Source organism: Terrabacter sp. NPDC000476, assembly GCF_040300125.1.
Lineage (GTDB): Bacteria > Actinomycetota > Actinomycetes > Actinomycetales > Dermatophilaceae > Terrabacter.
Genome location: NZ_JBEPDF010000002.1, coordinates 445,030 through 502,700, shown reverse-complemented (window position 1 = coordinate 502,700; position 57,671 = coordinate 445,030). Strand labels below are relative to the sequence as shown.

General features: G+C 74.1%; 51 protein-coding genes (2 of these 51 only partly in view). 34 read left to right on the top strand and 17 right to left on the bottom strand.

Going from position 1 to position 57,671, the window contains the following annotated elements:
* The 4 genes from ABT295_RS14790 to ABT295_RS14775 all read left to right on the top strand — a co-directional run.
* Positions 1–284, top strand: the final stretch of a protein-coding gene (locus tag ABT295_RS14790) for a carbohydrate ABC transporter permease (RefSeq protein ID WP_352395168.1). 535 nt of this gene lie to the left of the window's left edge; the window shows 284 of its 819 coding nt (coding positions 536–819); its start codon lies beyond the left edge, outside the window; the stop codon is at positions 282–284.
* Positions 285–1,136 carry a carbohydrate ABC transporter permease gene (locus tag ABT295_RS14785; protein ID WP_352395167.1) on the top strand — a complete coding sequence of 284 codons (852 nt, stop codon included), beginning with the start codon at positions 285–287 and terminating at the stop codon, positions 1,134–1,136. It abuts the gene before it with no gap.
* Between the two features lie 89 nt (positions 1,137–1,225).
* Positions 1,226–2,089, top strand: coding sequence for a hypothetical protein (locus ABT295_RS14780; protein WP_352395166.1), 864 nt, complete (start codon positions 1,226–1,228; stop codon positions 2,087–2,089).
* Positions 2,090–2,097: 8 nt separating this feature from the next.
* Complete coding sequence (locus ABT295_RS14775; protein WP_352395165.1) at positions 2,098–2,484, top strand: hypothetical protein; 387 nt, start codon at positions 2,098–2,100, stop codon at positions 2,482–2,484.
* 69 nt (positions 2,485–2,553) lie between these two features.
* On the opposite strand, the gene ABT295_RS14770 is transcribed toward ABT295_RS14775, so the two are convergent.
* Positions 2,554–3,705 carry a carbohydrate kinase family protein gene (locus ABT295_RS14770; protein WP_352395164.1) on the bottom strand — a complete coding sequence of 384 codons (1,152 nt, stop codon included), beginning with the start codon at positions 3,703–3,705 and terminating at the stop codon, positions 2,554–2,556.
* A gap of 106 nt (positions 3,706–3,811) precedes the next feature.
* Between ABT295_RS14770 and ABT295_RS14765 the strand changes: the two genes are divergently transcribed.
* From ABT295_RS14765 to ABT295_RS14750, 4 genes are all read left to right on the top strand, one after another.
* Positions 3,812–5,179 (top strand): 6-phospho-beta-glucosidase, encoded by a 1,368-nt coding sequence (locus ABT295_RS14765; RefSeq protein WP_352395163.1) that lies wholly within the window; start codon positions 3,812–3,814, stop codon positions 5,177–5,179.
* A gap of 19 nt (positions 5,180–5,198) precedes the next feature.
* On the top strand, positions 5,199–5,957 hold the full coding sequence (locus ABT295_RS14760) for a LamB/YcsF family protein (protein WP_352395162.1): 759 nt from the start codon (positions 5,199–5,201) through the stop codon (positions 5,955–5,957).
* 3 nt (positions 5,958–5,960) lie between these two features.
* Positions 5,961–7,586 carry a 5-oxoprolinase subunit B/C family protein gene (locus tag ABT295_RS14755; protein ID WP_352395161.1) on the top strand — a complete coding sequence of 542 codons (1,626 nt, stop codon included), beginning with the start codon at positions 5,961–5,963 and terminating at the stop codon, positions 7,584–7,586.
* A 73-nt stretch (positions 7,587–7,659) separates the two neighbouring features.
* On the top strand, positions 7,660–8,061 hold the full coding sequence (locus ABT295_RS14750; RefSeq protein ID WP_352395160.1) for a universal stress protein: 402 nt from the start codon (positions 7,660–7,662) through the stop codon (positions 8,059–8,061).
* A 76-nt stretch (positions 8,062–8,137) separates the two neighbouring features.
* On the opposite strand, the gene ABT295_RS14745 is transcribed toward ABT295_RS14750, so the two are convergent.
* Both ABT295_RS14745 and ABT295_RS14740 read right to left on the bottom strand, forming a co-directional pair.
* Positions 8,138–9,265 (bottom strand): sensor histidine kinase, encoded by a 1,128-nt coding sequence (locus ABT295_RS14745; protein WP_352395159.1) that lies wholly within the window; start codon positions 9,263–9,265, stop codon positions 8,138–8,140.
* 2 nt (positions 9,266–9,267) lie between these two features.
* Positions 9,268–9,936, bottom strand: a complete 669-nt coding sequence (locus ABT295_RS14740; protein ID WP_352395158.1) for a response regulator transcription factor — start codon at positions 9,934–9,936, stop codon at positions 9,268–9,270.
* Between the two features lie 390 nt (positions 9,937–10,326).
* Between ABT295_RS14740 and ABT295_RS14735 the strand changes: the two genes are divergently transcribed.
* From ABT295_RS14735 to cobA, 11 genes are all read left to right on the top strand, one after another.
* On the top strand, positions 10,327–15,798 hold the full coding sequence (locus tag ABT295_RS14735) for an IPT/TIG domain-containing protein (RefSeq protein ID WP_352395157.1): 5,472 nt from the start codon (positions 10,327–10,329) through the stop codon (positions 15,796–15,798).
* Between the two features lie 120 nt (positions 15,799–15,918).
* Positions 15,919–17,211, top strand: a complete 1,293-nt coding sequence (locus ABT295_RS14730) for a multicopper oxidase domain-containing protein (protein ID WP_352395156.1) — start codon at positions 15,919–15,921, stop codon at positions 17,209–17,211.
* Between the two features lie 116 nt (positions 17,212–17,327).
* Complete coding sequence (locus ABT295_RS14725; RefSeq protein WP_352395155.1) at positions 17,328–18,596, top strand: multicopper oxidase domain-containing protein; 1,269 nt, start codon at positions 17,328–17,330, stop codon at positions 18,594–18,596.
* Positions 18,597–18,606: 10 nt separating this feature from the next.
* Positions 18,607–21,801 carry a multicopper oxidase domain-containing protein gene (locus ABT295_RS14720; protein ID WP_352395154.1) on the top strand — a complete coding sequence of 1,065 codons (3,195 nt, stop codon included), beginning with the start codon at positions 18,607–18,609 and terminating at the stop codon, positions 21,799–21,801.
* Between the two features lie 66 nt (positions 21,802–21,867).
* Positions 21,868–22,392, top strand: coding sequence for a hypothetical protein (locus ABT295_RS14715; protein WP_352395153.1), 525 nt, complete (start codon positions 21,868–21,870; stop codon positions 22,390–22,392).
* Complete coding sequence (locus ABT295_RS14710; protein ID WP_352395152.1) at positions 22,392–24,362, top strand: copper resistance CopC family protein; 1,971 nt, start codon at positions 22,392–22,394, stop codon at positions 24,360–24,362. Before ABT295_RS14715 ends, ABT295_RS14710 begins: the two co-directional genes overlap by 1 nt.
* A gap of 83 nt (positions 24,363–24,445) precedes the next feature.
* Positions 24,446–26,164, top strand: a complete 1,719-nt coding sequence (locus tag ABT295_RS14705) for a nitrite/sulfite reductase (protein ID WP_352395151.1) — start codon at positions 24,446–24,448, stop codon at positions 26,162–26,164.
* Positions 26,161–26,910, top strand: a complete 750-nt coding sequence (locus tag ABT295_RS14700; protein ID WP_352395150.1) for a phosphoadenylyl-sulfate reductase — start codon at positions 26,161–26,163, stop codon at positions 26,908–26,910. The genes ABT295_RS14705 and ABT295_RS14700 overlap by 4 nt, the downstream gene beginning before the upstream one ends.
* Complete coding sequence (gene cysD / locus ABT295_RS14695) at positions 26,907–27,908, top strand: sulfate adenylyltransferase subunit CysD (protein WP_352395149.1); 1,002 nt, start codon at positions 26,907–26,909, stop codon at positions 27,906–27,908. The genes ABT295_RS14700 and cysD overlap by 4 nt, the downstream gene beginning before the upstream one ends.
* A 73-nt stretch (positions 27,909–27,981) precedes the next feature.
* Entirely contained in the window at positions 27,982–29,301 is a 1,320-nt protein-coding gene (locus tag ABT295_RS14690) for a sulfate adenylyltransferase subunit 1 (protein ID WP_352395148.1), read from the top strand.
* A complete protein-coding gene (gene cobA / locus ABT295_RS14685) occupies positions 29,289–30,512 on the top strand; it encodes a uroporphyrinogen-III C-methyltransferase (RefSeq protein WP_352395147.1) in 1,224 nt (407 codons plus the stop codon). The genes ABT295_RS14690 and cobA overlap by 13 nt, the downstream gene beginning before the upstream one ends.
* A gap of 60 nt (positions 30,513–30,572) precedes the next feature.
* Here cobA and ABT295_RS14680 read toward each other — a convergent pair whose 3' ends face one another.
* From ABT295_RS14680 to ABT295_RS14645, 8 genes are all read right to left on the bottom strand, one after another.
* Positions 30,573–31,127: a hypothetical protein gene (locus ABT295_RS14680; RefSeq protein ID WP_352395146.1), complete on the bottom strand. Its 555-nt coding sequence runs from the start codon at positions 31,125–31,127 to the stop codon at positions 30,573–30,575.
* Between the two features lie 30 nt (positions 31,128–31,157).
* Positions 31,158–32,099: a phosphotransferase enzyme family protein gene (locus ABT295_RS14675; RefSeq protein WP_352395145.1), complete on the bottom strand. Its 942-nt coding sequence runs from the start codon at positions 32,097–32,099 to the stop codon at positions 31,158–31,160.
* Positions 32,100–32,206: 107 nt separating this feature from the next.
* The gene (locus ABT295_RS14670; protein WP_352395144.1) at positions 32,207–32,860 is read right to left on the bottom strand and encodes a vWA domain-containing protein; all 654 of its coding nucleotides are present in this window, start codon (positions 32,858–32,860) and stop codon (positions 32,207–32,209) included.
* Positions 32,857–33,357, bottom strand: a complete 501-nt coding sequence (locus tag ABT295_RS14665) for a hypothetical protein (protein WP_352395143.1) — start codon at positions 33,355–33,357, stop codon at positions 32,857–32,859. The genes ABT295_RS14670 and ABT295_RS14665 overlap by 4 nt, the downstream gene beginning before the upstream one ends.
* A 124-nt stretch (positions 33,358–33,481) precedes the next feature.
* Complete coding sequence (locus tag ABT295_RS14660) at positions 33,482–34,396, bottom strand: anti-sigma factor domain-containing protein (protein WP_352395142.1); 915 nt, start codon at positions 34,394–34,396, stop codon at positions 33,482–33,484.
* Complete coding sequence (gene sigK, locus ABT295_RS14655) at positions 34,393–34,995, bottom strand: ECF RNA polymerase sigma factor SigK (RefSeq protein WP_352395141.1); 603 nt, start codon at positions 34,993–34,995, stop codon at positions 34,393–34,395. Before sigK ends, ABT295_RS14660 begins: the two co-directional genes overlap by 4 nt.
* An 85-nt stretch (positions 34,996–35,080) precedes the next feature.
* Positions 35,081–35,758, bottom strand: coding sequence for a fasciclin domain-containing protein (locus ABT295_RS14650; protein WP_352395140.1), 678 nt, complete (start codon positions 35,756–35,758; stop codon positions 35,081–35,083).
* A 113-nt stretch (positions 35,759–35,871) separates the two neighbouring features.
* On the bottom strand, positions 35,872–37,425 hold the full coding sequence (locus ABT295_RS14645; RefSeq protein WP_352395139.1) for a molybdopterin-dependent oxidoreductase: 1,554 nt from the start codon (positions 37,423–37,425) through the stop codon (positions 35,872–35,874).
* 145 nt (positions 37,426–37,570) lie between these two features.
* Here ABT295_RS14645 and ABT295_RS14640 point away from each other — a divergent pair, with 145 nt between their 5' ends.
* Genes ABT295_RS14640 through ABT295_RS14625 form a run of 4 tightly spaced genes read left to right on the top strand, consistent with a single transcriptional unit; the run spans position 37,571 to position 42,184 of the window.
* Positions 37,571–38,761, top strand: coding sequence for a polyprenyl synthetase family protein (locus ABT295_RS14640; RefSeq protein ID WP_352395138.1), 1,191 nt, complete (start codon positions 37,571–37,573; stop codon positions 38,759–38,761).
* Positions 38,758–40,275, top strand: coding sequence for a phytoene desaturase family protein (crtI, locus tag ABT295_RS14635; RefSeq protein ID WP_352395137.1), 1,518 nt, complete (start codon positions 38,758–38,760; stop codon positions 40,273–40,275). The genes ABT295_RS14640 and crtI overlap by 4 nt, the downstream gene beginning before the upstream one ends.
* The gene (locus ABT295_RS14630) at positions 40,272–41,174 is read left to right on the top strand and encodes a phytoene/squalene synthase family protein (RefSeq protein ID WP_352395136.1); all 903 of its coding nucleotides are present in this window, start codon (positions 40,272–40,274) and stop codon (positions 41,172–41,174) included. The genes crtI and ABT295_RS14630 overlap by 4 nt, the downstream gene beginning before the upstream one ends.
* Positions 41,171–42,184 (top strand): Rieske (2Fe-2S) protein, encoded by a 1,014-nt coding sequence (locus ABT295_RS14625; protein WP_352395135.1) that lies wholly within the window; start codon positions 41,171–41,173, stop codon positions 42,182–42,184. Before ABT295_RS14630 ends, ABT295_RS14625 begins: the two co-directional genes overlap by 4 nt.
* Here the strand turns inward: ABT295_RS14625 and ABT295_RS14620 are convergent.
* The 5 genes from ABT295_RS14620 to ABT295_RS14600 are packed head-to-tail and all read right to left on the bottom strand — an operon-like array spanning position 42,178 to position 45,836.
* The gene (locus ABT295_RS14620; RefSeq protein WP_352395134.1) at positions 42,178–43,782 is read right to left on the bottom strand and encodes an FAD-dependent oxidoreductase; all 1,605 of its coding nucleotides are present in this window, start codon (positions 43,780–43,782) and stop codon (positions 42,178–42,180) included. The two genes, ABT295_RS14625 and ABT295_RS14620, sit on opposite strands and share 7 nt — an antisense overlap.
* On the bottom strand, positions 43,779–44,597 hold the full coding sequence (locus ABT295_RS14615) for a class I SAM-dependent methyltransferase (RefSeq protein ID WP_352395133.1): 819 nt from the start codon (positions 44,595–44,597) through the stop codon (positions 43,779–43,781). The genes ABT295_RS14620 and ABT295_RS14615 overlap by 4 nt, the downstream gene beginning before the upstream one ends.
* Positions 44,594–44,959 carry a lycopene cyclase domain-containing protein gene (locus ABT295_RS14610; protein ID WP_352395132.1) on the bottom strand — a complete coding sequence of 122 codons (366 nt, stop codon included), beginning with the start codon at positions 44,957–44,959 and terminating at the stop codon, positions 44,594–44,596. The genes ABT295_RS14615 and ABT295_RS14610 overlap by 4 nt, the downstream gene beginning before the upstream one ends.
* Positions 44,952–45,344: a lycopene cyclase domain-containing protein gene (locus tag ABT295_RS14605; RefSeq protein ID WP_352395131.1), complete on the bottom strand. Its 393-nt coding sequence runs from the start codon at positions 45,342–45,344 to the stop codon at positions 44,952–44,954. Before ABT295_RS14605 ends, ABT295_RS14610 begins: the two co-directional genes overlap by 8 nt.
* 45 nt (positions 45,345–45,389) lie before the next feature.
* Positions 45,390–45,836, bottom strand: coding sequence for an SRPBCC family protein (locus tag ABT295_RS14600; RefSeq protein WP_352395130.1), 447 nt, complete (start codon positions 45,834–45,836; stop codon positions 45,390–45,392).
* Positions 45,837–45,951: 115 nt separating this feature from the next.
* Here ABT295_RS14600 and ABT295_RS14595 point away from each other — a divergent pair, with 115 nt between their 5' ends.
* The 4 genes from ABT295_RS14595 to ABT295_RS14580 are packed head-to-tail and all read left to right on the top strand — an operon-like array spanning position 45,952 to position 49,482.
* Positions 45,952–47,004 (top strand): ABC transporter ATP-binding protein, encoded by a 1,053-nt coding sequence (locus tag ABT295_RS14595; protein ID WP_352395129.1) that lies wholly within the window; start codon positions 45,952–45,954, stop codon positions 47,002–47,004.
* Positions 47,001–47,747: an ABC transporter permease gene (locus tag ABT295_RS14590; protein WP_345509061.1), complete on the top strand. Its 747-nt coding sequence runs from the start codon at positions 47,001–47,003 to the stop codon at positions 47,745–47,747. Before ABT295_RS14595 ends, ABT295_RS14590 begins: the two co-directional genes overlap by 4 nt.
* Positions 47,744–48,871 (top strand): sensor histidine kinase, encoded by a 1,128-nt coding sequence (locus ABT295_RS14585; protein ID WP_352395128.1) that lies wholly within the window; start codon positions 47,744–47,746, stop codon positions 48,869–48,871. The genes ABT295_RS14590 and ABT295_RS14585 overlap by 4 nt, the downstream gene beginning before the upstream one ends.
* Entirely contained in the window at positions 48,868–49,482 is a 615-nt protein-coding gene (locus ABT295_RS14580; protein ID WP_352395127.1) for a response regulator, read from the top strand. The genes ABT295_RS14585 and ABT295_RS14580 overlap by 4 nt, the downstream gene beginning before the upstream one ends.
* A 113-nt stretch (positions 49,483–49,595) precedes the next feature.
* Here the strand turns inward: ABT295_RS14580 and ABT295_RS14575 are convergent, their stop codons facing one another.
* Complete coding sequence (locus tag ABT295_RS14575) at positions 49,596–50,183, bottom strand: HdeD family acid-resistance protein (protein WP_352395126.1); 588 nt, start codon at positions 50,181–50,183, stop codon at positions 49,596–49,598.
* A gap of 136 nt (positions 50,184–50,319) precedes the next feature.
* Between ABT295_RS14575 and ABT295_RS14570 the strand changes: the two genes are divergently transcribed.
* The 7 genes from ABT295_RS14570 to ABT295_RS14540 all read left to right on the top strand — a co-directional run.
* The gene (locus ABT295_RS14570) at positions 50,320–51,549 is read left to right on the top strand and encodes an ATP-grasp domain-containing protein (protein ID WP_352395125.1); all 1,230 of its coding nucleotides are present in this window, start codon (positions 50,320–50,322) and stop codon (positions 51,547–51,549) included.
* A gap of 10 nt (positions 51,550–51,559) precedes the next feature.
* On the top strand, positions 51,560–52,531 hold the full coding sequence (locus ABT295_RS14565) for a Type 1 glutamine amidotransferase-like domain-containing protein (RefSeq protein WP_352395124.1): 972 nt from the start codon (positions 51,560–51,562) through the stop codon (positions 52,529–52,531).
* Positions 52,528–53,679: an alpha/beta hydrolase gene (locus ABT295_RS14560; RefSeq protein WP_352395123.1), complete on the top strand. Its 1,152-nt coding sequence runs from the start codon at positions 52,528–52,530 to the stop codon at positions 53,677–53,679. Before ABT295_RS14565 ends, ABT295_RS14560 begins: the two co-directional genes overlap by 4 nt.
* A 23-nt stretch (positions 53,680–53,702) precedes the next feature.
* On the top strand, positions 53,703–54,428 hold the full coding sequence (locus ABT295_RS14555) for an esterase family protein (RefSeq protein ID WP_352395122.1): 726 nt from the start codon (positions 53,703–53,705) through the stop codon (positions 54,426–54,428).
* A gap of 84 nt (positions 54,429–54,512) precedes the next feature.
* Entirely contained in the window at positions 54,513–54,944 is a 432-nt protein-coding gene (locus tag ABT295_RS14550) for a hypothetical protein (protein ID WP_352395121.1), read from the top strand.
* 58 nt (positions 54,945–55,002) lie between these two features.
* Complete coding sequence (locus ABT295_RS14545; protein WP_352395120.1) at positions 55,003–56,832, top strand: ABC transporter substrate-binding protein; 1,830 nt, start codon at positions 55,003–55,005, stop codon at positions 56,830–56,832.
* Positions 56,833–57,039: 207 nt separating this feature from the next.
* Positions 57,040–57,671, top strand: partial view of a hypothetical protein gene (locus ABT295_RS14540; RefSeq protein ID WP_352395119.1) — the 5' portion only. It continues 25 nt past the right edge of the window; the window shows 632 of its 657 coding nt (coding positions 1–632); it begins with the start codon at positions 57,040–57,042; its stop codon lies off the right edge, out of view.

The window sequence follows — 57,671 nt, the reverse complement described above, 5'->3', positions numbered from 1 at the left end:
GCCACATCACCCTGCCGCAGCTGCGGGCGACGTCGACGGCGGTGCTGCTGCTCCTGCTCATCAACGCCTTCCAGGCCTTCGACGAGTTCTACAACATCCTCGCGACGTTCGGCACCTACCCACCGTACGCCCGGCCCCCGCTCGTCTACCTCTACTACACGGCGCTCGGCTCGGGGCAGGACTTCGGGCACGGCTCGGCCGGCGCCGTCATCCTCACCCTCATCATCGCGATCGTCGCGGTGGTGCAGGGCCGGCTCCTCCGACTCGGCGACAGGGGCGACTAGATGGCCATCGTCCGCAGCCGCAAGCAGTCCCGCCTCGTCGGGCTGGCCCGCTACAGCGCCCTCGTCGTGGCGGCGCTGCTCTTCCTCATCCCGTTCTACCTCCTGCTGCGCAGCGCCTTCATGCGCGAGCAGGACCTCGGCAGCCCCGACTTCCACTGGCTGCCGCCGGTGTGGGAGACGAGCAACCTCACCGGGCTCTTCGACAACCCGGCCATCCCGATGGCCCGCAGCCTGCTCAACTCGGGGCTCATCGCCGTCACCCAGACGGTCGGGGTGCTCATCATCTCGGGCCTCGCCGGCTACGGGCTGGCGCGCATCCCGTACCGATGGTCGAACGCCGTGTTCTACACGATCACCGCGACGCTGCTCATCCCGGCGGCCGTGACGTTCGTGCCGAGCTTCGTGCTCGTCTCGTCGCTCGGCTGGATCTCGACGCTGCGGGGCCTCATCATCCCCGGGCTCTTCCAGGCGCTCGCGACGTTCCTCTTCCGGCAGTTCTTCCTCGGCTTCCCCAAGGAGATCGAAGAGGCGGCGTTCATCGACGGCCTCGGCTACTGGGGCACCTTCTGGCGGATCGTCGTGCCCAACTCGATGGGCTTCGTCGCCGCCATCGGCACGATCACCTTCATCGGGTCGTGGAACGCCTTCCTCTGGCCGCTCGTCATCGGCCGCGACCAGGAGGCGTGGACGGTGCAGATCGCGCTGTCGACCTTCCTCACGGCGCAGTCGGTGCAGGTGAGCCAGCTCTTCATGGCGGCCCTCGTCGCGATCGTGCCGCTGCTGCTGATGTTCCTCTTCCTCCAGCGCTGGATCGTCGAGGGCGTCGAGCGCACCGGCATCGCCGGCGACTGAACCCGGATCGCGGGACGCGGGGGCGGGCGGCCCGTACGATGACGACAAAGGGGACGAACCACGCATCCCCCCCAGTATCGAGGTCCACCATGCCCGCTCTCCTGCGCCGCCGCCGCGGCGTCGCCCCGTCCACCGGCGTCACGACCACCGGCGTCGCCGCCCTGCTCGCGGCCGGGCTCGTCCTGTCCGCCGCGCCCGCGCTCGCCTTCGCGCCGGCGGACGCCGACAAGAGCGAGGTGCGCGCCGTGACGTCGACGACGGCCGCGCTCTCGCCGGGCCAGTCCGGCTGGCTCTCGGTCGTGTGGACGAGCGAGAACACGGTGCGCGACTGGTCGACGACCGTCACGGCCCCTCCGGGCGTCACCGTGACCTACCCGACGACGCGGGGCGGCTCGGACACCTCGCTCTACGGCTCCAGCACCCTCGTCGGCGAGACGAAGGACTTCACGGCCTTCAAGCTCAAGGTGCCCTACACGCAGACCGGCAGCTTCAAGGTCGTGCTGACGTCGACCTACACGGTGGGCGCCGGCAACAGCGACGAGAACGGCAAGGGCAACAACCGCAAGACCTACTCGACCTCGGCCACCGTCACGGTGCCGGTGCAGGCCGCGACCGGGGCCGACTTCACGCAGCAGTCGACCTCGCTCGGCATCAAGGCCGGCAGCAACGGCTTCCAGAAGATCGCCTTCGCCGGCGGCCCGACCGACCTCGCGCGCTTCACCGTGCGCCTCGGTGACCTGCCCGCCGGGCTCGAGGTCGCCTACCCCGGCGACCGCTCCTCGACCGGCCTCAACGGCGACACGACGCTCGTCGGCGGCAGTTCCGACTACGCCGGGGTGCGCTTCATCGCGACCGACCTCAAGCCGGGCACCTACAAGATCCCCGTCACCGTCAGCTACACCGCGGCCTCGCCGCAGACCCGCACCACGAGCCTGACGCTCACCGCCTCCTGAGGACCACCGTGCGACTTCCCTCCACCACCACGTCCACCTCCGCCGTGCTCGGTGTGATCCTCGCGGCCGGCGCGCTCGGCGGGTGCGGCTCCGCCACCGGTGGCGCCGACGCCGACGCCGGTGCGGCACCGAGCAGCACGAGCACCGTGCGCGCCGACGTGCCGGCCGACGCCCGCACCCGCGAGATCGCCCAGGTCGAGTTCGAGCGGCAGTGCGCCGTCGCCACCGTGAGCTTCCCCAAGGAGGCCGACATCGACGCCGACCTCGAGAAGCGGCTCAAGGCCGCCGGCGTGGAGCACCTCGAGTGGAAGTCGTGGCACGACTCGCTCGTCGTCTCGCCGGCGCTCGTCACGCAGCTCGCCGAGGTCGGCAAGGGCGGCTGCCCCAAGGGCTGACCGGCTGAGCTCCCGGCTGAGCTCCCGGCTGGGCTCCCGGCTGGGCGCCCGAAGGGCTGACCGGCGGTCTCAGCCGGCCGGCTGGACGTCGGCCCGCCGGGCGATCGTCGCGGTCGCGCGCCGGCACGCCTCGACGGGCACGCGCGGCACGATGTCGTCGAGGAAGGCGAAGCGGCGCCGCAGCGAGCGGTGGTACGCGTCGGCGCTCGTGTCGGAGACGAGCGCGGTCCACCAGTCGGCGAGGTCGCCCCAGCCCGGGGCCGCGAGCGACCCGCCGTACTGCTGCAGGGCGAGCCCGGCGCAAAGGCTGGCGAAGGTCATCCGCTGCTCGAGCGGCCACTCCGCGAGCGTGCCGACGAGCAGCGCCGCGCCGAAGACGTCACCGGCGCCCGTCGGGTCGACGGCCGAGACGCGCAGCGACGGCACGCGGGCCTCCTCGCCGGTGCGGGCGTCGATGCCGAGCGCGCCGTCGGCGCCGTCGGTGACGATCGCGACGGGCACCCGGTCGGCGAGGGCGTAGACGGCCTCGACCGGCGAACCGGTGCCGGTGTAGGCCATCGCCTCGACGGCGTTCGGCATGAACACGTCGCAGCGGTCGAGCCGGTCGAGCACGTGCGGCGACCACTTCTCCTCGGGGTCCCAGCCGACGTCGGCGAAGACGAGGGCGCCCCGGGCGCGGGCCTCGTCGACCCACGTGCGGGTGCCGGCCCCGCCCGTGCCGCCGGGGCCGCCGGGTGCCCCGAACGCCTCGTCCTCGCCGAGGTCGACCATCACCGCGCGCGAGCGGGGCGGCGTGCCGATGAGCTCGCTCGCCGGCACCGGCGCCGGGTGGCCGTGCGAGACCATGCTGCGGTCGCGGTCGACCGACATCGACACCGTGACGGGGCTGTGCCAGTCGGGGAAGCGCCGGCTGCGGCGCAGGTCGATGCCCTCCTGCTGCTCGAGGGTGCGCCAGCAGAAGTCGCCGTAGTCGTCGTCGCTGAAGGCGGCCGCGAGCCCGGTGCGCAGCCCGAGGCGGCGGGTCGCGACCGCGAGGTTGGCGATGCCGCCGGGGCACGAGGCGAGCCCGTCGGCCCACACCTCGGTGCCCGGTCGCGGAGCGTTCGGCAGGCCCGCGAAGATCATGTCGAGGAAGACGGTGCCCCACACGAACACGTCGAGGCCCGGCTCGTCGTCGGTGCGGTGCGACGCGAGCGGGTCGAACGACAGGTTGCCGGGCACACCCCCATGCTCTCGCACCCGCCCGCGCGACTCCCGCCATTTGCCACCGAGCCCGTATGCCGGGTGCGCCGCCGTGGTCGCGGTACGGTCCGAGGGTGGTGGCGTCATGAAGCTCGTGGTCCTCGGCGGTGGTGGCTTCCGCGTGCCGCTCGTGCACGGCGCGCTCCTGCGTGACACGGCCGAGCGCCGGGTCACCGAGGTCGTGCTGCACGACACCGACCCGACGCGGCTCGCCGTCGTGCAGCAGGTCCTCGCGGCCCAGGCGGAGGCCGGGGCGGCGTCCCGTCCCGCGCACCTCCCACCGCCGACCGTCACCGCGACCACCGACCTCGACGCCGCGCTGCCCGGTGCCGACTTCGTCTTCTCCGCGATGCGGGTCGGGGGGCTCGAGGGTCGCACCGCCGACGAGCGGATCGCCCTCGACCTCGGCCTGCTCGGCCAGGAGACGACCGGTCCCGGCGGCGTCGGCTACGGCCTGCGCACCGTGCCGGTCGCCCTCGACGTCGCCCGCCGCGTGCAGCGCCTCGCCCCCGACGCGTGGGTCATCAACTTCACCAACCCGGCCGGCCTCGTGACGCAGGCCATGCAGACGGTGCTCGGCGACCGTGTCGTCGGCATCTGCGACTCGCCCCTCGGGCTCGCCACGCGGGCGGCCGGCGCGCTCGGCCACCCGCTCGACGACCTCGAGATCGACTACGCCGGACTCAACCACCTCGGCTGGCTCACCGCGCTGCGCCACGACGGGCGCGACCTGCTGCCGGGCCTGCTCGCCGACGACGCGGCCCTCGGCGGCATCGAGGAGGGCCAGCTCTTCGGCACCGACTGGCTGCGCTCGCTCGGGGCGCTGCCGAACGAGTACCTCTTCTACTACTACTGCACGCGCGAGGCCATCGCGCAGATCAGCGGCGCCCACGAGACCCGCGGCGAGTTCCTCGCCGGGCAGCAGGCCGACTTCTACGCCGCCGTGGCGGCCGACCCCGGCGCCGCGTGGCAGCGGTGGGACGCCGTGCGGCGCGAGCGCAACGCGACCTACATGCAGGAGACCCGCGAGGGCGACGACGGGACGCACGAGCGCGCGGAGGCCGACGTCGAGGGCGGCGGCTACGAGGGGGTCGCCCTCGCGCTCATGGCCGCCATCGCGCGCGACGAGCCGGCCCGGCTCATCCTCAACGTCCGCAACGGTGGCACCGTCGCCTGCCTGCCCCCCGACGCCGTCGTCGAGGTGCCCTGCCGCGTCGACGCGTCCGGGCCGGCTCCGCTGCCGGTCAGCCCGCTGCCCGGCCACGCCCTCGGGCTCGTGCAGCAGGTCAAGGCCGTCGACGAGCTCGTCATCGCGGCGGTCACGCAGGGCTCCGCCGCGCTCGCCGTGCAGGCCTTCGCGCTGCACCCGCTCGTCGACTCGGTGGGCGTCGCGCGCGAGCTGCTGGCGGCATACCGGCGCCGGCTGCCCGAGCACTACGCCGCCCTGCGCTGAGGGGTGGCACGATCGGGGCATGCGCCTCGACCTCAACGCCGACGTCGGCGAGTCCTTCGGCCCGTGGACCGTCGGCGACGACGCGGCGGTGCTCGGCGTCGTCACGAGCGCGAACGTCGCGTGCGGCTTCCACGCCGGTGACCCCGTCGCCCTGCGCACGACGTGCACGTATGCCGCCGAGCGCGGTGTCGTCGTCGGCGCGCAGGTGGGCTACCGCGACCTCGCCGGCTTCGGTCGCCGGTTCATCGACATGCACCCGGACGAGCTGACGGCCGACGTCATCTACCAGCTGGGGGCGCTCTCGGCGATGGCCCTCGTGTCGGGCACGCGCGTCGCCTACGTCAAGCCCCACGGCGCGCTCTACAACGCGATCGTCCACCACGAGGCGCAGGCGCAGGCGGTCGTCGACGCGATCGTCGCCGTCGACCCGTCGCTGCCGGTGCTCGGCCTGCCGGGCAGCGTCGTGCTCGAGCGGGCGACGGCGGCCGGGCTGCGCGCGGTGCCCGAGGCGTTCGCCGACCGGGCCTACACGCCCGAGGGCCGGCTCGTGCCGCGTTCCGAGCCGGGCGCCGTGCTCCACGACGTCGAGGCGGTGGCCGCCCGCGTCGTGCGGCTCGCGCGCGACGGCGTCGTCACGGCCGTCGACGGCTCGACGGTCGCGGTGCGGGCCGAGTCGGTCTGCATCCACGGCGACACCCCGGGGGCGGTCGCGATGGCGCACGCCGTGCGCGCCGCGCTCGAGGACTCGGGCGTCGAGCTGCGCTCCTTCGCGGGCTGACCCGTGCGAGCCCGCGTGCTGCCGGTGGGCGCCGCCGCGCTGCTCGTCGAGGTGGCCGAGACGCACGCGGCCGTGCGGCTGCGGGCGGCCCTGGCCGAGCACCTGGTGCCGGGCGCGGGCCCGTGGGGGCTCGTCGACCACCTCGTCGTCGGGGCCCGCACCGTGCTCGTCGTGCTGCGCGGGCCCGGTCGCGCGGACGAGGTCGGCCGGGCGTGCCTCTCGGTCGCGGAGGCGCTGCCCGATCCTGCGGACGAGGGCGATGGGGGCGACGCGCCGCCGCCGGGTGCGCGGGTCGTCGAGGTGCCGGTGCGCTACGACGGCCCCGACCTCGACGACGTCGCCCGGCTGACCGGGCTGACCCGCGAGGAGGTCGTGCGGGCCCACACCGGTGCGACGTGGCGGGTCGGCTTCGGCGGCTTCGCGCCCGGCTTCGCCTACCTCGTCGGCGGCGACGAGCGGCTCCGGGTGCCGCGGCGCGCCGACCCGCGCCCCCGCGTGCCGGCCGGGTCGGTCGCCCTCGCAGGCGAGTTCGCGGGCATCTACCCGCACGACTCTCCGGGTGGGTGGCAGCTGCTCGGCTCGACCTCGCTCGCGGTCTGGGACGAGCGCCGAGACCCGCCCGCCCTCCTCGCGCCGGGCGACGTCGTCCGCTTCGTCGAGGAGACGCACCCGAGGGCGCCCGTCGAGGCGGCAGGTGCCCGGGCGACGGGCAGCCGCGTCTCCTCGACGGGGCGGACGGCGGACCGGGCGATGCCGCGGGGTGTGGAGGTGCTCGCGACCGGGCCGCTGACGCTGGTGCAGGACCTCGGGCGCCCGGGTCTCGCCGACGCGGGCGTCGGGCGGTCGGGCGCGGCCGACCCGGCGGCATACCTGCTCGGCCTGCGACTGCTGGGGCACCGCTCGGGGCCGGGCGACGCGCACCCGGCGTCGCTCGAGGTGACGCTCGGGGGCCTGTCGGTGCGCGCGCGGGGCCACCTGCTCGTCGCCCTGACGGGGGCGCCGTGCCCGGCCACCGTCGACGGCCGGCCGGTGCCGCACGCCGCCCCCGTGGTGCTCGCCGACGGGCAGGTGCTGACCCTCGGCGCACCCCGCGCGGGCCTGCGCACCTGGCTCGCGGTGCGTGGCGGCATCGCCGTCGACCCGGTGCTCGGGTCGCGCTCGACCGACACCCTCGCGCGTCTCGGGCCACCCGTGCCGGCGGTGGGCGACGTGCTGCCGGTCGGGCCCCCGCCGCGTGCCCTGCCCCACGTCGACGTCGCCCCGCACCGCGCGCTCACCGACGACGACGTCGTGCTCGACCTCCTGCCCGGCCCCCGGGCGGGGTGGTGCGACCTCGACGACCTCGTGGCCGAGGCCCGCGCCGTCTCGTCGCGCAGCAACCGCGTCGGGATCCGCTTGGAGGGCAAGCAGATCCGCTGGACGAGTAGGTATGCCGACCGCGAGCTGCCGAGCGAGGGCCTCGTCCCCGGGGCGGTCCAGGTGCCGCCCGGCGGGGAGCCCGTGCTGTTCCTCGCCGACCACCCGGTGACCGGCGGCTACCCGGTCGTCGCCGTGGTCACGCCGGCGTCGCTCCCCGTCGCGGCCCAGCTGCGCCCCGGCCAGCGGGTGCGGCTGCGTCTCGTCCGCTGACGCGGGGCGGGCCCGGCGGCCGCGGGAGCGGTAGATTCGGGACGACCCGCGGGGCCAGCGCGACAGGAGAGACATGTTCGCCAGGATCGTCGTCGGATACATCCCGACCGCAGAAGGAGTCGCGGCGCTCGACACCGCGGTAGAGCTCGCCCGGCAGGACGGCGCGCACCTCACGGTCGTCAACACCGGCCGGGACGGCAACTACGCCGACCCGACGTTCGCGACGGCGGAGGACATCGACACGATCGACCTCCAGCTGGCCAACGCCGACGTCGCCCACGACGTGCGCCAGCCGACGAGCGGGCGCCCGGCCGCCGACGAGATCCTCGCGGCGGCCACCGAGGTCGACGCCGACCTCGTCGTCATCGGGGTGCGCCGCCGCTCGCCCGTCGGCAAGCTCGTCACCGGCAGCACGGCCCAGCAGATCCTGCTCGACGCCCCCTGCGCCGTGCTCGCCGTCAAAGCCCGCCCCTGACCCGCAACACACCGAGCAAGTCGCAACTCACCGGGATCGGATCGCGGTGTGTTGGGCTTTTCTCGGTGTGTTGCCGTCAGGGGGTGGTGACGCGGACCTCGCCGGCGTCGTGGTGGTGGTGCGGCGGGAACGTCGCGACCGTGCCGGAGCCCAGCTGCTCGTGCACGCTCGGCTGCCGGGGCACGACCATCGCGACCTCCGCGCCGCCCCACCGCGAGGTGCCGAGCTGCACCCGACCGCCGCGACGGCCGGCGGCGTCGCGCACGAGCGAGATGCCGAGCCCGGTCTGCGACAGCTCGTCGCGCACGAGTCCCGCGCCGAGACCGTCGGACCCCGAGTGCGTGCCGGCCCCGCCCGGGGCGCCGGCCGCGAGCACCTCGGGCGCGAAGCCCGGGCCGGAGTCGGCCACGCCGATGGCGATCGTCTCGTCGCCGGTCAGGCGCACGAACAGCTCGACCGTGTCGCCCTCGCGGGTGTAGCGCACGGCGTTCTCCACGAGCGTGTCGAGGCAGGCCCGCAGCCGCTCGGGCGAGCCCCACAGCGAGCCGCCCCAGGCGTCGACCCGCCAGTCGCGGTCGACGACCGTCGACCAGCGCTCCGCGGTGCTGCGCACGAGGGCGTCGACGTCGACCCGCGACATGTCGAGGTCGGCCGTGACGCGCATGCTGCGCACGAGGCGCTCGCACACGCGGGTCAGCCGGGCCAGCTCCTCCTCGACGACGCGCACGTCGGCCGCCACCTCCGCGTCGAGCGGCCTGGCGGCGATGGCCTCGAGGTAGCCGCGCGCGATCGTCAGGGGCGAGCGCATCTCGTGCGAGGTGCGCTGGGTCAGCACCTCGCGCGTGCGGGCGGCCTCGCGCTCACGGTCGGCGAGCGCGGTGAACGCCGCGAGCGCGCTCTGCCGGCGACGCACGTGCCACACCATGAGCAGCATGAGCGTCAGCATGAGCGGCACCTCGGTCGTCTCCTGCCACTCGAGCACGCCGTCGAGCACGCGGTGCACGAGGATCGAGCCGGTGACGAGGGTGAACCCGCCGAGCGTCCACCACGTGGCGACCGGGCTCCACGGGGCGAGGCCGAAGCAGAGCGCGAAGGTGGCCCACGCCACGTGGTAGGGCACCGTCTCGCTGCCGGGCAGGGCGATCATCGCGGCCGAGCACACGCTGGCCACGCCCACCGAGACCCACAGCATCCGGTTGCGCATCGTCAGTCCTCGTAGAGGCAGTAGCCGACCCGGCGCACCGTCTCGACGGGCAGCCCCTGGCCGAGCTTGCTCCGCAGGCGACCGACGCACACCTCGACGACGTTGCTGCCGGGGTCGAAGTCGAGCCCCCACACGTCGTGGAGCAGCTCCTCGCGGCGGCACACCTGGCCCTTGCGGCGCATGAGGTGGGCGAGCAGGGTGAATTCGCGCTCGGTGAGCGCCACCCCGGTGCCGGCGAAGGTCGCGCGGCGGCGGTCGAGGTCGAGGCGCACGCCGCCGGCCTGCAGGAAGCGCTCCTGCGTGACCGGTCGGGCGCCGCCGACGTTGCGCCGCACCCGGGCGAGCAGCTCGGTGAGGCTGAACGGCTTCGCGACGACGTCGACGGCACCGTGCTCGAGGGCCTGCACGCGCACGCCGACCTCCGTGACCCCGGAGAGCACGATGACCGGCGTCGTGTCCTGGCGGTCCGACATCTCGCGCAGCACGGCGAGCCCGCTGTCGCCGGGCATGACGAGGTCGAGGAGCACGAGGTCGATCGCCCCCGAGCCGAGCCGGTCGATCGCGGCGTTCGCCGTGGCCGCCGTCACCACCGAGTGCCCCTCGGACGACAGCGACTTCGCGAGGAGGCCGCGGATGCGCTCCTCGTCGTCGACGACCATGACCGTTGCCATCGGACCCCCTCGTCCCCTGCAGTCCCCCGGCGCGCCCGTGGGCTGGACGCGCGTCCCCGATCCGTCCCCTGTCAGCCGGTGCGGCCCCGGTGGCCGTGCCCACGCGACCAGTATCGGCACGCGATCGGGGCGACCGCGAGGGATGCGGCGAAAGCGCTGGGAATGCGGGTCCGCAAAGGTGTCCAACCGGGACGGGTCCGGCGCGTTCCTGACAGGTTCATGACAGCGGCCTCTCGACCGGCTGAGCAGTGGATGAGGCGTGACCCCTCGGTCCCGTGACAGTTCGCTGAGGCGCGGTGGCGACCTGCTCACGACCTCCTCCGCCCTCTGCGAGCGTCGCGAGGACGACAGGCTCGGCCGGAGCCTGGCCGTGACCACGTGGGAGTCATCGTGAACGCACGAGAGCTGCGCAGGCGTACCTATCCGTTCGTCATCGGCGTCGTCGCCGTGGCCGTCTCGGGGTTCACCTCCCTCGGCGGCCCGGCCGCCGCGGCCGCCCAGCGCGGGGCGGCGCCCACGGGGCTCACGGCGGTCACGTCGCCCGCGGCGGTCGCGGCCGCGCCGTCCGTCGTCACCGTGGCCGACTGCCCCACCGGCACCCCCGGCGGCACGGGCTGCATCTCGATGACGGTGACGAGCGCGCGCAGCGTCAACACGGGGCCGGGCTTCGTGCAGAAGGGGTCGGCCGTCAGCGGCTACCACTGGATGGTCAACGAGGACGACACCGGCAACCCCGGCACCGCGGCCAGCCCGCTGCTCGACCGCTGCCTGCCCTCCCGCGCTCCCGGCGGCAGCACGAAGCCGGCCACGAGCCCGGGCGAGCCCACCGAGCCGTATGCCGACACGTGCCCCTGGCCGTCGGTGCGCACCACGTCGGGCCACTCGAAGATCGTCGCCCAGGGCGACTCCACCGACCTCTCGGCCGCGACGAAGCTGAAGGGCCTGCCGCCCGGGAAGTACCTCGTCTCGGTCACCGCCCCCGACTTCAAGATCGACGGGGCGCACTTCGGCGTCGTCGCCGGCCGCGAGACCGCGGTCGCCGTCGAGATGCAGCCGCTGCCGCTGCCGCTCGCGACGATCAAGATCCAGGTCTTCAACGACAACGTGCCGACCGACGGCACCTACGAGGCCGACGCCGAGCAGGGGCTCGCCGGCTTCACCGGCAACCTCAGCGACGTGCTCGGGCCGGTCAGCGTCGACTACTACGGCAACGCCCTCTGCACGGCCTACCTGCACGACGCGAACGGGCGCGTGCGGTTCGACGCCGACGGCAAGCCGCTCGTCGACGCCGCCCACTCCACCGGCCGGTGCACGAGCGACGCTCGGGGCGTCATCACCATCCCGAACCTCGGGCCGAACCGCTACGGCGCCACCGTGTCGCCCCCGGCGGGGCAGTCCGGCTGGGTGCAGACGACGACCCTCGAGGGCGGCCACGACCACGACATCTGGATCCAGGAGGGCGACACCGGCCTCGACACCGAGTTCATCAAGGGCGCCGAGCCGGTGCCCGCCACCCAGTTCGGCTTCGTGCGCACCAAGGCGCTGCCCACCTCCGCCGCCACCGGTGAGGTCAAGGGCGTCGCCGTCGCCGGCCTGCCCTACATCGGCGGCCAGAACGGCCAGGTCGTGCCCGAGACCGGCTGGGCCGGGGCGAAGTACGCCGGCCCCATCCCCTCGCCGTGGGTGGCGCTGTCGGACCTCACCGCCGGTGACGCCGCGGTCTACGTCGGCCGGGGCGCCGCGAACGGCTCGTTCGACATCAAGAACGTGCCCGACGGCACCTACCAGCTGACGATCTGGGACGACGCCCAGGACTACATCCTCTGGAGCTTCAACGTCGAGGTGAGCGACGGCGCCCTCATCGACGTCGGCAACAAGATGCTCGTCGGCTGGTTCACCCACATCCGCGGCACCGTCTTCGTCGACGACAACGGCAACGGCCGGCGCGACCCCGGCGAGGACCCCGTGCCCGGCTTCACCCTCACGGTCCGCGAGCGCGACAACTCCCTCATGGACCAGTACACGAACCTCACGACGACGAGCGACAACGGCGTCTACGACATCAAGGAGGGCTACCCGCTCGGCAAGTGGCTCGTCCTCGAGGGCTTCAACACCCGCTACCGCACGACCGGCATCACCTACCAGGCCGACAACGAGGACAGCCCGACCACGACGCTCGGGGCGCTCGTCGACATCGACTTCCTGCCGATCATCGGCCTGTCGGGCCGCATCGACTGGGGTGTCGAGCCGTATGCCGCCACCGAGAACGGCGGCATCGCGGCGACCGTCTCCTACGACGTCACCCGCAACGAGCTCGACCCGGCCGACGCCGTGAGCGAGGACTACCAGCCGGGCATCCCGGACGTGAAGGTGCACCTCTACCAGAGCGTGCCCTGCACGGCCCCGGCCGACGAGCGCGACGACGCGTGCCGGCAGGGCAAGGCGATCGTGCCGCTCACCGTGCCCAACCCCGACTACGACGCCGTCACCAACCCGAGCGTGCCGCAGCGGATCACGAACCCCGACCCGCAGCGCGGCGCCCTCGTCAAGGGTGCCGAGGTCACGGACGCCTACACGAGCGAGACGTGGGCGGCCCCGCGGGGCTGCACGGCCCGCCAGTGGGACGGCACCGAGATGACCGACCAGCTCGCCCTGCCCGAGTCGGGCGCCGACGCGAACAACCTCTGCGTCGAGGCCCCGATGATGGGCGTCCAGGTCGGCCCGTCCGACAGCACGCCCGGCGCGGCCGGGCAGACCGTCAACGGCAACTACGGCTTCGGCGACCTCGCCGCCGGCGACTACATCGCCGCCGTCGAGGTGCCGACCGACCCGGTCGACGGCAAGCCGATGTACCAGGTCACCCGCGAGGAGGACGTCAACGTCTTCGACGGCGACAGCTACCTCACGCAGGAGAACTTCCCGCCGAGCTCGGTCGAGGCCGCGGCCGGCGACCCGGGCACCGGCAACGACCCGACGCCGCCCACCCAGCCCCCGTCGCAGGGCGCGGGCATCATCTCCTCCTGCGCCGGTGCCTTCCACACCGTGCGCGTCACGAACCCGGCCTTCCTCGACGGCGGCGGCAGCCCCTTCGAGGGCCAGGAGCGGCCGCTGTGCGACGCCAAGCTCGTCACCGTCCGCAACGGGCAGACCGTGGCGCCGAACTTCAACCTCTTCACGCCCGTGCCGATCCCGACCCACTTCTGGGGCCTGACGATCAACGACCTCGGGCTCGCGCTCGACCAGCGCAGCGCGAACTTCGGCGAGGCCCAGGGCCTGCCCCACGTCCCGATGGGCCTCTACGACTGGAGCGGCCGGCTCGTCGACACCGTGCACACCGACTTCAACGGCTTCTACGAGGCGCTCGAGCCCTCGACGGGCACCTACAACTGCCCCGTGCCGGCCGGCCCGTGCCCGAACATGTACCGCTTCACCGGCAACGACCCCGGCGCACCGGGTGACCCGAACCCCGACTACAACCCGGCCTACCGGACGATCAGCACGAACTTCCAGGGCTGGCCGGGCCTCTACACCGTGACCGACACGGCGCCCACCCAAGCGGCGGCCACCGTGCTCGCCCCCGGCACCACCGCGTCGAACCCGGCCCGGTGCGACCTCGGCACGACCGACCCGCAGCTGCTCGCCGTCGACCACCCCTACGTGCGGCCCAGCGGCACCGGGCGCACCGTCACCGTGACGGGCAAGGGCTTCGGGGCGACCCGCGGCACCGGCACCGTGACGCTGACGAACGCCGCGGGAGCGGCGGTCACCGGGGTGACCGTGACCGGCTGGTCGGACACGAGCATCTCCTTCACCGTGCCCGCGCTGTCGACGAACAGCCGCGGCGCCCTCAAGGTGTCGGTGACGAACGGCGCGAAGCGCTCGACGTACAACGGCATCACGGTCTGGAACCTCGGCACCGCCCCGGGCCTCAACGCCTCGACCGTCGACAACCCGAACGTCGCCGAGGTCGGTCCCGGTCGGCCGTATGCCACCGTGCAGGCCGCGCTCGAGGCCGCCACCCCGACGTCGGCCAAGCGCTACTGGCTCGTCGTCGTGTGGCCCGGAGCGACGTCCGCGCTCAACCCGCGGGGTGAGTACAACGAGAACCTCCTCGTGCACCACCGCGTCGCGATCCAGGGCGTCGGCCCCGGCGGCTTCACGACGAAGGCCGACGGCTCGCCGCTCTGGGTGCCCGGCTCGATCCTCGACGGCTCCGGCTTCAGCCCCGACCTGCCGGCGGGCCAGGCCTGGATCACCCGGCTCGGCACGCTGACCTACAGCGGCGAGGCCGACGTGCCCGACGCCGCCACGATCACCGTGCTCGACGACCCGGCGCGCGCGACCCTCGACAACACGGCATACCCGGTCGTCATCGACGGCTTCCAGGTGACCGGCGGCTCGCAGAGCGACTTCCCCGGCAACGTCAACGTCCTCACGGGCGGCGTCAAGACGCCGTACGGCGCCACCGGCGCGCTCGTCACCCAGGGCGGCGGCATCTACCTGCACGCCAACAACCGCGGCGTGCGGATCACCGACGACGTCGTCGTCGGCAACAGCGGCAGCTACGGCGGCGGCATCCGGGTGGGCACGCCCTACACCGGCGACAACCGCAACTACGACCCCGTCATCGCCGACAACCAGGTGCTCAACAACGGCGGCACCAACCTCGCCGGCGGCATCGGGCTCTTCACCGGCAGCGACGGCTACGTCGTGCGGCACAACGCGATCTGCGGCAACTTCTCCGCGGAGTACGGCGGCGCCCTCACGGCCTTCGGCTACATGAGCAACCCCGGTGGCAGCAACGGCGGCACGATCGCCGGCAACACCATCTGGTTCAACAGCTCCTACGACGAGGGCGGCGCGGTCATGCTCGCCGGCGAGCTGCCGGCCACGCCGACCGGGCTGAGCCCCGGCACCGGCGCGGCGACGATCGACGCGAACGTCATCGACGCCAACCTCGCGAGCGACGACGGCGGCGGCATCCGGCTGCTGCAGGTGAGCGGCTCGCACGTCAGCAAGGCCGACCCGCAGACGATCGCGATCACGAACAACACGATCACGAACAACGTCTCGGCCCACGAGGGCGGCGGCATCGCCCTCGACGACGCCGCGTTCGTCACGATCGTCGACAACACCGTCGCCGGCAACCTGACGACGGCCACGGCGGTCACCTCGGACGGCCTGCCCGCACCCGCGGGCCTCGCGACCGGCCCGAACAGCGACCCGCTCATGGCCAAGCTCACGAGCAGCGGCCTCTCCGCGAGCGCCTTCGCGCTCGTCAAGGTGAACGGCCAGTCGACGTTCAGCAGGCCCGTGCTGCTCGACAACGTCTTCAACGACAACCGGGCCGGCACGTTCGTCGGCGGCTACGTCTACGGCATCGGTGGCACCCTGCCCGACGGCTCCGCCAACAGCGTCGACCCGTGGGACATGGGCGTCGTCGGTGACCCCGGCCTGCTGCACCCCGTCTCGAGCGTGCTGCAGACCACCCTCGGCACCGACGGCGGCTCGAACGTCACCGTGACGGACACGGCGGGCTTCGTCGACCCGACGCCCGAGCTCACCGTCACCGTCCTCGCCTCGCGCACCTTCCCGGCCTTCCGGGAGGCGGCCATCGTCACGGCGCTGCTGCCCCCGCGGCTGCGTGCGGACTACCACCTCACGGGCTCCGGCTCGCCGGCCTACGGCCGGGGCGCCGCCAGCACCTCGGTGACGCTCGGCACGCAGACCGTGCTCGGGTTCCCGGTCCCGTGGACCGTCACCGTCAACGCCGCCCCTCGGGACATCGACGGCCAGGCCCGGCCGACGGTCGTCGGGACCTCGAGGCGCTACGACGCGGGCTCCGACCAGTTCGTCCCGTGACCCCCCAGACAGGCCCCCGGGGTGCGTCGACGACCCCGTTGACACCCCCCCGGTACCCCGGGGGCCCCTCCACCACCAGCACCCGTCCGACCGCGGCCGGACCGACCTCAGGAGCAGCACATGTCCGACGAATCTCGCTCCACCCCCACCGGGGGTGCGGGGCTCGGCCGCAGGGCCGTCGTGCTGGGCGGCGCCGGCGCCCTCGGCAGCGTCCTCCTCGCCTCGCGCGCCACCTTCGGCCAGCAGGCGAAGCGGCCGACCGTCGTGCGCGCGGCCGGCGCCGGCCCGGTCAAGTCGGTGCACCTCGCGGGCACGGACGGCTGGGTGAGCATGCCGGCCGGCTCGCCGCCCGACCTGCCCTTCTACCCCGACTCGCTCGCCCCGCCCGGCTTCGACACCTACGTCTTCGGCTTCCGCGACGTCACGTCGATGACGACGGCCCAGGAGGTCGCGGCCGTGCGCGGCAAGGCGCAGATCTCCGCGCCGATGCTCGCCTTCGACGAGGGCGACGAGGTGACGATCACGCTGAGCAACCTCGGGCTGCTGATGCGCCCCGACCTCTTCGACGGGCACACCCTGCACTGGCACGGCTTCGTCAACGCGATCCCGCTCTTCGACGGCGTGCCCGAGCTGTCGCTCGCCGTGCCGATCGGGCGCGACCTGTCCTACTACTACCGCCCCCACGACGCCGGCACGTACATGTACCACTGCCACTTCGAGGACGTCGAGCACGTGCAGATGGGCATGACGGGGATGGTCTTCGTGCGGCCCGCGCAGAACGGCACCCGGGTCGGCTCCGTGCCGACGGGGGCCCGGCTCACCTACGCCTACAACGACGGCGACGGCAGCACCCGCTACGACCGTGAGTTCGCCTTCATGCTCACCGAGCTCTGGTCGGCCGCGCACTACCGCGACGCGCACATCCAGGTGAGCGACTGGACCGACTACGCGCCGAGCTTCTGGCTGCTCAACGGCCGCGGCTACCCCGACACGGTCGCGCCGAACGGCGACCCGCGGTCGACCGCCGGTGGTCGCCTGCAGTACCAGCCGATCAGCTCGCTCATCACGTGCAACGTCGGCGAGACCGTGCTGCTGCGCCTGTCGAACCTCGGCTACCAGAACCACGCCCTGACCCTCGACAACGTCGACATGCAGGTCGTCGCCAAGGACGCGAGCCTGCTGCGCGGGCGCGACGGCTCGAACAACTACCTCAGCACGAACACCGTCGACGTCGGCCCCGGCGAGAGCCGCGACGTGCTCGTGACACCGCGCGTCGAGGGCGAGTTCCTGCTCTACGACCGCAGCTACGCCTACCTGGGCAACGGTGGCGGGCCGGGGTGGGGCGGCATGATGACCGTCCTCCGCGTCGGCCCGGCCGGAACGTACGGCCCCCAGACCGAGCCCAACACCTGAGCAGCCGACGGAGGACGATCATGCACCTTTCCCGATCTTCAGGGTCCGGCCGTCGCAGCCGTCTGCGGGCGGCATGGACCGCTCGCACCCGCCGGCGCACCGGCATCCTCGCCGCCGTGGTCACCGTCGTCGCCTCCGTCGCCGTCGGTGCGACGACGGGCGCGCAGGCCGCCACCTCGGAAGGCCTTCTCTGCCAGACGGATCCGCAGCAGACCTTCTCGCTGACGGCCCGCTCTGGCTACGTGACGACCCCGGACGGCAACAGCATCTACATGTGGGGCTACGGCATGAGCTCGGGCCGGTTCCAGCTGCCCGGCCCGGTGCTCTGCGTCACCGCCGGGCGCCCGGTCACGGTCATCCTGCACAACACGCTGCCGGAGGCCACCTCGATCCTCTTCCCGGGCCAGAAGGGGGTCAAGGCGAACGGCAACCCGGCCCAGCCGCAGTTCGTCACCGACACCACCGGGACGACGAGCTCGCTCACCTCGCTCGTGCAGGCCGCGCCCGCCGACAGCGGGTCGGTCACCTACACCTTCACGGCCGGCTCGCCGGGCACCTACCTCTACACGAGCGGCACCGACGTGACCAAGCAGCAGCAGATGGGGCTCTACGGGGCGCTCGTCGTGCGGCCGGCCACCGCCGCCGGGCAGGTCAACGACCGCGCCGACTCGGCCTTCAACCCGCAGCACGAGTACGTCTACCTCCTCTCGGAGATCGACCCCGAGGTGCACCTCGCCGTCGAGCGCAGCCAGCCCGTCGACTGGGCGTCCTACAACGCCCGCTACTACCTCATCAACGGGCGGAGCATGCCCGACACCCTGGCCCCGAACAACGCCTCGTGGCTGCCCAACCAGCCCTACGGCGCCCTCGTGCACATCAAGCCGTGGGACGCCGCGACGAACCCCCTGCCGGCGGTCATCCGCTACCTCAACGCGGGACGCGTCAACTACCCGTTCCACCCGCACGGCAGCGACGAGCGGGTCGTCAACAAGGACGGCCACCCCCTGCAGGGCACGGGTTCGACGGCGCAGGACCTCTCGTACCTCAAGTACGACATCGACGTGATGCCGGGGCAGACGGTCGACGCCCTCATGGACTGGCGCGACGTCGAGCACTGGGACGCCCTGACCAACCCGATCCCGACCCAGCTGCCGGCCATCACCGACCAGGACCTCGTCGGCGCGGACACGTGGTTCAGCGAGAGCCCCTACCTCGGCAAGCAGGGCACCTACCCGTCGAACATCACGGTCAACAACGAGTGCGGCGAGTACTACCACGTGGCCCACAGCCACGCGCTCCAGCAGGCCACCAACTACGGCGCAGCCTTCGGCGGCATGATGACGGTCTTCCGCATCGACCCGCCCGCCGGTTGCCCGGCGAGCTGAGGACGATCCGATGACCTCTCGACCAGTCAGCCTCCGGCAGCGCCTCGCGATCACCCTCGCCGCCGTCGCGCTCGCCCCCGTCTCCCTCGCCGGTGGGGCGCTCGCCGCGCCCGTGCCGTCGGCGGCGCCGGCTGCCGGCCCGGCGGCGGCGCCCGCCCTCGCGCCCGCCGCGTCCCCGGCCTCCGTGGCGGCCCCCGCCGCCGCGGTGGGCAAGCTCGCACCGAGCCCCGGGTGCACCGTCACGCCGGCCACCGCCACCGACCCCGAGGCCGTCGCGTGCGACCTCTGGGCCAAGCCGGGCACCAACGGGGTGACCGGCCAGCCGATCACCGTGTGGGGCTACTCGGCGACGGAGGCAGGCGCGGCCACGGCCCCCGGCCCGGTCCTCGTCGTCCGCGAGGGCGACAGGGTCACCGTCACGCTGCACAACGGCCTGACCCAGCCCACGTCGCTCGCCTTCCCCGGCCAGCCGGCGACCGCCTTCACCGCCGGCCTCCCGACGACCGAGCGCCTGGCGGGCGTGGCCGTCGGCGGCACCGCGACGTATGCCTTCACGGCCGGTCGGCCCGGAACCTTCCTCTACGAGGCGGGTCACACGAGCGACGGTGCCCGCCAGGTCGCCATGGGGCTCGCGGGCGCGCTCGTCGTGCTCCCGGCCGACGGGACGGCATACGGCCACAGCTACGACGACGAGGCGGTGCTCGTGCTCAGCGAGATCGACCCCCGTCTCAACGCGCACCCGGACACCTTCGACATGCGCGAGTTCTCGCCCGCCTACCGCCTCATCAACGGCAAGCCCTACCCGGTCACCGACCCCGTGCCGACCGACCAGGGGCACACGGTGCTGCTGCGCTACGTCAACGCGGGCGCCGAGTCGCACACCATGTCGACGCTGGGCGGCGAGCAGGACGTGCTGACCCACGACGCCCACCCGCTGGCCTTCCCCGAGCCATCGGTCGTCGTGCCGGTCGAGCCGGGCGTCACGACCGACGTCCTCGTGGCGATGCCCTCGGGACCGGAGGCCAAGGTCGCCGTCTACGAGTCGGCCGCCCGCCTCGACAACGCCGGGCAGACGACGGCCGACCCGATGGCGCTCGCCTTCGGCGGCATGCTCACCTTCCTCGACACGAACGCGCCGCCGCCGAGCTCCGACGAGGTCGGTCCGGTCTCGACCGGCATCACGGCCACGCCCAACCCGGCCGACGGCACCGGTGCGGTCACCGTCACCGCCACCGTCAGCGACACCACGACGGGCGGTCACTTCGTGGCCGGCGCCGAGTTCGTCGTCGACGACGCGGTCACGGTCGGGGTCGGCTTCGGCACCCCGATGTCCGGCACCTTCGGCACCTCCGCGACGACGACGGTGACCGGCTCGATCCCCGCCGTCGCCACGGCGGCCGACTGCGCGGGCCCGATCCCGCCGGTCGACCTGCACTGCCTCACCTCGGCCAAGCACACGGTCTTCGTGCGCGGCGTCGACACGGAGGGCAAGTGGGGCGTCATCGGCTCGGTCGTGCTCAACCTCGCCAAGACGGGCCCGCAGACGACCGCGCTCAGCGTCAGCCCGCGCCCGGCCAGCGGCAAGGGAGCCGTCACGGTGAGCGCCACCGGTGACGACACCGCGGCCGGCGGCACGATCACGGCCGCCGAGTACTTCGTCGGCGCCGTCGGCACCGACGGCCAGGGCGTGCCCATGACGCTCAACCGGGTCGCGACGAAGGTGGCCGAGACCGGCACCATCGCGGCCGCGACCGTCGCCGCGCTCGGTGAGGGCACGACCCAGGTCTGGGTGCACAGCCGCAACTCCCAGAACATCTGGGGACCGGCGGTGCCCGTCGACCTGACCGTCGACCTCACCGCCCCCGCGGTCAACGCGAGCACGGTCGGCCCCAACCCGACGAACGCCGTCGTCAGCTCGAAGTCGTACCCCGGCTACCTCGTCGTCTCGGCGGAGCTGCAGGACCGCGACGCGGCCAACGGGCTGCAGAGCACCGTCACGGCCGGCGAGGCCTTCATCGACCCGACGAGCACGACCCCGGTCTTCGGCAAGGGCCTCAGCCTCATCGCGGTCGACGGCGCCTTCGATTCCCCGACCGAGCAGGTCTACGGCCTCATCCCGCTGACCCAGGTCAAGGCGATGACGCCGGGCGAGCACAAGGTCTACGTCCACGGCAAGGACGCCGCCGGCAACTGGGGCAGCCTCACCCTCGACAACGCCCTCGTGCGGCTGCTCGTCGACAAGACGGCTCCCGTGCTCGGCGCGCTCACCGGCTCGCCGAACCCGACGAACGGCGCGACGACGCTGACGCTCGCGGCACCGGTCACCGAGGCGGTGCTCCCGTCCTACGCCGGCCCGCGCTTCCAGGCGGCCGAGTACTGGACCGGCACGACCGACCCCGGCGTCGGCAAGGGCACCCGCGTGCAGATCACCGACACGGGCACCGGCGTCTCGGCGGCGATCCCGCTCGGCGGGCTGCTGCCCGGCACCGTGACCGTCTCCCTCCGGGTGCAGGACGCGGCGGGCAACTGGAGCAACGCCGTCACCACCTCCGTGCAGGTCGTCCGAGGGAACGCGATCTTCAGCGACACCTTCGACAGCGGCAACCTGCTCGCGTGGACGGCGCGCACCGGTGCGGTCTCGGCGACGGCGGCGGCCGGCATCCCCGCCGGTGGCACCAACATCGGCCTCGCGGCCACGCTGCCCGGTGGTGGCGGCAACGCCCCCGCCTACGTCACCGACGACACGCCGCTCGACGAGACCGGCTACCACGCCCAGTTCTCCTTCAACCCGAACACCCTGTCGACCGGCACCAGCACGACGACGTGGGTGACGCTGTTCGAGGGCCGGACGAGCACCGGGCAGGCCTTCGCGGTGCAGTTCCACCGCGTGGGCACCTCGGCCACGGCGGCGCAGCTGCGGATCGTCATGAACCGCACCCTGCTCGGTGCCACGACGGGCCCTGCCTACACCCTGGGCACCGGTGCGCACACCGTCCGCGTCGACTGGAGCCAGGGCACCAACGGCTCGCTGCGGCTGCTCGTCGACAACGTCCTGCGCGACACGCGCACGGGCGCCAACACCGGCGCCGGGATGCAGGTCCAGTCGGCCCGCCTCGGCATCACCGCCGGCACCACCACCGCGTCGACCATGGCGGGCACGGCCTGGTTCGACACCTTCGTCTCGACCCGGATCAGCATCCCCTGACCCGGCCCCACCCGTGCCGGGGTCACCTGCCCGTGACCCCGGCCGCCAGCTCGGAGGGCAGTCCGAATGAGCACCACCGCCACCACCCCCGTCCCCCCGGCGCCCGGCCCCGACGGGCCGCCGGGAGGCACGACCCCACGGCCCCGACCCCCCCGGCTCCGTGTGGGCCTCGCCGTCCTCGCCGTCCTCGTCGTGGCCGCCCTCGCCCTCGTGGGTGCCCGGTCGCTGCGCGGTGGTGGGGACGGCGAGCGGGCCGTGCCGCAGTCGACCGAGATGGAGACGACGCTCGGCGTGCGCTTCTCGCGGGTCGCGGTCGTCGGCGACGGCGGCCTCGTCACCCTCAGCTACGTCGTGCTCGACCTCGACAAGGCGTCGCGCTTCCAGGCCGACACGAAGCACCCGCCGCTGCTGCGCAGCGAGGCCCGCGCCGGGTCGACGCAGCGGGTGTCGATCATGCGCCAGGGCCACATCAACCGGGCCGGCGCGACGTACTACTTCGTCTACCAGAACACCGGCGGCGCCCTGCGCCCCGGCGAGGACGTGACGATCGAGACCAACGGGCTCCGCCTCGAGCACGTGCCGGTGCTGTGATGCGCGCCCGGAGCCTGCGGTCGGTCCTCGCACTCGTGGTCGCGGCGCTCGCGCTCGTCGTCGGTGGCGCGGCGCCGGCCTCGGCGCACGCCTACCTCGCCTCGAGCAGCCCGGCGGACGGCACGAGCCTGCAGGTCGCCCCCCGGGTCGTCGAGCTGCGCTTCACCGAGCACGTCGTGCTCGAGTCGACCGAGGTGACGATCACCGACACGGCCGGCCGACGGTACGCACCCCGCGCGCTGACGCTCGCCGAGACCGACGAGGACCGCGAGGCGCCGGCGACGATCGTCGCCACCCTGCCGGCGCTGCCGGTCGGTGCCTACCACGTGGCCTGGCGCACCCTCTCGAGCGACGACCTGCACCAGTCGTCGGGCCTGCTCGCCTTCGGCGTGCAGGACGAGGTCACCGCGGCCGGTCCGAGCGAGAGCGCGCCCGACGCGCTCGAGACCGCCGGCCGCTGGGCGGTGCTCTCGGGCCTCGGCCTCGCCCTCGGCGCGCTGCTCCTCTGCGGTCGGCCACTCGCGCGCACGCCCGACCCCCGCACCCGGGCGCTGCTGCGCGCCCGGCTGTGGCGCCTCGCGCGGACCGGGGCCGCGCTCGCCGCGTCGGCGGCCCTGCTCGTCACCGTGCTCGACCTCGCCCGCTTCGGCACGAGCGCCGTCACGACGGGGTATGCCGCCCGCTGGCTCGGGCGCGAGGCCGCCCTCGTCGCCGTGGTGGCGCTCGTGACGACGTGCGCCCCTGCCGAGCGGTCCGCGGCGACGCGGGAACGCCTCGCGCTGGCCGCCGGGCTGGTCGCCGCGCTCCTCACGGTCGCCCTCGGCCACGTCGGCCTGCGTAGCGGTGCGACCTGGGCGATCGCCGCGACGGCCCACCTCGCCGCGGCCTGCGCGTGGGCGGGGGCCGTCGCCTGCCTCGCGCTGCTCGTGCTGCGCCACCGCCGTGAGGGCAGGCCGGGCGGCGAGCTCGCGCCGCTCCTGACCGGCTTCCGGGTGCCTGCCGTCGTGGCGGTCGTCGTCGTGGCGGTCAGCGGCGTCTACCTCGCGAGCGACGTCGTCGTCTCGGTCGACGCGGTGCTGCTCACCACCTACGGGCGCATGCTGCTCGCCAAGCTCGCCGTCGCCGCCCTCGTCGGGGTGCTCGCGCTGCGCACGACGCGCGCCGTGCACGCCCGGAGGGCGTCCGCCGCCGTGCGGCCCCGGGTCGTCGTCGAGGCGGTGGGCCTGACGATCGTCGTCGTGCTCGGCGCGGTGCTCGCGAGCGGCCAGCCGGCCGTGTCGCCCCGACTCGTCATCGCCGAGCCGCCGAGCCGCATCGACGACCGGCCCGTCGCCGACCTCCAGCAGACCGTCGTGCTGCGCCCGAACCGCCCGGGCGCGAGCGTCGCCGTCGTCGACGTGCTCGACACGCGCCGCCCCTCGCCCGGTCCCGTCACCGGAGTCACCGTCGGCGTCGGGTCGGCGACGGCCTCGACCGACGGGGCCGGCGACGGAGCGCCCCGCGGGTCCACCCCGGTGCCGGCGGCCCCGGTCACCCGCGGCCGGTGGGCGGCGGGCGTGACGCTGCCGGCGCAGGGCCCCGTCGACGTGCGCGTCGCCGTGCACCGCCGCGGCCTGCCCGACGTCGTCAGCACGATCCGGTGGGTCGTCGGACCGGATGCCGCCGACGCCCGGGTGCTCGTGTCGAAGGCACCGCTGGCCGGGCCGCTCACCGCCCTCGCGGTGGTGCTCGCGCTCGTCGCCGTCGCCGTCGCCCTGCTGGTCCGCCGCCGCTCCGGACTCTCCCTTCGTGCGCGCGACCGCCGACCCGGTCGCCGGTCGCGACCCGTGCCGAGCACGGGCCGGCGCCCAGACCCGGACCCGGACCCGGACCCGGACCCGGCAGGCTCGGCAGGCTCGGGCCCACGCCCGGGGCAGGCCCCACCGGTGGGTGCGGACGAGACCCGGTTGCTCGGCTCGCGACCCGACTGAACTTCTCCTACCACTCCAGTGGGAAAGGGTCGAAGTCTGGACCCCCTTGGGCGTGGATAAGGCGCGGTTATACATTCGATTACATGACCGTCACCGACACCTCGAGCCCGGACGCCCGCCCGGCGACCCGTCCGCCCCGCCCGGGCCGCTCCAACGGGCAGTGGAAGGTCGACGGCGCCGAGCCGCTCAACGCCAACGAGGTGTGGAAGCAGCAGGAGGGCGGCCTCGGCGTCCGCGAGCGCATCGAGCAGGTCTACGCCAAGGAGGGTTTCGGCTCGATCCCGCCGGAGGACCTCTCCGGGCGGTTCCGCTGGTGGGGGCTCTACACCCAGCGCCGCCCCGGGATCGACGGCGGTCGCACGGCCCAGCTCGACGACACGGAGCTGTCCGACGAGTACTTCATGCTCCGGGTGCGCCTCGACGGCGGCGCGGTCAGCCTCGCGCAGCTGCGCGTCCTCGCCGAGATCAGCCACGAGTTCGCGCGTGGCACGGCCGACATCAGCGACCGGCAGAACATCCAGTACCACTGGATTCGCGTCGAGGACGTGCCGGAGATCTGGCGTCGCCTCGAGGCCGTCGGCCTGCAGACGACCGAGGCCTGTGGCGACACCCCGCGCGTCATCCTCGGCAGCCCGCTCGCCGGCGTCGCGCAGGACGAGATCATCGACCCGACGCCGGTCATCGACGAGATCCTCGGGCTCTACGTCGGCGACCCCGAGCTCGCCAACCTGCCCCGCAAGTTCAAGTCGGCCATCACCGGCCACCCGAGCCTCGACGTCGTCCACGAGATCAACGACATCTCGCTCGTCGGCGTCGTGCACCCGCAGCTCGGTGCCGGCTACGACCTCTGGGTCGGCGGTGGCCTCTCCACGAGCCCCCGCCTCGCCGAGCGCGTCGGCGTCTTCGTGCGGCCCGAGGAGGCGGCCGAGGTCTGGCACGGCGTCATCCGGATCTTCCGCGACTACGGCTACCGCCGGCTGCGCAACAAGGCGCGCCTCAAGTTCCTGCTCGCCGAGTGGGGCGCCGAGAAGTTCCGCCAGGTGCTCCAGGACGAGTACCTCGGCCGCGAGCTGCCCGACGGGCCCCCGCCCGCCCGGGCGACCGGCCCGGGTGACCACGTCGGCGTCCACCTGCAGAAGGACGGCAACCGCTACATCGGTGCGGCCCCGGTCGTCGGGCGCATCAGCGGCGACGTCCTGAGCGGGCTCGCCGACCTCATGGCCCACGTCGGCTCCGACCGGCTGCGCCTCACCCCGCACCAGAAGCTCGTCGTGCTCGACGTGCCGGGACGCTTCGTGCGCGGGGCCGTCTCGCGCCTGGAGAAGCTCGGGCTCAGCACGGCTCCCAGCCCGTTCCGCCGGCACACCATGGCCTGCACCGGCATCGAGTTCTGCAAGCTCGCCATCGTCGAGACGAAGGCGACGGCCGCGACGACGATCGCCGCCCTCGAGCAGCGGCTCGCCGACGTCACCGAGCAGCTCGACACCCCGATCAGCCTCAACGTCAACGGCTGCCCCAACTCGTGCGCGCGCATCCAGACGGCCGACATCGGCCTCAAGGGCCAGCTCGTGACGATCGAGGGCGAGCAGGTGCCCGGCTTCCAGGTGCACCTCGGCGGCGGGCTCGCGTCCGTCGACCGTGACGAGGCCGGCCTCGGCCGCACCGTCCGCGGCCTCAAGGTGACGGCGGACGACCTGCCCGACTACGTCGAGCGCGTCGTGCGCACCTTCCTCGACCAGCGCGAGCCGGCCGAGACCTTCTCCGCGTGGACCCGTCGAGCCGACGAAGGAGCCCTCCTGTGACCGCAGTCCACCTCGCCACCCCCACCGTCCCCCGCCGGCGGCGTCCCGAGTCCGAGCTCAGGGCGCTCGTCGACGAGTTCGACGCGACCCTCGGTGCCGACCCCGAGCGCGAGCCGACCGCCGACGAGGTCGCGGCCTGGGCGGCCTTCCACTTCGGCGGCACGCTCGCCGTGGCCTGCTCGATGGCCGACGCCGTGCTGCCCCACGTCGTCTCGCGCTTCGCGCCCGGCGTCGACGTGCTCTTCCTCGACACCGGCTACCACTTCTCCGACACGCTCGTGACGCGCGACATCGTCGCCGAGGACCTGCCGATCACCCTCGTCAACGTCCTGCCCGAGCTGACCGTCGCCGAACAGGACGCGGCATACGGCCCCCGCCTGCACGACCGTGACCCCGCCCTCTGCTGCCAGATGCGCAAGGTCGAGCCCCTGGCGCGGACGCTCGGTGCCTACGAGGCGTGGGTGACGGGCGTGCGCCGCGAGGAGGCCGTGACCCGTGCCGAGACGCCCCTCGTCTCCTGGGACGAGAAGAACGGCCTCGTCAAGATCAACCCCATCGCCGCCTGGACGTTCGACGACGTCATCACCTACGCCGAGGAGCACCGCGTCGAGGTCAACTCGCTGCTCTCCGACGGCTACCCCTCCATCGGCTGCGAGCCGTGCACCCGCCGGGTCGCGCCCGGCGAGGACCCCCGTGCCGGCCGCTGGGCCGGCTTCGCCAAGACCGAGTGCGGACTCCACACATGACGACGACCGTGAACCCCCCTGCAGCCCGGACGATCCCGCCGCGTGAGCTCGACGGCGCCCCGGACTCACCGAGCGCAGCGGCCCACCGTCCCGGGGCGGAGGACCGTCGGCTGACCCAGCTCGACGCCCTCGAGGCCGAGGCGATGCTCGTCATCCGCGAGATGGCCGGCGAGCTCGAGCGGCCCGCGCTGCTCTTCAGCGGCGGCAAGGACTCCGTCGTCATGCTCCACCTCGCCGCCAAGGCGTTCTGGCCGGCGCCGATCCCCTTCCCGGTGCTCCACGTCGACACGGGCCACAACTTCCCCGAGGTGATCGCCTACCGCGACGAGACCGTCGAGCGGCTCGGCCTGCGCCTTGTCGTCGCGAGCGTGCAGGACTACATCGACGACGGGCGGCTGCGCGAACGAGCCGACGGCACGCGCAACCCGCTCCAGACGATGCCGCTGCTCGACGCCATCGCCGAGCACCGGTTCGACGGCCTCTTCGGCGGCGGCCGCCGCGACGAGGAGAAGGCGCGCGCCAAGGAGCGCATCGTCAGCCTCCGCGACGAGTTCGGCCAGTGGGACCCGAAGAACCAGCGCCCCGAGCTGTGGAACCTCTTCAACCCCCGGCACCGCCCCGGCGAGCACGTGCGCGTCTTCCCGATCAGCAACTGGACCGAGGTCGACATCTGGCGCTACGTCGAGCGGGAGGACATCCCCCTCGCGCCGCTCTACTACGCCCACGAGCGCGAGGTCTTCCAGCGCGACGGCATGTGGCTCGCCGTCGGTCCGGTGAGCCGGCCGCGCGACGACGAGACCGTCGAGACCCGCCTCGTGCGCTACCGCACCGTCGGCGACATGTCGTGCACCGGAGCCGTCGAGTCACCGGCCCGCACCAACGCCGAGATCGTCGTCGAGGTGGCCGCCTCGACCCTGACCGAGCGCGGGGCGACCCGCGCCGACGACCGGATCTCCGAGGCCGCCATGGAGGACCGCAAGAAGGAGGGCTACTTCTGAACACCCCCACGAAGCTCTCCGCTCGTTCCTCGCTCCGATACTTCGCGGGGACCCCAAGACAAGGAACCTTCTGATGTCTGCAACGCTGCTGCGCCTCGCGACGGCCGGCTCCGTCGACGACGGCAAGTCCACGCTCGTCGGACGCCTGCTGCACGACACGAAGTCGGTGCTCTCCGACCAGCTCGCCGCCGTCGAGCGCGTCAGCCGCGACCGCGGCCTCACCGGCGCCGACCTCGCCCTGCTCACCGACGGCCTGCGCGCCGAGCGCGAGCAGGGCATCACCATCGACGTCGCCTACCGCTACTTCGCCACGGCCACCCGCTCCTTCGTGCTCGCCGACTGCCCCGGGCACGTGCAGTACACGCGCAACACGGTCACCGGCAGCTCGACGGCCGACGTCGTCGTGCTCCTCGTCGACGCCCGCAAGGGCGTGCTCGAGCAGACCCGCCGCCACCTCGCCGTCACGGCGCTGCTGCGGGTGCCGCACGTCGTCGTCGCGGTCAACAAGATCGACCTCGTCGACTTCTCGCAGGAGGCCTACGAGCGGGTCGAGGCCGAGGTGCAGGCCGTGGCGCGCGAGCTCGGCGTCGTCGACGCGACGACGATCCCCGTCAGCGCCCTCGACGGCGACAACGTCGCCGAGCGCTCGGCGCGCACGCCGTGGTACTCCGGTCCCAGCCTGCTCGAGCTGCTCGAGGGCCTGCCGCCGTCCGACGACCCGGCGAACGAGGCGTTCCGCCTCCCGGTCCAGCTCGTCATCCGCCCCCAGGGCGCGGCCCGCGACGCGGCGCACGTCGACTACCGGGGGTATGCCGGCCAGGTGGCCTCGGGCGTCGTGCGGGTGGGCGACGAGGTCGTCGCGCTCCCCTCGGGCCGGCGCACGACCGTGACCGGCATCGACCTCGGATCCCGTTCTCTCGACGAGGCGTTCGCTCCGCAGTCGGTGACGCTGCGGCTCGCCGACGAGATCGACATCTCGCGGGGCGACGTCATCGCCGCCGCGACGTCGGCCCCGGAGCCGACGCAGGACATCGCGGCCGTCGTCTGCTGGCTCGGCGACGCGCCGCTGCGCCCCGGGCAGCGCCTGCTGCTCAAGCACGGCTCGCGCACCGTGCAGACCGCGGTCCGCTCGCTCGACGGCGCCCTCGACCTCGACGGCCTGCACGCCGTCGCGGCAGAGTCGTTGGCGCTCAACGACATCGGGCTCGTCACCCTGCGACTCGCCTCGCCCCTGCCCGTCGAGAACTACTCGGCATCGCGGCGCGGCGGCTCGTTCCTGCTCATCGACGCGCACGACGGGCGCACCGTCGCCGCCGGCATGGTCGGGGCCACCCTCCCGACCGCCGCCGGTGCCCCGACCCGGCCCGAGGGGGACGAGGAGTGGGAGATCTGAGCCCCCGAGGCGCCCTGCCCGTCGTCCTCGACCTCACGGGGCGGCTCGTCGTCGCCGTCGGTGGCGGTCCCGTCTCCGCCCGCCGCGTGCACGGCTTCGTCGACGAGGGCGCGCGCGTGCGCGTCGTCGCCCCGTGGGTCTGCGAGGACCTCCGTGACCTCGTCCGCGCCGGGCGCGTCGAGTGGCTGGAGCGCGACTACGCCGGCCCGGCCGACCTCGACGGCGCCTGGCTCGTGCACACCGCCACCGGCGAGCGCAGCATCGACCGCGAGGTGGCCGACGACGCCGAGTCCCAGCGCACGTGGTGCATCGACGCCACCGACGCCGCCACCACGACCGCGAGCACGACCGCCCGCGCCGACGTCACGACGCCCGCCGGTCGGGTCACCGTCGCGACGTATGCCGCCGGCGACCCCGGGCTGTCCGTGGCGGTGCGTGACGGGGTGGAGCGCGCGCTCACGTCCGGCGCCCTCGACCTGCGTCGCACGCGTCCGGCCGCCGGCTGGGTGGCCCTCGTCGGGGGTGGTCCCGGCAGTGACGGCCTCCTCACGGCCCGGGGCCACGAGCTGCTCGCGTCCGCCGACGTCGTCGTCGTCGACCGGCTGGCGCCCCGGGCGGTCGTCGACCGGCTGCCCGCCTCGGTGCGCGTCATCGACGTCGGCAAGACGCCGGGGCACCACCCGGTGCCGCAGTCGCGGATCAACGACATCCTCGTCGAGGAGGCGCAGCGCGGGCTCGGCGTCGTCCGGCTCAAGGGCGGCGACCCCTACGTGCTCGGTCGTGGGGGCGAGGAGCGGCTGGCGTGCGAGGCGCACGGCATCGCGGTCGAGGTGGTGCCCGGTGTCACGAGCGCCGTCTCGGTGCCCGCGGCCGCCGGCATCCCCGTGACGCACCGCGGGGTGGCGCGCGGCTTCACCGTCGTGACCGGGCACGAGGACGTGCCGGCGCTGCCGACGGGCGGCGACCACACGCTCGTGCTCCTCATGGGCGTCACCGCGCTCGCCCGCACGACGCAGCTGCTCGTCGAGCACGGCCGCGCGCCCGACTGCCCGGTGGCCGTCGTGGAGCGGGGCTTCGCGCCCGACCAGCGCACGACGGTCGGCACGCTCGAGACCATCGCGGCCGTCGCGGCCGAGCGGGGGGTGCGGGCGCCGGCGGTCGTCGTCGTGGGCGACGTCGTGCGCCTCGGACCCGACTGGACCCGCGACTGACGCGCGACTGACCCGCACCTCGCTCGACGACGACTCGCGGCCGGAGGGCGGGTCGAGGGTTCAGGCCAGCGCCACGACCTGGGCCTCGACGACCTGCGCCAGCTCCGGCCAGCGCACCGCCTCCGCCCGGCCGCCGAGGGCGGCCACGACGACGGTGCGCCCGGCCGCGCACCACAGCGTCAGCGTGCGGCAGTGCTCACCGTCGAGCACGAACGGCTGCTCGGCCGCCTCGACGCGCGTCGTGCCGGCGACCTCGGGCGCCACCGCGGCGCGCAGCTCTCCGACGTCAGTGAGGCCCTTGCTGCGCGGCATGGTGCGGGGCAGCGCGCGCAGCTCGGCCAGCCCTGCGCGTGCGTCCTCGTCGGACGCGAACGGGATGACCTGCACGAACAGGTCGGCCCGGCCGACCTCCTGGTAGGCGCGCACGCTCGTCACCGACCGGGCCGCCCGGGCCCGCTCGACCGCCGCGCTCGTGCTGCCGCCCGCGCCGGTGCGGTACGTGCGTCCGCCGCGGGTGAGCCACGGGCCGCCGGGCACGTCACCGGCCGCGAGGCAGGCGTTGCGCGAGCCGATCGACCGGAGCTGCGCGAGCATGATGCGTCCGACGTTGGTCACGGGCTCACCCTAGGCCGCGCGCCCCCGGCATCAGCGCACCGCCGCGAGCACGCGATCGATGCGGGGCAGGGTGACCGGGTCGTCGGGGATCTCGCGGAACCAGGCCGCGAGGCGCTCGCGCTCGGTCGCGCTGCTCGCCCCGACCCAGCGCGAGCAGGCGAGCTGGCCGATGTGCGCCTGCTCGGCGACGAGCATCGTGAAGTGACCGCGCCGCAGCACCCGCCCGGGGCCGCCGGCGTCGACGTAGGCGGTGTTGAGGCGCCGGGCGCGCGCCGGGTCGTCGTCGCCGAACTCGAAGAGGACCATGGCGAGCTCCTGGCTGGGGTCCGCCGGTCCGAGGTTCTCGAAGTCGAGCACGCACACCCGGCCGTCGGTCGTGGCGAGCACGTTGTCGGCCCAGAGGTCGCGGTGGCACACGATGGGCGAGGCGTGCGGCTCGAGCACCGACTCGACGGCCACGAGGTCGTCGACGAGCGCGCCGAGCTCGCCGGCGAAGGGTGCGCCCTCGGCGGCCACCCGGGCGTGCAGCTCGCGCCAGCGCTCCTCGCCGAAGCCGGTGGAGAACCAGTTGTCGACCGGCTCGTCGCTCGGCGGACCCGCCCGGTGCAGCCCGGCGAGGGCACGCCCGACGGCCACGGGGTCGAGGTGGCGGCTCGGGGGCCGCAGGTCGACCCACTCGAAGACGCGCACGGCCGTGCCTTCGACGACCGTCGCGACGGCGCCGTCGGCCGTGCGCACGACGGTGGGCGTCAGCACGCCCTGCGCCCGGGCGGCGTCGCTGAGGTCGGCGTCGCGGGCGGCCGTCTCGGGGTCCGGCCGGGCGAACCACTCCTTGACGGCATGGCGGCCCGCCCCGGTCTCGAGGCGCCAGACCTGGCCGAGCTGGCCCCGGGCGGCGGGGCCGGTGAGGCGTGCGGGGCCGGGAAGCCCGTAGGCGCGCGCGACGGCCCCGGCTGCGTCGGCGGTGAGCACGCGCGACCCCGCGCCTCAGGCCGTCGCGCTCGCGGCAGCGCCCGACCGGGTGCCCCCTGACACGTCGCTCATGCCGTCAACGTACCCCGGCCGGCGCGGCGTGCGGGTCAGTCGCGGGCGGCCGCTCGCTGGTCGTCGTCGAAGGCGATGAGCTTCGCGGCCTGCTCCACGGAGGCGCCGCCCGCGACCGCCGAGCGCGTGCGGCCGACGTTGCGCGAGGTGGCGGCCATCGCGGCAGCCACCCGGCCCCGGCTGTAGGTCATCGAGTTGGCGGCGGAGACCCCGATGCTGGAGCCGACCTCGATGGCGTCCTGGTCGGCGCCCATGTAGAGGAACTGCCAGCCGTAGTCGGTGGTCTGGTGCTCGATCATCGCCTTGACCTGGGCGTGCGTCAGCTCGCGCGACGCGTTCTCGTGGCCGTCGGTCATGATCCCGACGATGACGACGCCGGGGCGCTGCTCCTCGGGCAGGGCGGCGAGGCGGGAGCCCGCCTCCCCGACGAGTCGCCCGATCGAGTCGAGCAGCGCGGTGCTGCCCCGCGGCTGCAGCTGCAGCGGCGGCACGTCCTCCACGGGCCGGTCCCGGTAGACCTCCTCGTAGCGGTCGTCGAACTGCGCGAGGGTGACGACGCAGCGGCCCGGCTGGCTGCGCTGCTCGGCCACGAAGGCGTCGAAGCCGCCCTCGGTGTGGCCCTTGATCGAGTGCATCGAGCCGCTGCGGTCGAGCAGGAAGTAGAGGTGGGTGAGGGTCGGGTCGGTCATGGCGTGCCTCCTGCGCTGGGTCGCCGGGCGCGGAAGCGCATCGGCGCGGGTGGGTCGGTCGGCGCCGGCGTCGCGCGGTGCCGTCCCTGCTCGAGGTCGTAGCGCGCGCGCTCGACCCCGCTCGCGGTCACGCGTCCGGCCTCGGTGCCGTAGGCGGCGAGCAGCCTCGTGCGCGCCAGGCGCGGCCCCACGGCGTTCTCGGAGAGCCCGGCGAGGGCGCCCGTCGTGCGGATGGTGCTGCCGTCGGCGACGAGCGCGGCCGCCATGGCCTCGTCGATCGCCGCGGTGAGGTGCTCCTGCGCACGGCGCAGCAGCGGCAGGGCCTCACGCGGCCGAGCCGGGTCCGAGGCGGCGAGCGCCGTCGCGGCCGCCTCGATCGAGGCCCGCACGGCCTCGACCGACGCGCCCGCGTGCGGACCGCTCAGGTCGTCGGGCACGGCGGTCGGGTCGGTCGGGTCGGTCGAGTCGGTCGGGTGCGGGCGAGTGTCGTCCTGCATCACTCCAGCGTGCCGCACCAACTGCGGCGGCGCAATACCTGCGCCGCGGTGCCGTCGTCCCGACGCACGAGTGCCCAGCACCCGACGGGGGCTGGGCACTCGGTGTGGCTCGGTGGGGACGTCGTCAGGCGAACGGGATGAAGGCGATCGGGCTCGTGGTCGGCTGGTCGGAGCCGCTGGGCCCGGGCTCGATGGTGACGCCGGCACCCTTGGCGTGGCTCGCGTCGCCGGCGAGCAGCACCACCTGGTCGCCGCCGCCCGGCATGAGCCCCGCCGAGGTCATGTGGCCGGTGGGGTCCTGCAGCCACATCTGCAGCACCTTGTCGCTGGGCGGGTTCGCGATGCCGGACGTGACGAGCACGGCCTGGTTGAGCGAGCCCGAACGGACGACCGTCGCGGTGCCGCCGCCGGGGAGCTGCTGCACCGTGCGCGTGGCGTCGGGAGCCGCGAGCACCTGGTCGGCGAGGGCCTTGGACGGCGAGGTGCTGACCTGGCGCCAGATCGTGAACCCGCTGACCGCGAGCACCGCGACGGTGGCCGCCGCGACGAGCACGCGCCACCCACGGGAGAAGCCGCGGGCGCTGCTGGCGCTGCGAGCCCGGCGGTGGTCGTCGAGGGGGGCGACGGTCGCGGGGCCGGCCGGACCCTGCGGTGCGCCCTCGGACGGTGAGGGCGTCCGGGTGCCGGGGATGCGTGCACTGGGCTCCGGCTGCGGCTCCGGCTTCGGGCCGGCGGGCAGCCCCGCCGGGATGCGGTCCACCTGCGTCCCGTCGGCCTCGTCGCCCGTGGCGGGCTCCGGCACCGACAGCGGGGGCAGCGGGCGGACGTTCGCGATGTCGGCGAGCACCTTGGCGCGCAGCGACGGCGGTGGTGCCACCTCCGTCAGCACCGACAGCTCCACGGCCGCGGCGACGAGGCTCTCGACCTCGGCGCGGCAGGCGGAGCAGCCGGTGAGGTGGCGCTCGAAGCGGGCCCGCTCGACGTCGTCGAGGGCGTCCACCGCGTACGCACCGGAGAGAGCGTGGATGTCCTCGCTCACAGTGTCACCCCCAGCGTGTCTCGTAGTCTGATCAATCCGTCACGGATACGTGTCTTGGCCGTTCCCAGAGGAAGGTCGAGCATCGTCGCCACCTCGGTGTGGGTGTAGCCGGAGAGGTAGGCCAGCTCGAGGGCCTGCCGTTGTGCCTGGGTCAACGTCGCCAGGGCCTGATGAACCCGCTCCGCATCCAGCCGTTCGACGACGGCCTCCGACGTGGAGTCATGGCTGACGTCCTGGTGGCTGGTGCCGTAACCGATGTCGCGGTTGCGGGCTGCCTCCGCCGACCGCACGCGGTCGACGGCCTTGCGGTGGGCGATCGTCAGCATCCACGACAACGCCCCGCCCTTGGCGGGGTCGAAGCGGGCGCTGTGCCGCCAGATCTCGAGGAAGACCTCCTGGGTGACCTCCTCGGACTGGGCCGGGTCGCGCACGACCCGCCGGACGAGTCCGAAGAGCCGGGCGGAGACGGCGTCGTAGAGCTCGGCGAAGGCCGACTCGTCACCGGTCGCAGACCGGTGGAGCAGCTGCTCGAGCGACGCAGGGCGGGTGGCGCCCTCCGGCGAGTCGTCGCCGGAGGGAACCACCGAGAACCGTGACATGCGGTCCATTGTGTCGCCCCTCGCCCTCTTGTGCGTCACCCAGGTGTGGATCGGTCGTGCTGAGTCGTGATCGGTCGGGGACCGATCAGGGCATCAGGACCCCGTCGATGATGTAGACGGTCGCGTTGGCGGTCGGGACGTTGCCACAGATGACCTTGGCGTCCATCTTGCCGACGGTGAAGTCCTCGCCCGAGCCCTTGACCGTGATGGTCGTGCCGGCGAGGGTCTTGTGGTCGCCCGCGAGCTGGTCCGGCGCGATCTTGCCGGCCACGACGTGGTTCGTGAGGATCTTCGTGAGGGTCGGCTTGTCGGCGAGGACCTTCTTGAGGTCGGCGGCCGGGATCTTGGCGAAGGCGTCGTTGACCGGCGCGAACACGGTGATCTCGGGAGCCGAGTTGAGGGTGTCGACGAGGCCGGCCGTCTTGACGGCGGTGACGAGCGTCGAGAGCAGCGGGTTGGCGCTCGCGGCGGTGGCGACGGGCTCGGTCGCCATGCCGTTGAACGAGCCGGCGCCGCTCTTCGGCACGGCCGCGCAGCCGGAGCCGAAGACGGCCGAGGCAGCGTCCATCGACTCGGACGAGGTCATCGTGTCGGACGGGGTGTCCATCGGGGCGGAGCTCGTCATCGAGTCGGACGACGTGGCGGCCGGGGTGTTGCCGGCGCCGGCGGACGTGTTGTCGCTCGAGCTGCCACAGGCGGCGAGGCTCAGGGGGAGGGCGATCGCGAGGGCGACGAGGCCGGTGCGGGTCTTCAGGGTCTTCATGTCAGTCACTCCTTGGGTGGCTGGGTGGTGCACGGTCATGTGGGATTCGGTGCCCATGGGGAACCGGATTGGCTTGTCGGAGAACTTTTTTCGGGCGACTTTCGGGGCAGGGCTCACTCGACGGTCACGACGACCTCCTGGATGCCGCTCGAGCCGCTCGGGAACGGCGTCGCGCGCTCGGTGAGCTGCGCGCGTCCCTCGTTGTCGAAGGCACGCACGGCGAGGCGGTGCAGGCCGGGCTTCGCGTCCCACGGCAGGTACCACTGCCGCCAGTAGTCGACGTTGACGGCAGGGCCGAGCTTCGTCTCCTGCCAGGGGCCGTCGTCGATCTTGACCTCGACCTTGCCGACGCCCCGGTGCTGTGCCCAGGCGACCCCACCGATGGCCATGGAGCCGGCCTTAACGGTCGAGAGCGGTGCCGGGGTGTCGATGCGGGCGCTCGTCTTGATGGGGGCGTCGGTCGCCCACTGGCGCTTGGTCCAGTAGGCCTGCTCGGCGGCATACGTCGTCAGGGTCAGCTTGGTCAGCCACTTCGTGGCACCGACGAAGCCGTAGAGGCCGGGCGTGATGAGGCGCGCCGGGAAGCCGTGGGTGTCGGTCAGCTGCGCCCCGTTCATGCCGACGGCGATCATCGCGTCGCGACCGTCGCGGACGACATCGAGCGGGGTGCTGATGGTGAAGCCGTCGACCGCGGTGCTGAGCAGCTGGTCGGGCGAGCCCTTGACGCCGGCACGGTCGAGCACGTCGGTCAGGCGCACGCCGAGCCAGCGGGCCGCGCCGACGTAGCCGCCGCCGACCTCGTTCGAGACGCACGTCATCGTGATGTCGCGCTCGATCATCGGCATCGCGAGCAGCTCCTGCAAGGTGATCGAGAAGGGCTTCTCGACCATGCCGTCGATCTCGAGGGTCCAGCTGTCGGCGTCGACCTGGGGCACGACGAGGTTGGTGTCGACGCGGTAGAACTTCGCGGTCGGGGTGCGCAGCGGCGAGATGCCGGGCACCGTGCCGGCCAGGTCGGTGGGCAGCGCCTTGGCGGCGTCCGCGGGCTTCGGCAGCACGATCTTCTTGAGCGACCGGGCGCCCGCACGCAGCTGGCCACCGGCGGCGGCGAGCACGGAGAGCGCGGTGACGCCGAGGGCGGCGCCGACGAAGCCGCGGCGGCTCGTACCGGTCGTCCGGGGGGCGCCGTCCGCGGTGTCCCCCTCGTCGGGGGCGTCGGCTCGGGCGTCGGACGGGTGGGTCGGCACGGCCACGCGCCGGACCAGCAGCACGAGCACGGCGACGCCGACCGCCATCGCGGCGAGCGCCGGCACGGCCTCGCGCACGCCGGCCGTGGGCCGGCTGAGGGCGGCAGCCCCGGCGAGCCCGGTCAGCAGCACGATGAAGCCGATGCCGAAGGCGAGCCGGCGGCGGGCGAGCAGCCCGGCCAGGGCGGACAGCGCGAGGGTCACGACGAGCACGGACCCCTGCAGGATGAGCTTGTCGTTGGTGCCGAAGTGCGCGATCGCCCACTCCTTGACCGGTGTCGGGGTGAGGTCGATGACCGTCGACCCGATGGCGAGCACCGGAGAGGAGGCGGGGTCGAGGAAGCCGGCGGTCAGGTGGCCGGCGGCGATGCCGGCCACGGCGGCGAGGATCCCGCTGAGGGCGTGTCGGAGGCGGATCATGTCCGGTGGTTCGTCGCCGCACCGCACTCCGGATGTGTGCGCGCTCGGGGGCAAGGCTCGACACGGCCCTTGCCAACGAGCCCCCCGTCGCCAACAGTGGTGCTGTGTCGCCGAGCCCCTGCCCCTCACCCCACCTGCCGGTGGCATGACGTCCGACGTCTCGACGCGCCCGACCGGTCGGCGAAGCCCTGCCCGAACCGGTGCGCCACCGCTGGGAGCCGGCGACCCGCGACGCCTCGACCGCACCCTCGCGGACACGGACGCGCTCCTCGGAGAGGTGTGCGACCGGCTCGTCGAGGACTGGACGGCCCGTTCGCCCGAGCCCGCCGACGTCATCACCCCCGACCTGCCCGAGCTGCTGCGCGACTGGCTGCTGCCCGCGACCGGCAAGCGGCTCCGGCCGGTCATGTGCCACTGGGGCTGGGTGGCCGCGCGCGGCCCCGAGCGCAGCGGGCGCGCCGGCCGTGACGAGCTCGTCGCGCTCTGCGCCGCACTCGAGCTCGTGCACCTCTTCGCGCTCGTGCACGACGACGTCATGGACAGGTCGGACTCGCGGCGCGGCCGCCCGACGACCCACGTCGAGGCGGCCCGCGCGCACGTGCGGGCCGATGCGCTCGGCGACCCGGAGCTCTTCGGCGACAGCGTCGCCATCCTCTACGGCGACCTCGCGCTCACCGAGGCGTGGCACCTCGCCGCCTCGTGCAGCCCGCCCCTGCGCCGCGCCTGGGCCGACATGCTGCGCGAGCTCGTGCAGGGCCAGCTGCTCGACGTGACCGGCGCCGCGGCCCGCCGCCGAGACCTCGAACGCGCCCGCCTCGTGGCGATGCTCAAGTCGGGCGCCTACACCGTGCAGCGACCGCTGCGCCTCGGCGCGCTCGCCGCCGGCGCCGACGACGGCGCCACCACCGCCGCGTCGCCCGAGCCCGCGCCGCCGGGCGCGCTCGAGGCCCTCGACGACTACGGCCGCCACGTCGGCGAGGCCTTCGCCCTGCGCGACGACATCCTCGGCATCTGGGGCGACCCCGCGCGCACCGGCAAGCCCGTCGGGGACGACCTGCTCTCCGGCAAGCCGACGGTGCTGCTCGCCGAGGCGCAGCGCGCCCTGCCCGCCGACCTCGTCGCGCGCCACCTCGGCCCGCACGCCACCGTGACGCCCGACGCCGTGCCCCTGCTCCAGGAGGCGATGCGCGAGGCCGGGGTGCTCGAGCGCACCGAGCGGCGCATCGCGGCGGAGGTCGACCTCGCCTGCGCGGCGCTCGCGCGCGCCGACCTCGACCCGGGAGCCGTCGACGAGCTCGTCGCGCTCGCGCGGGCGATCGGCTGGCGCGACTCATGAGCGTCGTCGTCATCGGGGCGGGCCTGTCGGGCCTCGCGGCCGCGTGCCACCTCGTCGGCCGGGGTCACGACGTCACCCTCGTCGAGCGCCACGACGCCCCGGGCGGGCGGGGCCTGCGCCTGCGCCGCGACGGCTTCACCTTCGACACCGGCCCGACCGTCATGACGATGCCCGACCTCGTCGGCGAGGCGCTCTCCGCTGCGGGCACCTCGCTCCACGACGCCCTGCCGATGCGCCTGCTCGACCCCGCCTACCGCGCGCGCTTCGACGACGGCAGCCAGATCATGGTGCGCCACGGCGTCGAGGCCATGCGCCAGGAGATCGCCGACACGTGCGGCAGCGTCGACGCCGCGGCCTTCGTCGACTTCGTCGACTGGCTGCGCCGCCTCTACCGCGTCGAGATGCCGCACTTCATCGACGCCAACTTCGACAGCCCGCTCGACCTCGCGCGCTCGCCGCGCGCGGCCGCCCGGCTCGTGCGCCTCGGCGGCTTCCGCCGTCTCGGGCCGGTCATCCGCGAGTGGTTCCGCGACGAGCGCCTGCACCGCCTCTTCTCCTTCCAGGCCCTGTATGCCGGCCTGTCGCCCGAGAGCGCGCTCGCCCTCTACGCGGTCATCACCTACATGGACAGCATCGAGGGCGTGTGGTGGCCCGAGGGCGGCATGGACGCCGTGCCGGCCGCGCTCGCGACCGCGGCCGCCAAGGCGGGCGCGGACCTGCGGTTCGGCGAGACGGTGACCCGGCTCGTGCTCGACCGGCGCGGGGCCGTGGCCGGCGTCGAGCTCGAGTCCGGTGAGCGGCTGCGGGCCGACGCCGTCGTCTGCACGCTCGACCTGCCCACGGCGTACGAGCACCTCCTGCCGCAGCTCACGTCCCCGCGCGTCGTGCGCTCCGGCACGTACTCGCCCTCGGCCGTGGTCTGGCACGTCGGTGCGACCGGGACTCCCGAGCCGGGCACGAGCCACCACAACATCCACTTCGGGTCCGACTGGGACGGCGCCTTCCGCGCGCTCATCGACGACCGGCGGCTCATGCCCGACCCCTCGCGGCTCGTCACGGTGCCGACCCTGAGCGACCCGACGCTCGCGCCCGCGGGCAGCTCGGTGCTCTACGTGCTCGAGCCCGTGCCCAACCTCGACGGCCGCGTCGACTGGGAGCGGGAGCGGGGCCCGATGCGCGAGCGGCTGCACGCCTTCCTCGGGGCGAACGGCTACCCGACCGACGTCGTGGCCGAGGAGCTCGTGACACCGCTCGAGTGGGAGCGCCTCGGCATGCACCGGGGCACGCCCTTCGCCCTCGCCCACACCTTCCGCCAGACGGGCCCGTTCCGCCCCGGCAACCTCGACCGCCGCGTGCCCGGCCTCGTCTTCGCCGGCTCGGGCACCGTGCCGGGGGTCGGGGTGCCGATGGTGCTCGTCAGCGGCAAGCTCGCGGCCGACCGGGTCGACGCCTACCTCCCCGGGCGTGCTGGCGCGCCGGGCTCAGCGGGCGCGGCGCGCGGGGGTCGGCGGTGACGACCGCCGCGGGCGCCGACGCGCTGCTCGGCGAGGGCTACCGGCGCTGCGCGCGCATCACCCGCGAGCACGGCACCACGTACTACTGGGGCACGCTCCTGCTGCCGCCCGAGCGCCGCCGGCACGTGTATGCCGTCTACGCCCTCTGCCGCCTCGCCGACGACATCGTCGACGCCGCCGGCGCCACCACCGCGGACCGGGCGGCCGCGACGGCGCACCGGCTCCGCGGACTGCAGGACGACTTCGGCGAGGTCGTGGCCGGTGCCCCGACGACCGACCCGGTGCTCGCCGCGATCGGCCACAGCGTGCGTGAGTGCGCGATCCCCGACGAGTGCTTCGATCGCTTCTTCGGAGCCATGGCGCTCGACCTCACCCAGTCGACCTACGAGACGTGGGACGACCTGCTGGCCTACATGGACGGCTCGGCGGCCGTCATCGGCGAGATGATGCTGCCCGTCCTGCGGCCGCGCGCGGCAGGGGCGATCGCCCCGGCCCGCTCCCTCGGGCTCGCCTTCCAGCTGACCAACTTCCTGCGCGACGTCGGCGAGGACCTCGACCGGGGTCGGGTCTACGTGCCGCAGGAGGACCTGCGCCGCTTCGGCGCCGACCCGCACGCGCGCACCGTGACCCCGCAGTGGCGCGAGCTGATGCGCTTCGAGCTCGAGCGCAACCGCGCGCTCTACGACGAGGCGGACGCCGGCATACCGCTGCTGCCGGGGGCCTCGGCGCGGTGCGTCGGGGCGGCGCGCACGCTCTACTCGCGCATCCTCGAACGCATCGAGGCCCGCGACTACGACGTGTGGAGCGGCCGGGCGCGGGTGCCGACGTGGCGCAAGGCGGCGCTGTCGGCCCGGGTGCTCGTGCTCGGTCCCGGCCGTCCCGGCGAGGTGACCGCATGACGTACCTGCACTCCGGCGCGCAGCCGCCGCGCCGCCGCAGCCCCAACCCGCTGCGCCGGCTGCCCGAGGTGCCCCGCGACCGGCTCGCCGGCACGTGGCGCGAGGCGCGGCCGGGCCGCATCCGGCGGTCGTTCGACGACGCGCAGGGGCGCGACCCCGGCGGCTGGCACGTCGTGGGCGCCTCGACCGACGTCGGCGCGGACCGCTCGGTCGTGCGCACCGTCGGCGGTCGGGAGGTCGTGCTGTGGCGCGGCGCCGACGGCGACCTGCTCGCGGGGCCGGGCACGTGCCCGCACCTCGGCGCGCTGCTCGACGACTGCGAGGTCATGCACGGCGCGGTGTTCTGCCGCTGGCACGGGCTCGCGCTCGAGCCGGGCGCGCGCCGCGACTGGCTCACCTTCCCCGCCCTCGACGACGGCGTGCTGCTGTGGGTGCGGCTGCCCACCGAGGGGGAGGAGCCCACCGACGCGCCCGCGCTGCCGGTGCGGCCGCCGGGTGCGGCGTCGTTCGCGACCGTCGTGACGCTGCGCGGCACGTGCGAGCCGAGCGACGTCGTCGCGAACCGCCTCGACCCCTGGCACGGCACGTGGTACCACCCCTACGCCTTCAGCCACCTCACCGTCGACGACGCCGCGTCCACCGTCGACCGGCTCGTCGTCGACGTCGCCTTCCGGGTGACGCGCAGGTATGCCGTGCCGGTGCGGGCCGCGTTCAGCTGCCCCGACGCGCGCACCATCGTCATGACGATCGTCGAGGGCGAGGGCACCGGCAGCGTCGTCGAGACGCACGCGACGCTCGTCGGCCACGACCGGCACGGCCGGCCGACGACCGTCGTCACCGAGGCGACGATCGCGCACTCGGACCGGCGCGGCTTCGCGGTCGCGCGCGCCCTCTCGCCGCTGCTGCGGCCGGCGGTCGCGTCGACGGCCCGCCGGCTCTGGGTCGACGACCTCGCCTACGCCGAGCGGCGCTGGCTGCTGCGCGACCGCGGCGAGACCGTGGGCTACTGACGCACCGCGGCACCGGCGCCGGCACCGAGCAGGCCGCGCAGGGCGTGGGCGACGGCGCGTCCGCGGCCCTGCAGCGGCACGGTCCAGAGGTCGTGGCCCGGCAGCCCCCGGCGTGCGAGCAAGGCGTCGGCGGCCTGCCAGCCGGTGGTCGCGGCGCGCTCCATGAGGGCGACGGGCAGCGCGCAGCGGATGCCGTCGCCGGCGAGCACGACGCGGGGGTCGGGGGTCGTGACGCCCGGGCGCCCGGCCCACGGGTCGGTGCCCGCGAGCGGGCAGTCCTGCGAGAGCAGCCACTCCTCGTGGAGCACGCCGGCGCCGGCCAGCTCGGGGTGCAGGGCGTAAAGCTGGTGGCGCAGCTCGTCGCGGAGCGAGCGCTCGTCGGTGCCGGGGGTGACGGCATACGCGTGCAGCTCGACGACGCAGCCGCCCGAGGACCGCGACCACGCGGCGGCGCCGGCCTCCATCCGGTCGACGAACGTGACGTTGTCGAGCGGGCCGTAGCCGCTCGTGCCGAGGAAGAGCGGACTGTCCTCCGCGGCAGGGCGGTCCAGCCAGAGGCGCCAGACCGCGAAGGGTGGGGCGGTGCGCTGGGCGGCGACCGACGCGCGCCACGCGGGGTCGCCGAGCCAGGATGCGTCGGCGACGAGGCGCTGGAGGGTCGCGCGGTCGGTGGCGAGCACGACGTCGTCGACGGTGAGCGTGCTGCCGTCGTCGAGCCCGGCCCGGATGCCGTCCGGCGTGCCCTCGAGCCCCGTCACCGACGTGCCGGTGCGCAGCTCGACGCCGAGCCGGCCGAGGTGGGCGGCGAGCGGGCGCCAGAGCGCCGTGTCGTAGTCGTCGTCGGGCACGTCGAAGAGCAGCCCCTCGGCGGAGCCGGTGAAGTAGGTGTGGAACATCGCGACGAGCTCGGCGCCGGAGAAGTCGCGCGGGTCGGCGAAGAAGCTGCGGGCGAAGACCTCGAGCGCGAGGTGGCGCGCCTGCTCGGGGAAGCGCAGCCGGTCGAGCACCTCGGCGGCGCTCACGCCGTCGAGCTCCGACCAGATGTCGGGGAAGCGCACGTCGAGCAGGCCGAGCGCCGCGCCGACGTCGACCCGCCGCAGCGCCGAGAGCGGGAAGCTCGGGCTGCGCGCGACGAAGGCGGCGATCGAGAGCGGCGGGGTACGCGGGATGCCGGCGAACGAGTCGGTCGGGCCTGCGGCGAGGGTGAGCGGGTAGTCGGGCACCGGAACCAGCCGTTCGAGCCCGGGGTCGGCGCGCCGGAGCAGCGCCCGGAGGTTGTAGTACTGGCGGAAGAAGGCGTGGAAGCCGCGGCTCATCGTCACGCCGGTCGGGCCGGCCGGGTCGGTGGCGTCGCTGGGGTGGGCCGATTCGGTGGGCGCGACCGGCCACGAGCGCACGCGCCCGCCGAGGGTCGCCTCGCGCTCGACGAGCACGACGTCGACGCCGCGCTCGGCGAGGCCGGTGGCCGCGGTGAGGCCCGCGATGCCGCCGCCGACGACGAGCACCCGGCCGGACGCGCCGGGGTGGGTCCCGGGTGCGGGGGCCGGGGTGGCGGGGTGGCGCACGGCGCGGGGGTCGAGCCCCGGCCGCCACGTCACGGCGCGCGCCCCACGACCCGGTGCACCTGGCCGCGCTGCCAGCCGCCTACCGGCACGGTGCGCACCTGCTCGAAGCCGGCCCGACGCAGGCGCTGCTCGAGCTCGGCGGTGGAGTCCATCCGCAGCACGCTGCGCCAGAGGTAGCGGTAGAGGCCGGTGCGGCGGGAGGTGACCCAGCCGAGCGGGATGATGACGCCCCAGCAGACGAGGGTCCACAAGAGTGTGGAGACCGGCCGGCCCCGCACCGAGTAGTCGTGCACGACGAGCACCCCGCCGGGGCGCAGCTCCTCGCGGATCGAGCGCAGCACGGCGTCGCGGTCCGGCACGTTGCGCACGAGGTAGGCCGCGAGCACGCCGTCGAGCCCGCCGGCGCGCCGCGCGGGCCCGAGCTCCGGCTGGTCGGCGAGCGCCTCGGCCCGCCCCTGCGCGAACGAGACGCCGTCGGGCCAGCGCTTGGTGCGGGCGCTCGCGAGCATGCCCGCCGAGCCGTCGACGCCCAGCACGACGGGACGCGCCGCCCCGTGGTCGTCTTCGGCGAGGGCGGCCCGCACGAGCGCGGCCGTCGACGCGCCGGAGCCGCAGCCGAGATCGAGGTAGCGCCGGGGCTGCTCAGGCTCGGCGGGGTCGGCGGGCTCGGTGGGGTCGGCGGGTTCGGTGCCGGCGGTCGACGCCCGGACGGCGTCGACGAGCAGCGTCGCCGAGGAGCGCAGCTGGCGGTGGTAGCCGGGACTCAGCCCGACCATGAGGTCGTAGCGGTCCGCGACGTCGTCGAAGGCCTCGGGCACGGCCTCCCGGGCCGGCTGCGTGTCGGTCACGGGTGCTCCTGGGGCAGGGGGTCGGGGCGGTCCGCGTCGTCGCGGCCCGCCTGGTGCGCCTCGCGGCGCCGGCGTGCGCGCTCGAAGAGGATGATGACGCTCGCCACCATGGCGAAGCCGAAGAGGTAGTCCTCGATCGGCACGTCCCACGGCCAGCGCACGCCGAGGAAGTGCTCGGGGGCGTAGAGCACGATCGGCGCGGAGAGCTTGGTCAGCCATCCGTCGACGAGCACCTGGAAGGCGAAGACGATGGCCATGCTGAGCCAGAACTGCAGGGTGCGGAAGAGCCCCGTGCGCGACCACCGCTCGAGCCCGACGGTGGCGAGCACGGCCAGCACCGCGAGCACGGTGTACTCAGGCATCGCCGACCCGCTCGCGTGACGCAGCGCCGCCGGCGTCGGCGCCGGTGACGTCGGTCCGGTGGCGCAGGCGGCGCACCCGGGCCAGCACCTGGCCGACCGCCCCGTAGGTGAGCAGCCCGCAGATCGGCACGACGACGAAGAAGACGAGCTCCTCGACCGGCATCGAGCCCGGCAGCTGCAGGCCGGTGACGTAGGCCGGGTTGTAGCCCCAGTGCCCACGGTGGATGCCGAGCAGGTCCCACGCCGAGAAGAGCACGACGACGGGCAGCAGGGCCGTCAGCAGCAGCCCGGGGCGGCGGTAGACGCGGGCACCGAGCACGAGCTCGAGCGGCAGCGTGACGGCGAGGCAGGCCAGCATGAGGAGCAGGTACTGGAAACGATCCACCGCGTTGGTCCTCCGCTGGTCACCGGGGCCGGGCCTGTCGCCAGCCTAACCTCGCCGCGCGAGCAGCCGCTCGAGCGCGGTGCCGTAGGCGAGCCTGGCGACCAGCGCGACGACCGGGTCGAGCACGCGGGGCACCCCGCGCACCCCGATCTGCTGCGACCACTCGACCCGTGAGCCCGAGGCCTGCGGCGTCACGGCGAGGTCGATCGAACCGCGGACCACCTTGCCCTCCTTGCGGATCCGCGCCCGGCCCGCACGGTCGGCCGACGGCTGGGTGATCTCGTCGACGACCATGACGTCGTCGAAGCCGACCGGCCCGACACCGGTGCGGGCGACGAAGCGCGAGCCCTCGACAAGGGCGCCTGCCGTCATGGCCGCGCCGGTGACCGTCGTGAGCGGGATGACCGCGGTGTGCCCGTGCAGGTCGAGGATGCGCCGCCACGCCTCGGGCGCGGGCAGGGACGGGTCGAGCCGGATCGTGAAGGTCGCCATGGGCCAAGTCTGTCGCGTCGCAGTCCCTCGTGTCGTCGCACCCGTGACACCTGTCACCCGCGGTTCGTGACGCCTGCCGCTGCTGCACGCGGCCCTGCGGCGGCACAGTAGGGCCATGACCACGACACCCACCCCGACCGCCGCCGCCTCGGGGGCGCCGGCGATCGAGCTGAGCTCCCTCGTCAAGACCTTCGCCCCACGCCGCGGCTCGCAGGACGTCACCGTGCGGGCGGTCGACGGCATCGACCTGCGCATCGAGGCCGGCGAGGTCGTCGCCTTCCTCGGGCCGAACGGCGCCGGCAAGACGACCACCCTCGACATGGTGCTCGGCCTCACCGAGCCGACGTCGGGCAGCGCCCGCGTCTTCGGCCGTCGCCCGCGCGAGGCCGTCGTCGCCGGCGAGGTCAGCGCGGTGCTGCAGACCGGTGGCCTGCTGCGCGACCTCACGGTGCGCGAGACGGTGCGGATGATCGCCTCGACGTATGCGTCGACGGCCCCCGTCGAGGAGGTCATCGACCGCGCGGGGCTGAGGTCGCTCGCCGACCGCCGCGTGTCGAAGTGCTCCGGGGGCGAGCAGCAGCGGCTGCGCTTCGCGCTCGCCCTGCTGCCGGACCCGCGGCTGCTCGTGCTCGACGAGCCGACGGCGGGCATGGACGTCACCGCCCGGCGCGACTTCTGGGACACCATGCACGAGGACGCCGCGGCCGGCCGCACCGTCGTCTTCGCCACGCACTACCTCGAGGAGGCCGACGCCTTCGCCGACCGCATCGTGCTCGTCGCGGGCGGCCGCGTCGTCGCCGACGGCACGACGGCCGAGATCCGCTCCCGGGCGAGCGGCCGCACCGTGTCGGCGACCCTGCCCGCCCGGTCGGTCGGCGAGTCGGTCAGCCGGCTGCGCACGCTCGAGGGCGTGCGCGACGTCGAGGAGCGCGGCGCCCGCGTCGTCGTCTCGGCCATCGACTCCGACGCCGTCGCCCGCCTGCTGCTCCTCGAGCTCGGCGGCACCGACCTCGAGATCGTCACGGCGGGTCTCGAGCAGGCCTTCATGGCCCTGACCGGCGACGACCGCGACGCCGCCGCCTCGGGGACCGCCGGGTCCACCCACCCCGGCTCCACCCACCCCGGCGACGCCACTGCCGGCACCGATGCCAAGGAGCTCGTCCGATGAACGCCACCTTCACGCTGCTCGAGATGCGGCGGATCACCCGGGACTGGACCGGCATGTTCTTCACCGCCGTGCTGCCCGCCTTCTTCTTCCTCGTCTTCGGCGCGACGGTCGACGCCAAGGGCGAGAGCATCGGCAACGGCAACGTCGCGATGTACGTCATGATCAGCATGGCCGCCTACGGAGCGGTGACGGCCACGACGAGCATCGGAGGCAACGCGGCCGTGGAACGGCAGCAGGGATGGGGGCGCCAGCTCGGCCTGACGCCGCTCGCCGACTCGTCGTACATCGCGATGAAGGCGCTCATCGCCATGACGGTCGCCGCCGTCCCGATCCTGCTCACCTTCACGCTCGGCGCCGCCACCGGCGCGCGGGGCTCCGGGCAGGCCTGGGCGCTGAGCGCGCTCCTCTGCCTCGTCGGCTCCTCCGTCTTCGCCGTCTACGGCCTGCTCGTCGGCACGGCGTTCCGCTCCGAGGCCGCCGTCGGCGCTGCGAGCGGCTCGATGGTGATCTTCGCCTTCCTCGGCAACCTCTTCATCCCGCTCTCCGGCGCGATCCTGACGTTCGCGAAGTTCACGCCCCTCTACGGCTACGCCGCCCTGGCGCGCTACCCGCTGACCGAGGGCTACCTCGCCGACGGCTCGCACGACCCGCTCTGGGTGCCGGTGCTCAACGTGGTCGCCTGGCTGACGATCTTCGGCACGCTCGCCGTGCTCCTCGTGCGCCGCGGTCGGGAGCGCCAGTGACGCAGACCTCGGCGCCCGACGCCCCGAGCGCCGAGCGGGCGTCCGAGGGCGCGGGGCGCAACCCGTGGGAGCGCTACGGCTGGGTCGTCCGTGGTGTCTGGCTCGTCTTCCTCGTCTTCCCGGTCATCGCCCTCGTCGGCACCCCGCGACCGGTCTGGCAGGTCGTCGTCGGCCTGGGGCTCGTCGTCGTCTTCGCGGTGACCTACGTCGTCGGCTCCTCGCACCTCGAGCGCCTCGGCCGGCAGCCCGCGACGACGCGGCGCGCGGTCGCGATCCTCGCCCTGCTGCTCGCGTGCACCGTCGGCTCGGCGCTCATCATCGGCGCGAACAGCCTCGGCTTCCTCCCGTTCGTCGTCGCCTTCGCGATGTTCGCCCTGCCGATCCCGTCCGCGATCGGCGTGGGCGTCGCGGCGACCTTCGTGGCCGGTGCGGCCGCCGTCGTCACCGACCCGGGCGAGGGCACGTGGAGCGTGGCGATCATCGTCTTCGCCGTCGGGGTCATGACCGGTGGCGTCCGCGTCGTCTCCGACCGGGGCGAGCAGTACGAGCGGATGTCGCGCGACCTCGCCATCGTCGAGGAGCGCGAGCGCGTGGCCCGCGACGTGCACGACGTGCTCGGCCACTCCCTCACCGTGGTCACCGTCAAGGCCGAGCTCGCCGAGCGGCTCGTCGACCTCGACCCCGAACGCGCCAAGGCCGAGCTCGCCGAGATCCAGGCCCTCAGCCGGCAGGCGCTCGCCGAGATCCGGGCCACCGTCGGCGGCCTGCGCGTGGCACGTCTCGGTGACGAGCTCGCCTCGGCGCGCACGGCGCTCGCGGGTGCCGGCATCGAAGGCCACGTGCCCGACGACCCGACCGCCGTCGACCCCCGCCACCGCACCGTGCTCGCGTGGGTGCTGCGCGAGGCGACGACGAACGTCGTGCGCCACAGCGACGCCGACGCCTGCTGGGTCGAGCTCGCGTCGAACCGCCTCGTGGTGCGCGACGACGGGCGGGGGCTCGGCGAGCGGCCGGAGGGCAACGGCATACGGGGTCTGCGTGAGAGGGTCGAGGCCGCAGGCGGCCGGATCACGATCGCCACCGGCCCCGAGGGACACGGAACCGTGCTGGAGGTCACGCTGTGAGCGAGACGATCAAGGTGCTGCTCGCCGACGACCAGGCCCTCGTGCGCGGGGCGCTCGCGGCGCTGCTCGCGCTCGAGCCCGACCTCGAGGTCGTGGCCGAGGTGGGGCGGGGCGACGAGGTGGTCGACGCGGCGCTGACGTCGGGTGCCGACGTGTGCCTGCTCGACATCGAGATGCCCGGCATGGACGGCATCGAGGCGGCGGCCGCCGTGCGGTCCTCGCTGCCGGGGGTGCGCGTGCTCGTCGTGACGACGTTCGGGCGGCCGGGCTACCTGCGCCGGGCCCTCGAGGCGGGTGCCTCGGGCTTCGTCGTCAAGGACACGCCGGCGCGGCAGCTGGCCGAGGCGGTGCGGCGCGTGCACGCCGGCCTGCGGGTCGTCGACCCGTCGCTCGCCACGGAGTCGCTCGTCGACGGCGCGAACCCGCTCACCGACCGCGAGCGCGAGGTGCTCGGCGTGGCCCTGCGCGGCGGCACGGTCGCCACGATCGCGGGCGTCGTGCACCTCTCGCCCGGCACGGTGCGCAACCACCTCAGCTCGGCGATCGGCAAGACCGGCACGTCGACCCGCGCCGAGGCCGCGCGCGTCGCCCAGGAGCGCGGCTGGCTCTGAGTGGTCCGGTGTCGTGAGCCGTCGGGTGCCGTGGAAGGTCGGTCCCCCTCGAGGGGGACCGACCTTCCACGCAGCCGGATGCCGGCCCGGCCAGGCCCGTCCGGCGGCCCGGCTCAGCGGTGGCGGCCGGGCGGGGTGGCGGCCGCGACGGCCCGGCGCGCCATGAACGCCGCGACGAGCTCGGCCACGCCGATGAGGACGAGCATGATGCCCGAGAGGCGGGTCAGCAGCACGAGCGACGAGCCGGGGAAGATCGCGACGACGAGCCCGGCGAGCACGGCGACGACGCCGCTGACGAGCAGGTAGACCCGCGCGCCGGTCGTCCGCTCCGACCCGGCGCCCTGAGCGACGGCGGCCACGCCCTCGGCGATCCAGCCGGCCGCGATGAAGATCGCGATGACGAGGAGCGAGGTGCCCGGCCGGAAGAGGCAGATGACGCCGGCCACGATCGTCAGGACCCCGAGCACGATCGAGACGGGCCGCAGCCAGCCCGGCTCGCCCGGCAGCAGGCGGCTCGTCGCGATGCGCACGGCGCCGACGACGACGAGCTGCAGGCCGAAGACGACGGCGACGACGAGCAGCGTCGCCTTGGGCCAGGCGAGCACGAGCACGCCGAGCACGACGGACAGCACGCCGAGGCCGACGAGGGGGCCGGTCCAGGCCTGGTCGGCAGCGGGCGGACGGGAGACGGTGCTGGACATGGCTCCTCCTGGAGGGATGCGCGGGCCCCACGGCGACGGGACCAGTCTGCTGCGCGGCGTGCGCCCGCGCCGGGCTTTCGCCGAGACGGCCCGGCGTCCGTGGCGAGGTCACCGCATCACCGATAGCGTCGCTGCCGTGAACATCATCTTCGTGGAGCCGTCGTTCCCGGCGAACCAGCGGCGCTTCGTGCACGCCCTCGCCTCGGTGGGTGCGAACGTCTACGGCATCGGCGAGTCCGACGAGTCGCACCTCGGTGACGAGCTGCGTGGTGCGCTCCGCGGCTACTACCGGGTCGGCTCGGTGACGAACGTCGACCAGATGATCGAGGGCGTGCGCCACTTCCAGGACCGCGTGTGGATCGACGCGCTCGAGGCCACGGTCGAGGCGCACACGATGCCGGCCGCCCACGTGCGCGAGGCCTGCGGCATCCCCGGCACGAGCGTGCGCACGACGTGGCTCTGCCGCGACAAGCCGTCGATGAAGGAGGCGCTGCGCCAGGCCGGCGTGCCGACCGCCGCGAGCGCGGCCGTCGACTCGGCCGCCGAGGCCCGCGCCTTCGCCGAGCGCGAGGGCTACCCGCTCATCCTCAAGCCCCGTGCGGGCGCCGGCGCGCAGGGGACGGTGCGCGTCGACGACGACGCGGACCTCGAGGCCGCGCTGGCGGCATACGGCCGCGAGGGGCAGAGCTCGATCGCCATCGAGGAGTTCGTCGAGGGGCACGAGGGCTTCTACGACACCATCACGCTCGACGGCCGGGTCGTGCACGACTGGGCCACGCACTACTACCCGAACGTGCTCGAGGCGATGCGCCACCGCTGGATCTCGCCGCAGTTCATCACGACGAACCGCATCGACGAGCCGGGCAACGCCTTCTACGCCGAGGTGCGCGAGCTCGGCCGCCGTGTCATCGAGGCGCTCGGTATCGAGACGTCGGCCACGCACATGGAGTGGTTCTACGGCCCGAAGGGCCTCAAGTTCAGCGAGATCGGCGCGCGACCGCCCGGCGTCGGCGCGTGGGACGTCTACTCGGCCGCGAACGACGTCGACGTCTACCGCGAGTGGGCGCACGTCATCACGCACCGCGCGCCGGAGCAGCAGATGCGGCGCACGTATGCCGCCGGCATCGTCGCGCTGCGCCCCGACCACGACGGCCAGATCCGTGGCTACTCCGGCATCGACGAGATCCGGTCGCGCTACGGCGAGTGGATCATCGACGGCCACTTCCCGCCCGTGGGGCACGGCACGCAGGGCGTCGAGGCGGGCTACATGGCCAACGCCTGGGTGAGGCTGCGCCACCCCGACTTCGACACCGCTCGGGCCATGCTCGACGACGTCGGCCGCACCATCCGCGTACACGCGGGCTGATCGCCTCCTGATGACGACGATCCTGCTCGGCCCGCAACGCTTCACGACGACGGTCGGCTCGACGATCCGCTCGCTCGACGTCGCCGGCCGCATCGCCATGGTCAACTCCGGCTGGGAGGAGCGCGAGTCCGACGACGGCGAGCTCGCCGGCCACCTCGACGGCCGCGGCGTCAACCTGCGCCTCCACCACCGGATGATGGACGTGCTCGCCAAGGACGAGCAGTTCGCCGCCGCCGCGCTCGACTTCCGCGACCGGCAGGACGAGCTGCGCGCCTTCTACGGCATCCGGCTGCAGGGCGCCGTCGACGCGGTGCGCGACGTGGGGCACCGCACCTCGCTCCACGACGTCGGCCCGGCGGCCGTCGAGGCCGCGATCGAGGCCGTCCGCGACGTCGACCGCTGGTACGCCGCCCAGCTCGCCGAGCTCTACCGCTCCGTGCGCGAGGTGACCCGCCCCGACGAGAGCGGCCTCTTCGGCTGGCACCGCGGCGAGATCAACGCCGTGCTCGACGAGTGCGACACCGTCGTCGTCGCCGGCGGCAACGTGCGCACCCTGATGCGCACGCTGCGGGTCTTCGACGTCGCCTTCCGGCCCGGGCAGACCGTCGTCGCGTGGTCGGCGGGGGCCATGGCCCTCACCGACCAGGTCGTGCTCTTCCACGACTTCACCGCGCAGGGCGTGACGGCCGACGAGGTGCACGACACCGGGCTCGGCCGCGTGCCGGGGGTGCTCGTGCTGCCGCACGCCAAGCGGCGGCTGCGCCTCGACGACCGCGAGCGGATGTCGCTGCTCGCGCGGCGCTTCGCCGAGCACCGGCTCGTGCTCCTCGACGACGGCGCGGTCGTGCGCTTCCCGGACGGTGACCAGGGCGGCGAGGGCGCGGGGGGCGAGGGCGAGGGCGGCGACGGGCGTGCCCGGGTGCCGGCCGGCGCGCGCGTCGTCGAGCCCGACGGGCGCGTGGCCGTGGTGGCTGCCGCATGAGCCCCACCGAGCGCCTGGCCGTCAACACGCTGCGCGACCGACTGCCGCTCGACGGGCCGACCATCGACCGCTTCCTCGAGCGCTACGGCGCCCCGATCATCGAGGGCGAGCGCGCCACCTTCCTCTTCCGCGGCGACGTCGACGAGGTGTGGGTGCGCCACCGCGTCGTCGGTCTGCCGGACCCGTTGCCGCTCAAACGGATCGGCGACTCGGACCTCTGGGCCGTGACGACCGTGCTCCCCGAGGGATCGCGGGTGGAGTACCAGATCGAGATCCGCAAGGGGGAGCACTACGAGCGGTTCAACGACCCGCTCAACGGGCGCCTCGCGCACAGCCCGATGGGCTCGTCGTCGGTGTGCGCGGCCATCGGCTACCGGGTGCCCGACTGGGTGGCGCACGACCCCGAGGCCCGGCCCGGCACGCTCGTCGAGGAGCAGATCCGCAGCAAGGCGCTGCGGCGCGACCAGCCGGTGCAGATCTACCTGCCGGCGCGGTTCAACAGCGCCCAGCGCTACCCGCTCCTCGTCGTGCACGACGGCACCGACTACCTCGAGTTCGCGGCGATGAAGACGGTGCTCGACAACCTCATCCACCGGCTCGACGTCGACCCGCTCGTCGCGGTCTTCGTGCCGCCCCGCGACCGGCTCAAGGAGTACCCGAACCACGCGCCGCACGCCCGGTTCATCGCGCGCGAGCTCGTGCCGCTGCTCACCGAGCGGCTGCCGCTCGTCGACGCGCCCGAGGCGCGCTGCCTCATGGGCAGCTCGTTCGGCGGCATCGCGGCGTTCTCGACGGCCGTGCGCTACCCGGGCTTCTTCGGCTCGATGCTCCTGCAGTCGGCCTCGCTCGTCTTCACCGACATCGGCTTCGAGCACGGGGGCGGCCCGGCCTTCGACCCGGTCGTCAAGTTCGTCAACCGGTTCCGCGAGAAGCCGTCGCAGGTCGTCGACCGGCTCTACATGACGTGCGGCGTCTACGAGCCGCTCATCACGCCGAACCGTTCGATGGTGCCCGTCTTCCGCCACACCGGCACGACCGTGCGCTACACGGAGTCGCGTGACGGCCACAACTGGGAGAACTGGCGCGACGGCCTCGGTGACGGCCTGTCGTGGCTCTTCCCCGGCCCCCAGAAGTTCGTCTACGAATAAGCCTGTCCAGAAGGGTGATCCGCATGAAGGTGACCGACCGGTGGTACTCCGAGCGGCTCGAGCAGGACATCACGGTGGCCCGCTGGGGCACCTACGGCGCCCCGGTGCTGCTCTTCCCCACCGCGGGCGGTGACGCCGAGGAGGTGGAGCGGCACAAGATGATCGACCACCTCCGGCCGCTCATCGACGCCGGTCGGGCCAAGGTCTACTCGGTCGACAGCGTCGCGGGCCGCGCCATGGCCCAGCACCGCGGGTCGACGCAGTACCGGATGGCGCTCTTCAACCGCTTCCACGACGCCGTCGCCCGCGAGGTCATCCCGGCGATCCACTCCGACGTGGGTGGCCCGCTGCCCGTCGTCACGGCCGGCGCCTCGATCGGCGCCTTCAACTCCCTCGCCGTCGCGTGCCGCTACCCGCACCTCGTGCGCAGCGCCGTCTGCATGAGCGGCACGTATGCCGTCGACAAGTTCATCGGCGGCCCCTTCACCGACGACATGTACTTCAGCTCGCCGCTCCACTTCCTGCCCGACCTGCAGGGCCCCGACCTCGACGTCCTGCGCTCGCGGATGATCGTGCTCGCGACCGGCAGCGGCAGGTGGGAGGACCCGGGCGAGGCCTGGGACGTGGCGAAGGTGCTCGGCGAGAAGGGCATCCCCAACCGGGTCGACGACTGGGGCCCGCGCTACGACCACGACTGGCCGACGTGGTGGGAGATGCTGCCGACCTACCTCGACGACCTGCTGCCGTGAGGGAGCCGTATCAGGGGTGAGGCGGGGCGGCACTGACGGTCATGGCCCGTGCCCCGTCGGGCCTGCCTGACGAAGGACCCCTCCATGAACGTCACCGACGTCTTTCCCCTCATCAAGGCCCCGGACAGCTGGCCCGTGCCCGTCGTCGCGACGGTCGCCATGGCCTGCCTCGCCGGGCTCGACCTCGCCGGCGCCGTGCTCGCCAAGGAGTGGGCCGAGCACGGCAGCATCCGGGCGCTCGTGCTCGGCCTCGGCGCCTTCCTCGTCCTCTTCTGGGTCTACGCGTCGTCGCTGCAGTACGCCGAGCTCGCCCTCGTGACGATGGGCTGGGTCGTCATCCTGCAGGTCGGCCTCGTGCTCATCGACCGGTGGCGCTACGGCGTCGAGCTGCCGCCGGGCAAGTGGGTCGCCATCGCCGTCGTGCTCGTCGCGCAGGGCTACCTCGTGCTCGCGCCGGGCGTGCCGGGCACGTCCACGGAGCAGAGCCCGCCGGGCCTCGTGGCCGACCGCGGCTAGACTCGGCCTCCGGGACGGGGCCGACGGCCCGTGCCCTCGTCGGTGCCGAAGGAAGCCCATGCCAGCTCGTCTCGTCCGCCCCTCCGTGGTGGCGGCGTTCGGCGTCCTCGCGCTGGTGACGACCTCGGCCTGCACGAGCGAGGCGCCGGCCGGGCAGGTGAGCGGGACCCGGACGACACCGGCCGCGTCGGCCGACCCGACGAGCAGCGCGACGAGCACGCCTACGGGCACCGCGACGACGCCGGCCCGCGCCCGGCCGCTCGTCGTCGACGCCGTCTTCGACCACACGACGCTCGATCCCACCCGGCAGTTCGACCGCACCGGTTCGCTGCTCTCGCACGCCCTCTACGAGACGCTGACGACGCTCGACCCCGACGACCCGACGACGGTGGTGCCGGGCCTCGCCGACTACACGATCGCCCCCGAGGGGCGCTGGCTCACGCTGCGCCTGCGCGAGGGCGTCGTCTTCTCCGACGGCAGCCCGATGACGACCGACGACGTGGTCTTCACCCTCGAGCGCGCGAAGGGCCTGCGCGGGCCGGCCTCCTCGATCCTCGGCTCGGTGACCGTCCTCAAGGTCGACGACCGCACGGTCACGCTCAGCTCGCCGGGGTCGAACTTCGCCCTGCCGGCGATCCTCGCCAACCCCGCCTTCGGCATCCTCAACTCGGCCGCGGTCAAGTCGCACGGCGGCACCATCGGCCCCGGCGACACCGCGGCCACCTGGCTGTCGACGCACTCGGCCGGCTCGGGCCCCTACGTGCTCGACGGCGTCACGGGCACCCGCGAGGTGCGCCTCACCGCCAACCCGAGCCGGGCGGGCACCGAGCCCGCCTTCCCCGACGTCGTGCTGCGCAACCGCACGCCGCGCGAACAGCTCGCCGACGTCACCTCGGGCGCGGCCGACGTCGTGCTCGACCTCTCCGCGAGCCAGGCGAACGCGACTGCCACGAAGGCCCCGGGCCCGGCCGTCACCGTCACGACGGTGCGCTCGAGCTCGCTCGCCTACCTCGCGCTCAACCGCACCAAGGGACTCAACCGCTGGACCGCCGACCCCGACTTCGCGCAGGCCGTGCGCCTCGGCATCGACCGGCGCGCGCTCGGGCTCGCCGTCCCCGGCGCGACGCCCGCCGCCGGCCTCGTGCCCGCGGGCATCGTCGGCGCGCTCGACGACCTCTCGCCGACGCCGGGCCTGCCGCCGTCCCCGACCACCGCGGGCACGGGCACGGGCTCGGGCACGGGGACGCCGGCGCCCGGCGCGACCTCCGACTCCCCGTCGGCGACGGCCACCGACGTGCCGACCGTGCCGGACGGCATACCCAGTCCGGTGGTGACGGTGCCCGTCGTGCCCGAGCGCGACCTCGTCCGGGCGAAGGCGGCACTCGCACGCTCGGGCTACGCGGGGCAGGCGATCCCGCTGACGTATGCCGCCGACCTTCCTGTCCAGGGCGTGCCGACGAGCGCGCTCGCGGCGCTCGTGCGCGCGCAGCTGGCCCAGGTCGGCATCAAGGTCGTGCTCAACCCGGCCCCGGCGCGCGAGGCCCTCGCCGCCTACCGCTCGGGCCGGTCGGCGTTCAGCCTGTGGGGCTGGAGCCCGGACTACCCGGACCCCGAGAACTACCTCGCCTTTGCGCCGGGCGAGCTCGTCGGCCTGCGCGCCGGGTGGACCCGCGGCTCCGACCCGCTCGTCGACGACCTCACCGAGGGCGCGCGCGACTCCGTGGGCGACGACCGGGCAGCGGCGTACGCGGCCTGGCAGGTCGCGATGAACGCGCGGAGCCCCTTCGTGCCGCTCATCCAGCCGTCGACGCGCTTCGCGTCCGGCCCGAGGGTCGCGCAGGTGCCGGGCAACCCGGTGTGGACGCTCGACCTCGCCCGCATCCGCTGACGCGCCGAGGCGCTCTGCTGATGGGCGCGGCCGGGCGCGGCCAGGTGCCTGCACGACGATCCCTCCGTGGCCGGATCGTCGCGGCTGGGCGCCGCCTGCGCCCTCCACGATCCAGCCACGGCTGGCCTCAGGTGGCGCACGGGAGCCCACCGTCCGGGTATGTCTCCCGTGCAGGCCGTCTGCACCCACCGTCCCAGGAGGCGTCGCATGAGCGCAGCACCAGGATCTTCCGAGCGCACGGACCGCACGGACCGCATCGAGCGCACCCACGGCGGCGGGCGGCCGAGCGCCCTCGCCGACGACCGGCCGACGGCCAAGGAGCGGTTCGGCGGCGTCAAGGTCGGCTCGGCCTTCTTCGGCTGGCTCACCGCGACCGGCATGGCGGTGCTGCTCACCGCCCTCGTGGCCGGGGCCGGCACGGCCGTCGGGGTCGCGACCGGCACCGACGTGGCCCGGGCCGCGAGCGAGGCCGCCGACAGCGCCACGGTCGACCCGCAGAGCGTCGGCACGATCGGGGTCGTCGCCCTCTTCGTCGTGCTCTTCGTCGCCTACTTCTGCGGCGGCTACGTCGCCGGCCGGATGGCGCGCTTCGACGGCACGAAGCAGGGCTTCGCGGTGTGGGTCTGGGCCATCGTCATCTCCGTCGTCGTGGCGATCGTCGCCGCCGTGGCCGGGAGCAGGTACGACGTGCTGAGCCGGGTCAACAGCTTCCCGCGCATCCCGATGGACGGCGGCACCCTGACGACCGGCGGCCTCGTCGCCCTGCTCGTGGTGGCCGTGGCGAGCCTGCTCGGCGCCCTCGTCGGTGGCCGCGCGGGCATGCACTACCACCGCAAGAT

Coding starts and splice junctions, on each gene's coding strand:
- ABT295_RS14785 (WP_352395167.1), top strand. CDS start 285: ATGGCCATCGTCCGCAGCCGCAAGCAGTCCCGCCTCGTCGGGCTGGCC.
- ABT295_RS14780 (WP_352395166.1), top strand. CDS start 1,226: ATGCCCGCTCTCCTGCGCCGCCGCCGCGGCGTCGCCCCGTCCACCGGC.
- ABT295_RS14765 (WP_352395163.1), top strand. CDS start 3,812: ATGAAGCTCGTGGTCCTCGGCGGTGGTGGCTTCCGCGTGCCGCTCGTG.
- ABT295_RS14760 (WP_352395162.1), top strand. CDS start 5,199: ATGCGCCTCGACCTCAACGCCGACGTCGGCGAGTCCTTCGGCCCGTGG.
- ABT295_RS14750 (WP_352395160.1), top strand. CDS start 7,660: ATGTTCGCCAGGATCGTCGTCGGATACATCCCGACCGCAGAAGGAGTC.
- ABT295_RS14745 (WP_352395159.1), bottom strand. CDS start 9,265: ATGCGCAACCGGATGCTGTGGGTCTCGGTGGGCGTGGCCAGCGTGTGC.
- ABT295_RS14740 (WP_352395158.1), bottom strand. CDS start 9,936: ATGGCAACGGTCATGGTCGTCGACGACGAGGAGCGCATCCGCGGCCTC.
- ABT295_RS14730 (WP_352395156.1), top strand. CDS start 15,919: ATGTCCGACGAATCTCGCTCCACCCCCACCGGGGGTGCGGGGCTCGGC.
- ABT295_RS14720 (WP_352395154.1), top strand. CDS start 18,607: ATGACCTCTCGACCAGTCAGCCTCCGGCAGCGCCTCGCGATCACCCTC.
- ABT295_RS14715 (WP_352395153.1), top strand. CDS start 21,868: ATGAGCACCACCGCCACCACCCCCGTCCCCCCGGCGCCCGGCCCCGAC.
- ABT295_RS14710 (WP_352395152.1), top strand. CDS start 22,392: ATGCGCGCCCGGAGCCTGCGGTCGGTCCTCGCACTCGTGGTCGCGGCG.
- ABT295_RS14705 (WP_352395151.1), top strand. CDS start 24,446: ATGACCGTCACCGACACCTCGAGCCCGGACGCCCGCCCGGCGACCCGT.
- cysD (WP_352395149.1), top strand. CDS start 26,907: ATGACGACGACCGTGAACCCCCCTGCAGCCCGGACGATCCCGCCGCGT.
- ABT295_RS14690 (WP_352395148.1), top strand. CDS start 27,982: ATGTCTGCAACGCTGCTGCGCCTCGCGACGGCCGGCTCCGTCGACGAC.
- ABT295_RS14670 (WP_352395144.1), bottom strand. CDS start 32,860: ATGACCGACCCGACCCTCACCCACCTCTACTTCCTGCTCGACCGCAGC.
- ABT295_RS14665 (WP_352395143.1), bottom strand. CDS start 33,357: ATGCAGGACGACACTCGCCCGCACCCGACCGACTCGACCGACCCGACC.
- sigK (WP_352395141.1), bottom strand. CDS start 34,995: ATGTCACGGTTCTCGGTGGTTCCCTCCGGCGACGACTCGCCGGAGGGC.
- ABT295_RS14650 (WP_352395140.1), bottom strand. CDS start 35,758: ATGAAGACCCTGAAGACCCGCACCGGCCTCGTCGCCCTCGCGATCGCC.
- ABT295_RS14645 (WP_352395139.1), bottom strand. CDS start 37,425: ATGATCCGCCTCCGACACGCCCTCAGCGGGATCCTCGCCGCCGTGGCC.
- ABT295_RS14640 (WP_352395138.1), top strand. CDS start 37,571: ATGACGTCCGACGTCTCGACGCGCCCGACCGGTCGGCGAAGCCCTGCC.
- crtI (WP_352395137.1), top strand. CDS start 38,758: ATGAGCGTCGTCGTCATCGGGGCGGGCCTGTCGGGCCTCGCGGCCGCG.
- ABT295_RS14625 (WP_352395135.1), top strand. CDS start 41,171: ATGACGTACCTGCACTCCGGCGCGCAGCCGCCGCGCCGCCGCAGCCCC.
- ABT295_RS14610 (WP_352395132.1), bottom strand. CDS start 44,959: ATGCCTGAGTACACCGTGCTCGCGGTGCTGGCCGTGCTCGCCACCGTC.
- ABT295_RS14600 (WP_352395130.1), bottom strand. CDS start 45,836: ATGGCGACCTTCACGATCCGGCTCGACCCGTCCCTGCCCGCGCCCGAG.
- ABT295_RS14595 (WP_352395129.1), top strand. CDS start 45,952: ATGACCACGACACCCACCCCGACCGCCGCCGCCTCGGGGGCGCCGGCG.
- ABT295_RS14590 (WP_345509061.1), top strand. CDS start 47,001: ATGAACGCCACCTTCACGCTGCTCGAGATGCGGCGGATCACCCGGGAC.
- ABT295_RS14575 (WP_352395126.1), bottom strand. CDS start 50,183: ATGTCCAGCACCGTCTCCCGTCCGCCCGCTGCCGACCAGGCCTGGACC.
- ABT295_RS14565 (WP_352395124.1), top strand. CDS start 51,560: ATGACGACGATCCTGCTCGGCCCGCAACGCTTCACGACGACGGTCGGC.
- ABT295_RS14560 (WP_352395123.1), top strand. CDS start 52,528: ATGAGCCCCACCGAGCGCCTGGCCGTCAACACGCTGCGCGACCGACTG.
- ABT295_RS14555 (WP_352395122.1), top strand. CDS start 53,703: ATGAAGGTGACCGACCGGTGGTACTCCGAGCGGCTCGAGCAGGACATC.
- ABT295_RS14550 (WP_352395121.1), top strand. CDS start 54,513: ATGAACGTCACCGACGTCTTTCCCCTCATCAAGGCCCCGGACAGCTGG.
- ABT295_RS14545 (WP_352395120.1), top strand. CDS start 55,003: ATGCCAGCTCGTCTCGTCCGCCCCTCCGTGGTGGCGGCGTTCGGCGTC.